Genomic DNA, 57671 nt, shown 5'->3' with positions numbered 1-57671 from the left:
CACCGTAATAACATGCACACCCTTTGAAGAAAGCGCATTGAGATAAGTAGGCAGCGTTGCAGTAAGGGTTTTACCTTCACCCGTACGCATTTCTGAAATTTTGCCATCGTGCAGCACCATACCACCTAGCATCTGCACGTCGAAGTGACGCATGCCGTAAACCCGTTTACTGGCTTCGCGTACGGTAGCAAAGGCATCGTTGAGGATATCATCGGTAGACTCGCCTTTTTCCAGGCGCGCTCTGAGCTCAGCAGTTTTGGCTTTTAACTGCTCATCGGATAACGCTTCGTATTCCTTTTCCAGCGCATTGATGGCATCGACATTCTTTTTTAGTTTTTTTAATAGTCGGTCATTACGGCTACCGAATACTTTCTTCAGGATGCTTGCAAACATTAGGTTGATGATTCCACTACTTTTTTACGAGTTCCGGCAGCCCGGATTAGCCCGTCGATTTAAAATAAATGCCCCCGTGCACATCATGTGCATGACCGACACCCTAAATAATGTTGGAGGCCTGGCAAATGCAGACCTGTTCTGGCTGCTACCTAACGTCGTTTGGTGACGTACGGTAGAGGATCGATTTGTTGCCCGTGTCTTATTACTTCGTAGTGAACATGCGCCCCGGTTGAGCGGCCTGTGCTGCCCATAATGGCAATCGGTTGGCCTTTTGTTACCACATCACCAACAGAAACTGACAACGCGTTGTTGTGCCCATAGCGCGTGACTATGCCATCGCCGTGGTCTATTTCTACCAGTAAGCCGTAACCATGACGCTCTCCCGCCCAGGTAATAATACCCGCTGCAGTAGAAACCACGTCATCACCAGTTTTACCCGCGAAATCCAGGCCTTTGTGCATTGCTGGACTGCCGGTAAAGGGATCTTTGCGCATGCCGTAATAAGAAGACAACCATCCCGACTGTATAGGTCGGCCAGATAATTGACTCTGCTCATGGATATGATGCCCCCGCACTAGACTTTCAAGCATTGCCAGCTGTTGTTTTTTTGCTGTAACGGACTGCTGAAGCGTTGCGATCTGATTAAGGAGGGGGTCGTTATCCACGTTTATCGGCGTAGAGTCTGGGTTGAAAGCCTCTAAATCTTCAGCTTTCATCCCGAATTCGGCGGCAATTAATTTGCCCTGTTCATCAAGTTGGGTCACCGTTGCGTCCATCTCAGCAAGGCGCGCAGCCAGCACTTGCAGCTGCAAGCGGGTGCTTTCTGCCAATTCGCTAATTTCAACATTTTCAGCTTCGTTGGCAGCTTGTGCGAGTTTGATTCTGGCGATGTCTTCAGACACAGAATCAGTGGAACGGCTAGAGACTAACATCAGTAAAGAAGACAGCACAGTAAAGCTCACCAGTGTACGTACACTGATGCTTCTGCGGTATCTCTTTTGTTTTCCGATAAAAGAAATGGTTAGTTTCATTTTAAGCCCATGATGAAAATCCGTGTTAGTTTAACGCTGTTAAAGCAAATGAACAAACCACAATCAGATACTCAGCTGTTTTTTTTGATACCTTGGTGATAGAAAGTCTCACAAAGTCGTTTTTTGCTGCTAATCACTGGATGCTCCCTTGTCCGCCGACAGCACTTGTAGAGCATCAATCACGTGCGCAGAGCCGCGCATTGTGAGCGCCTCCTGCGTCAATAACGCATCGGGTGTCTGGTGAATGACTGCATCTGCAATAGCATCGCGAGCGTGATCGGCTGGTGAGAGTAACAGCCAACCGTCTTTACCCTGTCGTTTCACCAAATACATAGCTTTATCTGCCAGCACCAGTGTGTGCTGCCAAACCCATTTATGGTGTTGAACAGGCGCATGAAAGCAAATACCCACAGAACAGGTTGGCGGTGATTTGGCAATAGCGGCTGGCCACGTTGCTTGTTGCATTGCCTTTGTCATTCCAGTGATAAATTCGGCAGGGGAAGCATTACCGTTCAGGATGATAAGAAATTCTTCTCCGCCCCAGCGAATTAAATGATCGTTGTAAGCTACGTGCTGCTGCAAGACCTTGCTGAACGTCATCAGCACTTCATCACCCACTGCGTGGCCATAGGTGTCATTGAGTGCTTTAAAATTATCAATGTCGAGCAATACGGCATATACACCTTGCTTCCGCTCCGCTCTATCAAGGATAGTCTTGATATTGCAATCGTGATAGCGGCGGTTGTTCAAACCGGTAAGCGCATCACTCAGACTGGCTTTTTTCAGCTGCGAATTTGCTTCAGCAAGCTGTTGATTCGCCGCATCTAACTCACGGGTGCGCGATTGAACCACATCTTCCAGTCGTTGTTTTGCACGCTGTAAACGTATGGTTCGGACATAGAAAAATCCCCACAGGACTAACATACCAGCAATTAAGAACAGGAATCGCATCCAAGGTTGTTCATACCAGAAAGGCGTAATACTGAACTGGAAAGTCGCGCCTTCACTCCATTGATTTTGCTCTTTTAGCCTGCTTTGCACTTCAAAGGTGTAATTTCCTTTTGGCAGGTTGGTGTAGAAAGCTTCCCGTCTTTCACCTACGTTAGTCCATTCAGGATCGTATCCCACTAGCCGATAGCGAAAAGTCAGCGCACTATTTCGATAAAACAGCGGCGTGGTATATCTGAATTGCACATTGCGAACACCAACGGGTAATTCGGGCTCACCAGAAAAATACTGCTTGTTGCGGGTTTTCAGAGACTCAACCACCGTTGATAGCGGGCGCTCTCGGGTGAGAGCCTGTTTTAAGTCAAGTCTGGCAACATTGTTTAGTGTAGGCAGATAGAGATGATTGTCTTCCAATATTCCCCTACCACTTCCGGCGCCATTACAGCATCGAATCCCATCTGCATCCGCTTCCTGGCCGTAATCATCAATTATCAATTTTGCATCTGGTTTACCTTCCGTAGTGAGTGACTGTTTACTCATTTGGTAAACACCGCGCAATGTTGAAACGATCAACTTGTCGCTGTCTTCCGCCATAAACATCACTCCGGCAGCGGGTAATAAATCCGGTGTCATCCACCGCCAACCGTCAGAGTTTTTCACTGCAAAACCAGACTGAAAGGTGCCAACGACAATACGACCATCAGAAAGCTGACCTATATAAGACACAGAGGTCTCTGAAAGTGTTTTATCATCGGTATATGACCGCGCTTTACCATGAGTAAACTGATACACGCCCCTTGCAGTACCTACCCACAACGTGTTTTTGTTGTCGACAAACACATAGCGAATATTCACTGTGCTTAGCTCAAATTCTGCAGTCATATTCTGCAACGCGTTATCTTTCCAACGAAACAAACCGCCCAATGTAGCTATCCACACGGCACCATCATCGCCTTCAGCAATGCTGTTGATTTGATGGTTGTCGAGCATAGGAAAGGATTGCCTGATGCTAAAATCTGCATTCAGCAGCACCAGACCAGCCCGCGTTCCAACCCAGTATTGTTCATTACTATCGGTAAATAACGAATACACGACTTTGTTGGGTAAACGTTGGTCTGCGACGACCTGCGTAAACCGCTTATTTGCATAGAGAAACAGTCCACGGTTAGTGCCTACCAAAATCCCGTTTTTGCTGTGAGTAAACGTCCAAACATAGGACTCTGCGAGCCCTTCAGCCTCACCCAACCGGCGAGTGCCATCGAAGCGTAGGCGCTGAATCCCGTGGGTACGACTGCCAAACCACAGGTCTCCCCATCGGTCTTCGAAGCCGGTAACAAACCAAGGCGCCGTTTTGCCATCGATTTCACTGATTTCTTCAACGAGCTGATCTTTAACAATTTGCAGTAAGCGCTGGTTTCCAGCCACCCAGAGGTTGCCATAGCTGTCTGCAAAGGTGAGCTCTATGCTGTCTGGTATTTCCAATGCGTTAAGCTCGTATGACGAAAGTTGTAGATTGTCATCAAGCTGCATTAAGCCTGAAGTGGTACCAAGAACAAGGCGATTTTCGTAGAGGGCCATGCTAGTGATATGGGTTCTATCTTCGAGCGATGCGAGGTCGATTTCCTGTACGACACGGGCGTCACCTATGGAAAGTAAACGTTGATCGGTTGCTACCCAGAGTTCATCAAATTTTACCGTCAGTGCAGTAACCTGCGTGACTGGCAATTGTGTCACCGCTTCATCGCTATGCGAATTGGATTTATCGGCGTGCGAAACATCAATACGATACAAGGCATCACCGCCCGCATAAATAGCGCCTTCAAACCATACGATATCGTCAATTCTGCCGAGCGGATTATCGGCAAATGTGATTTCCCGGATATGGTTATCGGTACAAATAGTGATAAGACGATCGGTAGTGCCCACCCACACCACACCGTCGGGCGCGACAAACACTTTTCTTAATAGCGGATCGGCAAATAACGGAGAAATGCTGCCGTCAAAAACCTCGAAATGGTTGCCGTCAAAACGGGCTAATCCACCTTCGGTAGCAACCCAAATATAGCCGCGGGGATCTTCAGCAATGCTAATTGCGGAAATTTGCGGTAAGTGACTCCGGGTATCCCACAAACGCTGATGGTACTCACTGAAAGCAACCACCTTGTCGGAGTTGATTGGTGAAGCCGAGACAAATTGTAATGAAATGAGGAAGAAGCTAGCAGTACAAGCTAATAAGATTTCACTGCGTCGCACCACAACCCTGTGGAATGTTACAAAACAAGCCAGCCAGAACTCCATAAGCTGCTGTATATCCCTATAATTATGAAGCAGTAAGATAGGCTTATAATCTTAATAAATCAGATTTAAGCTTTAAAGTTAGGGTGTTATACACCCCCGCTTCCTGATCATACCTAACCAGAAGTAACGAAGATTAAAAAAAAGCCGCTTCAATAAGCGGCTTTTAAAAATAGTAATTTATGCGATGACCGGCGCTGCGTAGCGAATTGGCATCTCTTCCTGGTTTTCGTACGTCACGTATTCCCAGCAATCTTGCTGTTCCAATACTGCGTTCAACAGTTTATTGTTGAGGCCGTGACCGGTTTTATACGCGGCTAACTCACCAATAATGCTATGACCGCCCATGTATAGGTCGCCCACTGCATCCAGAACTTTATGCTTAAGGAATTCATCGTCATAACGAAGACCTTCAGGGTTCAGAATACGGAAGTCATCCAACGCAACGGCGTTTTCCATGCTACCACCCAACGCTAAGTTGTTGGCATTCATGTATTCCAAATCACGCATAAAACCGAAAGTACGCGCACGGCTTACTTCGTCTACATAAGAATTGCTGTCGAAGTCCATAACCATGTGCTGATTTGTTTGGCTGATAACCGGGTGATCGAAGTCGATACGGAAATCCACACGGAAACCATCGTAAGGACGCAGTTCTGCCCACTTGTCGCCATCTTCCACGCGTACGGTTTTAGTAATACGAATGAAACGCTTCGGCGCGTTTAACTCTTCAATACCGGCCGTCTGCAGCAGAAATACGAACGGGCTTGCGCTTCCGTCCATTATTGGCAGCTCATTGCTGTCGACTTCTACAATGATGTTGTCAATGCCCAGACCGGCCAGAGCCGAAGCAAGGTGTTCAACAGTGTGAATGCTGACACCATCTTCATTGTTTACACACGTACACAGCATGGTATTGCCCACAGCGTTCGCACGCGCAGGAATATCTACAAACGGGTCCAGGTCGATGCGACGGAACACAATACCTGTGTTCGCAGGCGCAGGCCGGAGAGTCATAGTGACCTTTTCCCCTTTGTGCAAACCAATACCGGTTTCTTGTACCGATTGTTTGATTGTACGTTGTCTAATCATTTCGTTGCTTTTACCTGTTCAAAAAGCGGTCGCGCAGTATATAGACTAAAGTTCAGTCTGTCAAATTTCTGTCATGCGCAGCCTTGGTTAAACACCAACTTCTTATACATTGACAACAATATCAGAAAAAAGTTTCCTGATATTAACAGCTTAGTCTTAGTCAGCCTGTTTACGCAGGAACGCTGGAATATCTAAATACTCCAAATCGCTACCTGGCTGAACGTCATTCTCGACTTTCAGTGCCTGATTACCGTCGGTACCGCCAACACTACGCTGTTCGGTAGCATGCGAGGTACCAAATTCACGGGCCGCAGAAGACAAACGAGAACCTTCAGAGCTCACCAGGGAGATATCAGGCTTGCGCTCAGCGCCAATACCGGTTGCAACTACCGTTACGCGCAGCTCGTCACCCAGCTCCATGTCGATAACCGTACCCACAACCACAGTGGCGTTCTCTGAAGCAAACGCTTTAACCGCGTTACCCACAGTTTCGAATTCGTCGATAGAGAAATCAGGACCCGCAGTAATATTCACCAGAATACCGCGCGCACCAGACAAGTCGATGTCTTCCAGCAGCGGGCTGGCAATTGCCGCTTCAGCAGCTTCTTCTGCACGGTCAGAACCTGATGCCACACCGGTACCCATCATTGCGCTGCCCATTTCTGACATCACTGTTTTCACGTCGGCGAAGTCAACGTTAATCAGACCAGGACGGGTGATCAGTTCAGCTATACCTTGCACCGCACCGCTAAGTACGTTGTTGGCTTCACTGAATGCTTGCAGAAGAGGTGTGCCTGGGCCCATCACTTTCAGCAGTTTTTCGTTAGGAATGGTGATCAGTGAGTCAACGTTTTTCGCCAGCTCAACAATACCTTGGTCAGCAAAAGCAGTACGCTTTTTACCTTCGAAAGGAAACGGTTTGGTGACAACCGCAACGGTCAGAATACCCATTTCACGTGCGATACGCGCAACTTCAGGGGCTGCACCAGTTCCGGTACCACCGCCCATACCCGCCGCGATAAACACCATATCGGCGCCATCAAGAGACTGGCGGATAGTTTCGCGATCTTCATGGGCCGCTTCACGACCAATGTTTGGATCGGCACCTGCACCTAAACCTTTGGTGACAGAGGAACCAATTTGCAGTGTCACGTCTGCGCTTGAACTGCGCAGTACCTGGGCATCAGTGTTCACCGCAATGAACTCAACACCCTCGATATTTTGTGTCACCATGTGTTCTACAGCATTACCACCGCCGCCACCGACGCCGATAACTTTAATTACGGCTTCTTCGCCGTGGCTATCCATTAACTCAAACATACTTACTCTCCGGATTGGTACGTCTAACAACACTAAGCCAGGTCATATACGACGGTCGGATGCCTCCATGCGACCGTATGCCGAGTCTTAGCGCCCCCAAAATAAAATTAAAATTCACCTTTAAACCAGCTTTGCACGCGCTGAAAGAAACTTTCGCCGGACTTCTGCTTACTGGTCTTTTTATTATCTGCTTGCATTTTGCCGTAGTGGAGCAAGCCCACAACGGTTGCAAAGCTTGAATCATCGGTATACTCCGATAATCCGCGCATATTTATTGGTTTGCCCACTCTCACGGGCATTTGGAAGATTTCTTCCGCAAATTCAACAGCGCCTTCCATCTTGGCGGTACCGCCCGTCAGAACCAGCCCTGCTGCAATTTGTTCTTCAAATCCACTGGCACGGATCTCTTTCTGCACCAGCTCAAATAATTCCTGATAACGAGGTTCTATCACCTCTGCCAGGGTGTGTCTGGACATGGCTCTGGCAGGTCGACCGCCCACACTGGGCACTTCGATATTTTCTTCCATGCTGACCATGTCTTTCAGCGCACAGGCGTAATTCACCTTAATTTCTTCCGCGTTACTGATTGGCGTACGGAAAATCTTTGCAATATCACTGGTTATCTGGTTACCCGCAACCGGGATCACAGCAGTGTGACGAATTGCGCCGTCGGTGTAAATGACAATATCCATGGTTCCGCCACCGATATCCACTACACATACGCCCAGTTCACGTTCATCGTCGGTAAGAACCGCGTAACTTGATGCCAGCGCTGAGAAAATAAGCTGATCTGAACTCAGATCACAACGCTCAATACACTTCACCAAATTCTTGGCCATATCATCCGCACAGGTGATGATATGCGCTTCGGCTTCCATTCTTACGCCTGACATGCCAACCGGGTTTTTAATTCCTTCCTGCACATCAATGGTAAATTCCTGCGGCAGCACGTGAAGCAAACGACGTTCTGATGCAATCGGCACTGAACGGGCAGCGTGGATCACGTTGTCTACGTCTTCCTGCGTCACTTCCTGATTGTTAATCGGTACCATGCCACTTTCGTTCTGGCATTTCACATGGCGACCTGAAATCGACATAAACACCGAAGAAACCTGACAATCTGCCATCAGTTCCATTTCACTGACTGCACTTTGTACTGACTTAACCACCAAATTGAGATCGTTTACGCCGCCTTTGTCCATGCCCTGCGCATTATGGGTACCAACGCCTACAATACTGATCTGATCGTCTGCCAGCAATTCACCGACAACGGCTTTCACTTTGCTGGTTCCGATATCCAGTCCGACAATCAGATTGCGTTCAGCAGTTTTTGACATGGTATTTTTAAACTCTCTCATTAACTTTTTTCATCTTCCGCTTCCTGCCAGCCTACTGCCAGCCCGGTGTCATAACGTAAATCCACGTACTTCACCGCTTTGGGTTGCTTCGCCAGCAGCGGATAAACATCAATAAATCGCTGCAAACGATCGATAAATTCCTGTCGGCCCAGATTCAATTCTATGCCATTTTCAAGCTGTATCTGCCAGGCGAAGCGCTCGCTCAGTGACATTTCAGCAATCGGCATCGCCGTTGTTGCTAATAGTGACTGCATGGCGTTGTAACCTTCCAATGCCGTTTTCTCACTACCACCGGGACCAAATAACTTTGGCAGACCTAAGTCATCTGCACTGGCGTTAAAAGTTTCACCGTAAGGATTCAGCAAAAAATCATCATTCCACTGTGCCACGGGCTGTTGCTCAACCAGGTAAATCTTCAGCGTATTCGGCCACTGTTTGCGAACCGATGCGCGATAAACCCAAGGCTGCGCCTCTACCAGCTTGTATACTTCGTTCACATCGAGGGCAAAAAAACTGCCGGGCTGCGACTGCCTGATCAAACGCTCAAGCCGGGTAACGTTCACATGACTGAAATCGCCGGAAAAATCCACTACCTGAACCGGTGCCCGCTGGGCGTCCTGCAGGTATTCCTGAATTTTCACGCCGCCCACAATCAGACCGGTAATCACTGCCAGCAGAAACGCTACGCCGGACCAGAATCGGATCTGTTTGTGTCTTACTTCAGTCATGCAGGTTTACGCCTCATGCTCAGTTAAACTGGTTGCTAGAATTTCCAGCGTCAGTTCATCAAAACTCAGGCCAGCCACTTTGGCTGCTTTCGGTACCAGACTCTTTTCAGTCATACCTGGAACCGTATTTGCCTCAAGCAAATAAAACGTTCCGTCAGCAGCTTGCATAACATCGATGCGACCCCAGCCGCTGCACGACAACGCTTTAAACGCACGAAGCGAAAGCGCTGCCAGCTCAGCTTCTCTGTCTTGTGACAGACCACTGGGACAGTGATACACGGTGGTATCGTCTTGATACTTTGCCGCGTAATCATAAAAGTTATGGGGGGTAGACATGCGGATCGACGGCAATGCCCTGCCCTGCAAAACAGAGACAGTGAACTCGGGGCCATCGATGTACTGCTCTAACAGGACCTGATTATCGTACTTAAAGGCGTCCTGAACGGCAGTTTCTAGTTGTTTAGCGCTTGTCACTCTCGCCATCCCGATACTGGAACCTTCTCGGGCGGGCTTGACCATGACTTCATTCCCCAATTCCATCATTATAGCCGCGCATGATCCAGCTTCAAAGTCACTTTTGTCAGCAATTTGATATTTTGCCGTAGATAATCCAAGGGTTTGCCAGATTTGCTTGGTGTGGATCTTGTCCATTGCCAATGCAGATCCCAACACGCCACTGCCAGTGTATGGTATTTTCAGGTGCTGCAGCGCACCCTGCATTGCGCCGTCTTCTCCGCCGCGACCATGTAACATGATTAATACACGATCGGTTTTTTCATCAACTAATTCAGTTAGTTGCCTTTCCGCAGGGTCGAATACATACGCATTTACCCCCTGTCTTAAAAGGGCATTAAATACCGCTTCGCCCGACCTAAGAGACACAGCGCGCTCGGCGGATTCACCGCCAAACATGACCGCTACACGACCAAATTTCTGAACATCTGCCTGCTCAAACATTACTGCCACTCACGTTGAAATTTTTTTGGTTCTAATTCTGAATTTGCCAATTTTCTGGCAATCTGGCCGATATTACCTGCTCCCTGGGTCATGATCACGTCGTTTTCCTGCATCACACTGGCAAGGATATCGGCCAGTGAATCCGGCTCACCAACGTAAATCGGTTCCACTTGTCCTCGCAGACGAATCGACCGGCACAATGCTTTACTGTCGGCACCGTCAATGGGCTGCTCGCTGGCCGCGTAAACGTCGAGCAGCAATAACACATCGACCTGAGATAAAACATCAACAAAGTCTTCGTATAAATCTCTTGTGCGGGTGTATCTGTGAGGCTGATACACCATCACCAGTCGCTTATCTGGCCAGTTCGTTCTCGCTGCGGCGATGGTGGCTTTTACCTCTGTCGGATGGTGACCGTAGTCATCCACCAGGCATACATCACCCTTACTGGTAGAAAACTCACCCAGCACTTCAAAACGACGACCTATACCGCCAAAACCTTTAAGCGCTTTGACTATGGATTCATCGTCCACACCTTCATCGGTAGCAACTGCGATTGCTGCCAGCGCGTTCAGCACGTTATGCATACCGGTGAGATTCAAGGTAACTCGAAGAGCCGGCATGTCAGGGCGAACCACATCGAACTCAGCCTGACCGAAACGTAGCTGCACGTTTTCGGCCCGCACATCATTAGCGGCATCAAGGCCGTAGGTCAGAATGTTTCGCCCAATGCGCGGACGTAGAGACTGAATCACCTCATCATCGCCACACAAGATAGCCTGACCATAAAACGGCAAGTTGTGCAGGAATTCGATATAGGTGTCTTTCATCTTGTTGAAGTCACCTTCATAGGTGCCCATGTGGTCCGGCTCAATATTCGTGACCACGGAGACCATAGGTTGAAGATGCAGGAAAGACGCATCGCTTTCGTCAGCTTCAGCAATCAGATAGCGACTTTTACCCAAACGGGCATTAGTGCCAGCACTGTTAAGCAGGCCACCAATCACAAACGTCGGGTCCCAGCCAGCTTCGGCGAAGATAGTGGAAATCAAACTGGTAGTTGTGGTTTTCCCGTGCGTACCCGCGATGGCAATTCCATGACGGAAACGCATCAATTCGGCCAGCATCTCAGCGCGGCGAATAATGGGAATACGATGTTCCCGGGCATAACGAATTTCCGGGTTTGCCTCGTTAATAGCACTGGATACCACCACGACATCGGCGCCCACCACGTTATCTTCGTGATGGCCGATAAATATCTCCGCGCCCAGTTCTTCCAAGCGCGCAGTCATCGCACCAGCCTGAATATCAGACCCGGCAATATCGTATGTTTCATTGAGTAGTACTTCTGCAATACCGCCCATTCCCGCGCCACCGATACCGATGAAGAAAATGCGTTTTACTTTGCGCATTTGCGGGCTCTGGAATGGTTTTTCACCTACCATCAGGCTTTCTCTCCTGTCAGCAGTTCGCATTGTTCTACGACCTGCTGTGTTGCATTTATGATCGCCGCCTGACGGGCTTTTTTCCCCATATTCAGGCACGATTGAGGTTGACGCAGCCAGCCTTCCAGCACTTTGCCCAACCCGCTTTCTAATTTTGTTTGCGGCAATAACACCGCGGCGCCCTCATCGACCAATGAGCGGGCATTTTTAGTTTGGTGGTCGTCCACGGCATGGGGCAAAGGAACAAATACCGCAGGTAACCCTGCAGCAGCAACCTCTGCCACCGTCAATGCACCCGCGCGACAAACTATACAGTCGGCCCATGCATAGGCAGCTGCCATGTCTGCGATAAAATCGCTTACCTGTACGTCCACACTGCCCGATGCATAAGCAGCACGCACCGATTCGGTATTGCCTTTGCCTGCCTGATGACGGATTGTCAGGCCATACAGGTTTTTGCACACCGCTGGCACGCCCTCGTTCAGCGCTTTCGCACCGAGGCTGCCGCCAATCACCAGCATGCGCAGAGGTGAGTGGGTTTCAGTTTTATCTGCCAGGGCGACAATCTCTTTTCGAACCGGATTGCCAACCGTCATACATTTAGACGCGGCCCCCTCAAAGCCACCGCGGGCATTGCCGAATCCCAACATGATCCGCTTTGCCAGTTTACCCAGCATACGGTTAGTCATACCAGCAGCGGCGTTCTGCTCGTGAATCATCAGCGGAATACCACGTAACCAGGCAGCAACACCGCCAGGGCCACTGGCGTAGCCGCCAAAGCCAACCACCAGATCGGGTTTCAGCTGCCCCATCAGTTTTCGCGCTTCTCCCATGCCTTTAAGCAGTGCCATGACGCCGCTAACACGGGCTGATAAGCCTTTACCACGCAACCCCTTCACATGAATGAAGTGGATCGGAAAACCATGTTCTGGTACCAACTGTGCTTCCATTCTTTCTGCGGTACCCAGCCAGTGTACGTCCCAGCCTTTTGCTTTCAGCGCATGGGCCACCGCTAGCCCGGGAAACACATGTCCACCGGTACCACCCGCCATAATCAGGCAACGCTTAGTCATACTGCGCCTCCTGCTCTACATCTTTCAGCATGGCGCGAATATCATCCTTACTCTTCTGCTGGGTTTCTTTATCTGCTGTATTGTCTTCAGCTTTTTTGATTCTTTGCTGCTTCTTACGTTGGTTTTTACGTTCAATGGCTTGTACACCATCGACACGTAATTCAAAATCGATTCGCATCAGCATGGCAATGGCTACCATCATGACAATTAGGCTTGTCCCCCCGTAACTAATGAGGGGCAGCGTTAATCCTTTGGTGGGCAGAATACCCGCACTGGCACCAATGTTTACCGCGGTTTGGAAACTCAGCCAAATGCCAATGCTATAAGCAAGGTATCCTTCAAAAGGTCGCTGCTTCGCTAATGCGTGATTACCAATTTTAAGTGCCTTAACAACCAGATATAGAATAAGCGCGAGTACCGCTAATACGCCTACAAAGCCGAGTTCTTCGGCCAGAATCGCCATTATAAAATCGGAGTGCGCCTGGGTTAAAAATTCCAGCTTTTGATAACTGTTGCCCAAGCCCTGCCCCAGCCAACTGCCGCGGCCATAAGCCATAAGAGACTGCGTTAACTGATAACCGCTACCGAAAGGGTCTGCCCAAGGGTCAAGAAATGAAGTTACCCGGCGCATACGGTATTCCTCGAACACGATCAGGAATACGATGGCCAGCAAACCCACAAAGACAATGGCGAAGAACTGCCAAAGCCGCGCCCCGGCAAGAAACAGCAAGCCCATGGTAGTGGTAAACATCACCACCACAGTTCCGAAGTCGGGTTGCAGCAGCAGTAAAATAGCGACCACAAAGAAAACAACCAGAGGCTTTAAGAACCCTTTGATGTTTTCCGTTACCTCCTCATACCGGCGTACCAGATACCCGGCGAGATAAGTGAAGAAAAAAAGTTTAGCCGGTTCCGCGGGTTGTAACGTAAGGGGGCCAATCACAATCCAGCGGGTACTGCCGTTAATTGACCGCCCCACCGCAAGTACCGCCAGCAGCATACCTATAGCCGCAAGCAGCAACCAGGGATTCACTTTGCGCCAGAAACTCATGGGGATCTGTATCACTACGCCCGCAGTAAGCAATGCAAATAACAGGTAAATACCGTGTCGAATGGAGAAGTAAAACGGATTGCCATAAAGACGGTCTGCCACCGGCATAGACGCCGACGTCACCACTACCAGACCCAGCGTAGCCAGGGCAATCGCCACCAGTAATAAACCGGTATCATATGGTGAAGCCGACTTCGCCTCACCGTGGCGCTGAGCAAAAATATCTGACAATTTGGTGGCCGCCTCACTCATTTTGCGGTGACCTCCATGATTGCATCGGCAAACACTTTCGCGCGATGGGCGTAGTTGTCGAACATATCAATACTGGCACAGGCTGGCGAAAGTAGCACCATGTCGCCAGGTTCGGCCTGCTGAGCAGCAAGCTTCACCGCACTGGGTAGATCAGGTAAATATTGAGAACCCGGCACTAGCTCGCTAATCGCTTTACCATCTTTACCAATGGTAATGACTAAATCCACGTAGCGATTGAAGGGGGCTTTAAGCGCTGTAAGATCAGCCCCTTTTCCGTCACCACCCGCAATCAGAATAAGCTTGCCGGTTTTAGTGCCCCCTAATCCTTCAAGGGCCGCCAGGGTCGCGCCCACATTGGTTGCCTTGGAATCGTCAATCCAGCGCACACCATTGGTATTGGCAATTTCTACACAGCGATGCGGTGCAGGCTCGAAGGATTTCACCGCTTCACAGGCGGTGTCGATTTTTAACCCGGCAACCAATGCCAGTGACAGTGCCGCCTGAATGTTCAGCACATTGTGACTGCCCACCAGTTTAACCGACGCCATATCAAGGACAGGCTTACCCTGCCAGGTAATGTAATTGTCGGTCAAACCAAAATCTTTCGCTGAGGACTGTGCCTGGAATGCTGTCTGCTTCGCTACCTTTGCAGCTGGATAGGTTTCTTCGTGGCCTTGCCACACCACCGCGTGTTCACAATGGGCAAAAATACGCTGTTTGGCGGCGGCGTACTCCGCCATCGTACCGTGACGGTCGAGATGATCGTCAGTCACGTTTAAAATGGTGGCACCTAGCAGATTCAGTGAGGAGGTGGTTTCGAGCTGAAAGCTTGATAATTCGAGTATCAGAAAATCCCATTCCTCGCCCACAGTTTCCAGCACCGGGCGACCCACATTTCCTGCCGCACAGGCTTTCAGACCTGCTTGGTTTAGAATATGGGTGAGCAATAAGGTTACGGTGGTTTTACCATTCGAGCCGGTGATACCAAATGCCGGGATACGCTGCAGGCGAGCGAACAGCTCCACGTCACCGATCACTTCCACTCCGGCTAGTTTTGCGCTTTTCACCGACGCATGAGACGGCGAGATACCCGGACTCAATACCAAAGTGTCTACGCCTTCCCAATAACCAGGAGGCAACTCACCCAAAGTTACAGGTTGCGTAATGCTTTCTGGAACCACGGCGTTTGCGCGAGTATCCCACACTTTAACGGTAGCGCCAGTGGCAGATAAAAAGCGCACAACAGACTGACCGGTCAATCCAAGACCGGCCACCACTACCTGTTGAGAAGCGAGTAATTCGTTCATCGTCACCGTAACTTCAGCGTTGCCAGACCAACCAGCACCAGAATTAATGAAATGATCCAGAAGCGCACAATCACGCGGGGTTCTGGCCAACCTTTAAGTTCAAAATGGTGATGGATGGGCGCCATGCGGAAAATGCGCTTGCCGCGGAGCTTAAACGAACCCACTTGCAGAATTACCGATACAGTTTCCATTACGAATACGCCGCCCATAATAATAAGCACGATTTCCTGACGCACCAGTACCGCCAACACACCCAGCGTACCGCCAAGGGCCAGCGAGCCCACATCGCCCATGAATACCTGTGCCGGATAGGTGTTAAACCAGAGAAAACCAAGACCGGCACCAACGATGGCAGTACACACAATTACCAATTCACTGGTCAGCGGAATGTGCGGAATATTCAGATAAGTGGCAAAATTAAAGTTACCTGTTACGTAGGCAAATATGGACAACGCACCAGCCACCAGAATAGTAGGTACAATAGCCAGTCCATCGAGGCCGTCGGTGAGGTTTACCGCGTTAGAAGTGCCCACCACAGCAAAGTACACCACAACCAGGTAGAACAGCCCCAACTGTGGCATGACTTCCTTGAAGAATGGCACCAGTAGTGACGTCTCTTGCGGCAGCGTGGACGACGCATAAAGATAAAACGCCACACCCAGCGCAATCACTGACTGCCAGAAGTATTTCCAACGAGCAATGAGGCCTTTTGAATCTTTACGCACTACTTTGCGGTAGTCGTCGACAAAACCAATGATGCCGTAGCCAATCACCACGGCAAGGGTAACCAACACATAGCGATTGGTGAGGTCGCCCCATAGCAGCACACTGATCACAATGGCAGATAAAATCAACAAGCCGCCCATGGTGGGCGTACCCGCCTTAGACAAATGACTTTGCGGACCGTCATCGCGGACAGTCTGGCCAATTTGCAAACGCTGTAGCCAGCGAATCATTTTTGGCCCAATTACAATGGCAATCACCAGTGCAGTGAGCGTGCTTAATATGGCACGCAGAGTAAGGTACGAGAATACAAAGAATCCCGGTTCGTATTGTTTAAGCCAGTCGGCCAGCCACATCAACATGCTATTCGCTCCCGACGGCGTTCAAACTTTCCCAGGCGAGATACCTCGATGGCATCTACAACCCGTTCCATTCGCGAGCTTCGCGAACCTTTAACTAAAACAGAAATATCACGCTGATCGGCCATTAGCACATCCGTAAGCGTTTCCATCAACGCATCCACGTCACTGAAATGAAAACCGCTGTCACCGTAAACCGCGCTGGCGCTTTGGCTAAGCACACCCAAGGTGAACAGGTAATCGATGCCTTTTTGTTGCGCATATTTGCCCACTTCCTCGTGGTAGTAGCGCGCTTTCTCACCAAGCTCTGCCATATCACCCAGAATGAGTACACGTAACCCGGAGAAACTAGAAAGTGTGTCGATAGCGGCATTCACCGAGGCGACGTTAGCGTTATAAGTGTCATCAAGCAGGCGGAAGTGCGCAGATAATGCTTTAACATTCAGGCGGCCCTTCACTTGCGCCATATTGAGCAAGCCGTCTTTCACGTCTTCAAGGGTCGCACCTACCTGCATGGATAATGCCGCAGAAACCAACGCATTGCCTACGTTATGAATGCCAGGAATGCGAAGTTGCACCGCGGTTTGCCCCTGTGGGGTCACCATGTTGAATTCAGCACAGCCATCCAGTCCAACAGTGATATCTTCAGCGGTGAAATCCGCCGTATTCTGTTGCTGTGGAGAGAATGTTAGTACGTGGTTGTATTTGAGTTTACCTAACCAGAATTCTGCAAACTGGCTGTCAGCATTAACAATGGCAGTGCCAGATTCACCTAAACCTTTAAAAATCTCGCTTTTTGCCCGCGCAACGCCAAGCAAACTGCCGAAGCCTTCCAGGTGAGACGCCGCGGCGTTCACAATGGTCGCCACATCGGGTTTCACTAAATCGGTGGTATAGGCAATTTCACCCAAATGATTGGCACCTAGCTCCATCACCGCGAAGTCATGTTCAGGCTCAAGACGTAACAGCGTCAGAGGCACGCCAATGTCGTTGTTGAAGTTTCCGGCAGTAGCCAGCACGTTGCCTCGACGAGCAAGAATAGCCGCCGTCATTTCTTTTACTGTGGTTTTACCGCTACTACCGGTTACCGCGATGGTTCTTGGTGCCACTTCAGCCTTCACTGCTGCACCGAGTAAACCCAGCGCGAGCTTGGTATCGGCAACTTTAATAACCGGCAACGAGGTGCTGATTTCTTCACTGGCAATCACAGCACTGGCACCAGCCTTTTCTGCTGATGCCACGAACCGGTGACCGTTAAAATTATCGCCGCACAGGGCGATATACACATCACCCTTTTGCAGCGTACGGGTATCGGTACTTACCCCGTTAACTTCCTGATCATCCCCTTTCAGGGTGCCTTTTACTTTGTCGGCGATCCAGGAGAGTGTAGTCAGAATCATTAGCTGTACTCCCTTTGCAAGCGTGCTACAACGGCGCGCTCGTTATAATTGTTCTTGTGTTCACCGATGATCTGATAATCTTCATGGCCTTTACCCGCCACGAGGATCAGATCCTCCGGAGCTGCCTGTTCCAGGCAGTGGCGAATGGCCTTTTCTCTATCCGGCTCATCCACCGCACATTGCGGTTGTGTCAGTCCGGTACGAATATCTGCTGCGATAGCGGCTGGCGATTCTGAACGGCTGTTGTCGGTAGTGATGATCACGTGATCAGCCCCTTTCTCAGCCGCCTGTCCCATTAGCGGACGTTTACCCTTGTCTCTGTCGCCACCACAACCAAACACGCACCATACGTCGCCGTTGGTATGGTCACGGGTACTCAGCAGAGCTTTTTCCAGTGCGTCCGGCGTGTGAGCATAATCCACAATCACGTTAGCGTGCGTTTCAAAACGGAATACTTCCATGCGCCCTGCCACTGGCGACACTTTCGGCAGCAACGACACCACATCTTCAAAACGCTGCCCCTGCACCAACATCACAGCAATTACCGCCAGCAGGTTGTGCACATTAAATGCGCCTAAAAGCGGTACGTTGATGTCGCGGCTTCCCCAACTGGATACCAGTCTGAACTGACAACCATCGGGATGATATTTCACATTTGTGGCCAAACAATGGCGATCTTCGGGCTTTTGCGCTTCCAATTCGGTTAAACCAAACCAAACCGTTTCCACCCCTTCGGGTTTATGGCTATGCCAATTCGCGCTTTCCTCATCATCTTTATTCAGCACCACCGTTTTCACTGCAGGAAGTTTCATCGCCAGGCGCTTTGCTGCGGCGTAGTCTTCCATGGTGCCGTGATAGTCGAGATGATCTCTGGACAGGTTGGTAAACACAACGATATCGGTATTCAGCTGACTTAGACGCCCCTGCACTAAGGCGTGGGATGAGGCTTCAAAAGCCACCTGACGGGCGTTGTGTTGCACAAAGTCTGCCAACAAATACTGCATCCGAATAGCGTCGGGCGTGGTGTTACCACCCGGGGTGGGCAGCCAGTCGGTATTGCTGCCTTCATACAGGCCTGCACCCAGCGTGCCTATTGCCGCACAGCGGGTTCCGCCCAGTGTGGTAAGTTGCGACAACATTTGCACCACAGAGGTTTTTCCATTGGTGCCGGTTACCGCTACCGTTTGCAATTTAGTGGCGGGATAGTCGTAAAAAGCACCAGCCAGCGAGCTCAATATGTCTGTTAATTCATACAGATGCACAATAATTGTGGTACCGCGCATTTCCATACGGCCGTGCTCACGCACCTTTTCAGTTTGCGCAAGAATGGCTTTCGCGCCCAGACTAATAGCCTGCGGAATAAATTCACGCCCATCCTGGCTGTGGCCTTTCACTGCCACAAAGGCCAATTTCGGGGTAACGCGACGGCTATCCAGGGTGAGCCCCCGAATGCGAACGTCTGGCGCGCTGATTCCAAATTTTTGCAGCAGAACGCCGAGGCTCTGCTCAAATTTGCTAACCACCATTGCTGCCTCCGTTGAGCCATTTCGTTGAAGTCACCTGTTTGTCGTCTGGTGCCACGTTCATCAGTTGCAGCGCACCACCCATGATTTCAGAAAATACAGGCGCAGCAGTATCACCGGCGTAATAAAGATCGCCCGCCGGTTCGTTTATCAACACCACGGTGGCGATCTGCGGATCAGACAATGGCGCCACACCAGCAAAAATATTCACGTACTCATCACCGTAACCGCCAGCAACCGCTTTACGGCTGGTCCCGGTTTTCCCACCTACACGGTAGCCAGGTACCGCCGCTTTTGGCGCAGTACCGCCTCGCAACACCACGCTTTCCATCATTTCCAGTACCGCCCGGGCATTTTTCTCAGATACCACACGTTGTGGCTGCGGACGATAAACGTCAGATTCAGGCTGCTGCACGATGCGCAGCGGCATGCTGATACCGCCATTGGCCAGGGTGGCATACATGCGGGCTAGCTGTGCGGTGGTTACCGAAATACCGTAACCGAAAGATAAGGTGGCCAGTTCGAAATCAGACCAGCGCGTGCGCTCATGGAATAATCCGTTGCTTTCACCGGGCATATTGATACCGGTGTCAGATGTCAGCCCCATGCTGTAAACCATATTCAGCAAGAAGGGTTTAGGTACGCCCAGCGCCAGTTTAGACGTTCCCATGTTGGATGAATGCTGAATGATTTCTTCCAGCGTAAGTTTGCCCAGATTGCGATGATCTTTTACCAGACTGCCACCCAAACGCATCCACCCTGGATAGGTGTCTACGGTATCGCCCACTTTCACACTGCCGTATTCCAATGCCGACAGCACGGCAAGGGGCTTTAATGACGAGCCAGGTTCAAAGGCATCGGTAATGGTGCGGTTACGCATACGGTGTGGCGACGCATTCCCGCGATCATTCGGGTTAAACGACGGCGCGTTTACCATTGCCAGCACATCGCCAGTATGGATATCTACCACGATGGCCGATGCAGAGGCGGCCTGGAAATACATCATCGCTTCTTTAATTTCGCGGTAGGCTAACGCCTGAATTCGCTGATCGATGGTGAGCTTTAAATTCCCCGCTTCTTCGCCATCGGTGGATTTCAGTACTTCCACGGTACGCCCTTTAGCGTCACGACGAATCACCCGGGAGCCCGGCGTGCCGGTTAACCAGTCATCATACTGGCGCTCCAGGCCTTCCAAACCAGAATCGTCCACATCAGTAATACCGATAAGCTGTGCTGTTACCTCACCATTGGGATAGTAACGACGGCTTTCACGGCGCAGATAGATACCGGGAATGTCCAGTTTGTCTACGTAGTCGGCCATGGCCGGTGAAACCTGACGTTGCAGGTAAACAAACCGACGTTTTGGATTTTGCACCTTGCTGCGCAAGTCTTCAACATCGCGGCCAAGCACATCGGCCAGGGCTTCCCAGCGTTCGTACTGCTCCAGGCCGCCTTGCTCGTGGATAATTTTTGGATCGGCGTAAATTGCTCGCACCGGCACACTCACCGCCAGTTCCACGCCGTTGCGATCAGTGATAATGCCGCGATAGGTAGGCATGTCTTTGGTGCGCATGGTCCGGTTGTCACCTTGCGCAATGAGGTTATCTGGCGCAATCACTTGAATATAGGCAGCACGCACGCCAAGGCCCACAAAAACGGCAATGACTAGCACAATAACCAGCATAAAACGCCATTGCATGAAGGAAGGCGTCACGTTCTGCTTAGCGCCTTTTTTCGTTTTTTTCGCAGGCAGGGCAAATATGCTCATTTTAACTTCACCACGACTTCTTCGTCCGCTGAAGGACGGTACATGTTAAGTTGCTTCTGCACTTCGTTTTCAATGCGGTTGTGCTCGGTAAGCGCCCGCTGTTCCAGCACCAGGTTCCGCCACTCCACGTCCAGATCATCTTTCTGCTGCATCAGGTTTTCCATGGCCATATTTTGCTGTCGATTCAGGTGACTCCCCAGCACCACCGCCATAGCGGTAGACACAACCATTAAATACAACAAAACCCGCAACTTGTTGCGGGTCAAATCGGAGACCAGGATCAGTACTAAACTGAAATTTGTCGGAGACGTCGTCCGTGAATTCTGCCCCTCGCTCATAGCTTCTCGGCCACCCTTAACACAGAGCTTCGGGAACGCACATTCTGTGCAATTTCCTCCTTCGACGGCTTCATCTTGCCAAGTGCCTTGAGCACCTTATCAGCATCGATTTCAGCCTGGGTGACAGGCAGGTTTGCGGGCACCACCTTGCCCCGACTTTGGTCTTTCATAAACCGTTTAACCAGGCGGTCTTCAAGAGAATGGAACGAAATAACGGCTAAACGGCCGTCTTTTGCCAGTACTTCTACTGCCGCTTTCAGGCCTACACGAAGTTGATCAAGCTCCGCGTTGATGTAAATACGGATCCCCTGGAATGCACGAGTTGCAGGGTGTTTAAATTTATCTTTCACTGGCACCGCTTCATCAATCAACGCAGCCAGTTCAGCAGTGCGGGTGAGCGGCTGAGTTTTACGGCGCTCGACAATGGCATGCGCAATACGCTTACCGAACTTCTCTTCGCCAAATTCTTTGATAACCTGCGTGATGTCTTGCTCGTCGGCATGTGCCAGCCACTGGGCGGCACTCTGGCCACGACTGGTATCCATACGCATGTCTAGGGGACCATCTTTCATGAAGCTGAAACCACGCTCAGCATCATCAAGTTGCGGCGACGATACGCCTAAATCCATCAGCACACCGTCGATTTTACCGGTAAGCGACATTTCGTTGATAACACGGGCCATTTCACCGAACGGCTCATGCACAATAGTAAAACGGTTATCGTCTTTAAAACGTTCGGCAGCAGCAATAGCTTGAGGATCGCGATCAAACGCAATCAAGCGGCCATGTTCGCCGAGTGATTCGAGAATGCGTGCAGAGTGACCGCCACGTCCGAACGTGGCATCGATATAGATACCGTCAGGCTTAATGGCCAACGCCTCGATACATTCCTCCAGCAACACCGAAATGTGTTTAAACGGGGTGTTGCTCATAGTGAGAATTCCTGCAGACGATCAGTAAGTTCAAATGCACCATCGCGCTCAGTTTCCATATCTGCATCAATCTGTTTAGCCCAGATATCTGCATCCCAGATCTCAAATTTGTTAAGCTGTCCGACAAGCATGACTTCTTTGCTGAGTTTGGCGTGTTGACGTAAAGGTGCGGGGAGAAGGAAACGGCCGCTCTTGTCCATGTCACCTTCGGTGGCATAACCAAGTAGCAGCCGCTGCATCCGGCGTTCAGCCGGAACCATACTGGAGAACTTACTCAGTTTGAGTTCGATCTCCTCCCATTCAGGAAGTGGGTAAAGTAGCAAACAACTTTGTTGTGTATCGATTGTGCAGACCAGTTGTCCGTTACAATCATCCAGAAGTGACTGGCGGTATTTTGTTGGTATAGCCAGTCTACCTTTGGGATCCAGATTGATTGCATTAGCGCCGCGGAACATTCCCCTAGCCTTTTATATTTTTGTGCTCTTGTTGTTCTTGTTTTCTGAGTACCAATCTGCAATTCGTTGATGACTCGATCCACAATTCGCCACATTTACCCACTTGCTAGACAGTTTGGTCTCTACTTTCCCCACTGTCAAGGAAAAACAAGGCTAAAACCCGCGTAAACACTGGGCTGGAGACTGTTTTTATATACAGTACTATTTGTAAAGTAACTGAAAAGATTAAAAAAGAGTCAGATTTGATACGTGAAAAGTTTTTGAAGAAACAAAAAATAATTGGTTGAAGCCCCGTTTTTCGGGGCCTGCAAAGCGATCAATAAGTGGAGTTTAGATCGCTTTTTTCGGATTCCAGCCCCGGAGGATGTTGGCTTGGGTATATTTCGCTGCTTGTTCTGGCTCCAGTGTGTGTTGCCACGATACGCGCTTAGGTGACATTGCTCCTGCCCCTTTGTTACCTGAAACACCATACCGACTGGTTGTCTCTTTAGAAGGGTCCCTCCAATTATGCCAGCCTGCTGGGTGGACATGTCCATTGAGTGTACTGTTCATAATGGTAGTCGCTGCAAACTGACGCCATGGACGTCCTAAATAGACATTGTTGACACCGTCAGGCGCAGTAAACCGGCTATTGTGAAACACCAATCCATAAGGTTGATTTAAAGGCGTTGAGGCAGCGGTAACGTATGTATTACTCAGTAGAGATCGAATTTCACAGTTTTCAAAAAGCGCTGTGCCTTCACCGAAAATGAAATCCACGGACCCAGTTACAAGGCTGTTTTCAAAGTAAGTACGATGCCCTTCCCCTGCTACATAGAGTGTGTCCTGGTATCCTTCAATACTGACATTAAAGAAAGCGGCTTTGTCTGCTTCTACATGCAGGGCAACAGCCTGACCCACTGGTCCCGCCGTATTTCTTATTGTCAGGTTTTCAGCGCTGAAGTCATTGCCGGCAACACGCAGAGTATAAGTGTGAAACGTGCTGTTTCTTCCAAGTCCCAACTTGTCGAAATGGTCGTCAAACGTAATGATAGTATGTTCCCGGCTTTCACCAATCATTTTTAGACGGGTATTCCAGGCGTAAACATTGACTTTTTCTTTGTAAGTGCCGTTTTTGATGAATAGGACAATATCTGTCCACGGGAACGCTTTAGTGGCATGAATGGCATTCTGAATTGAAGTGAAATCTCCTGAGCCATCTTTGGCAACCACTAATCGAGTTTCATAATTTTGAGCAACCGTGCTGAAACTGAACAGCATGAAAAGCAAATAAACGAGTCGCATCCTTTCTCCTATTGAAAAAAAGCAGACAGCCGAGGCTGCCTGCTTTGGTTACACAAGCCAGTATTAGAATGTGTATCGCGCGCCCAGGAAATACTGGGAACCGGTATGACTGTATTCACGGGTCAAATCCATGTCGCCATCACCTGTTCCGTATATGCGCTCAACTTCGTCTGTCAGGTTAATAATTTCCAGCGTGAGAGTGAGTTGCTCATTCACATTGTAAAACGCTGATGCATCCACATGAGTAGGCCCATATTTCATTTCCTGCGCATGACCATTGCCACCTGGCTCCCGCAGTAGATAATCATCACGCTTGTTCATCGAAACGCGGGCACCGTATTTGTCTGTTTCGTAATACAAAGTAAAGTTATAGGAATTAGGAGACAGGCCTGTTGAGTCTTCCGCAATAACGCGAGTCAGGTTTGCCACTACCCCGAAATTAGACATCCAGCCGTCAAGGAAGGTGAAAGGTTGCTGGTACATAAGCTCGAAGCCTTTAACCGTAAACCCGTCATTATTATTTACCGGAATACTGTGCGTATAGAGTTGAGTAGCAGGATCGCCAACCGGCGCAGTTGCCTGGTATTGCGGATCATTGTAAATGGCCGGCCAGTACTCCTCATCAACAAGACGCTCCACCAGCTCAGTATCCAGCGAAGTCACAATATCCTTACTGAACAAATTCAACGCAAGCACTGCTTCTTCACTGAAGTACCACTCTAATGCTAAATCGATGTCGTTTGATTCGTAAGGGTCAAGTCCGGGGTTACCAAGATTACTCACCGTAAAGGTTGTAAAACCAAAATTGGGAGCCGCAATATTTAGCGAGCCAAGGCTTGGCCGTGTCATGCTTCTGGCATAAGACAAGCGTGTTACTAAGTCGTCGGTAACTTCAAGCGCAAGATTGATTGAAGGTAGAAAGTTATCATAGTCGCGGGTGATACTCACAGGATTGCCACTGACTAACGCTTCAGAGGTTACTTCGGTTTGAATATAACGGCCACCCGCATTAACACGAAGCAACATGTCAGCGACATCAAAGTCAGAATTGTACTCGACGTAAACGGCTTTGGTTGCTTCCGTGACGACCCAGCTTGATTCAAGATCCTGCGTATAATTGTGAGTCAGAATGCCATCTGCTTCCAGCGCTTCAAAATCAGCTACCAGGAACGGTACCAGGGTGGCTCCGTCCAGGCCGTTGCCGAAATCGTCGTAAGGGAAAGGCGTAGTGTACTGACTCGGATCGAAAGCAGTAAATTCGCCATCTCCCTGACGATAATCCACTTCGCGGTCATTGAAGGCAAAGCCGGTTTTCAGATCGTACCCATCACCCAGGTAAGTTAAATCAATCTTGGTGGTGTAGTTTGTCTTCTTAACTCTGTGGTTTCGGTTGCCACCGTTTATCACATCAAGAAAATTATTCGGGTCCATGGTGTCGTAATCACCGTAGTCCACCGTCGCAGCATCACCACTGCTATAATCATAGGCGTAATAGTGCGGTACAGAGCGGTAGTAATAGCGAATTTCTTCCCGGGTTGCATCATTCGCGGCGTAACCTGTCATGACATCCAGTGCAAGATAATCATTAATCTGAAAATCACCAGATAAGACAACCTGATCAAAGGTCGACTCTGAAACCTGATAACGACTCTCATACCAGGATGTCACATTATCGAAACTCGCCGCTTCTAGCACCCGGCCCGACTCGTCGACGGTAAACGATAAAGGTGTTTGCCCCTGAAAGTTACCCGGTGCACCGCGATTAATAAACCACTCCATAGAGTTGTAGCTGCGGCGATCGTTTTCCAGCTCGGAATGCAGAATGTCCAGCGTGAATAACATGTCGTCATTTGGTTTGAACTGGAACGAACCTGTGGCGCCAATCCGCTTCTGATCGTTTCCAAAGAAGTCGGCACGAGGAAGCCTGGGCACCCACAAACAAGAGATGGCTTCTTCAGCCCCACAATAATTATCTGGAGTGCCATTAATTTCGGTGAGTTGAGACGTATCTCCCCAAGTACCATCGCCAATTTGATAAGTGGGTTGCCAGCGCACACTGCCGAAGCCTTCCTGTCTAATAGTTCGTTCAGACAATGCCAGAGAGAAAAGTGCGCCAATGGTGTTATCAGCAAATGTGTTACTGATCAGGAAAGCCGTTCGCGGATCGACCTCTTCAGTGAGATCGTTGTAACCGCCTTTCAACGATACCGTTGAGGCAAATCCCTGGTAATCGAAAGGTCTTGCGGAATACATATCAACCGTACCAGCAATCCCCCCTTCCTCTATTGAAGCTGTTTGCGTTTTCTGGATATCGATTCGATTAAACAATTCCGATGCAAACACATGAAAGTCAAAAGAACGACTACTGTTCACGGTGACACCGCCGGAATCGAGACCATCACTTCCCGCAGGCACTTCCATACCATTTAACGTGGTACGGGTAAAGCCTGGGCTGAATCCACGCAATGTAATATTACGTCCTTCACCACCCTCCCGGGAAATTGCGACCCCTGGCACGCGCTGAATGGCCTCAGCGACGTTCAGGTCGGGAAACTTACCGATGTCTTCCGCCATGATTGATTCGCGAACGTTTGACGCGTCTCGTTTTGCGTCAAGTGCTTTTACCAGCGCACCGCGAAAGCCCTTAACCGCAATGACTTCAACATCACCGTCTTGCTCTTCAGCCGAATTCTGAACAGCCTCCTGCGCCGTTGAAATAAAACTGAGTGATGTAATCGATAAACCTAAGAGTATGCTTTTAGAAAGTTTGCTGTAGCTAAATGTGTGCTTGGATTTCATGTGCTGTCCTTCCCGATTGAACGTTTGGTCGGGCTAGGTGCCATTCATCCCATGCCCGTATCTCGCACACATTTATATAACATTTAAATTACATTTGCTACCGGTGGCATTAAAATAATAGTTATATATGTAACATTTAACCTAAGAAACAAGCATGAAATTAGAAATAATTAGTAGATATCAGGCCAGTAGCAGGACGACCAAGTCACATAACACCGTTAACAAAAAACCAAAATGCCACCGATAGCAAATTAGAATTGATACTGTGCTAATTATAATCCTGCATATTCAACACCCGCTCTATTCCATCAATGCGGTCTTCACTATGGTGGTTAACATATAGCAGCGTGCTTTCCCCGCCTTTGGCAATAATACCAAGCAGTGCGAGCACTTTAAGCCGGTTAATTTCATCCAAACCATTACAAGGTTCGTCCAGAATTAACAGTGTTGGGTGCTTTACCATGGCGCGCACGATAAGCAGCAAGCGCTGATCACCAAATGAAAGCGACTGGAACGACGTGTTCAGCCTATCGGTCATGCCCGCAAGCGCAATCCATTCTCTGGCAAGCTGTTTTTGTTTTACCGTAGGCTGTTCATACAGCCCGATACTGTCAAAGAAGCCTGAAAGCACCACATGTAACACCGGGCTGTTCACGCGATACTGCAAATGAAAGCTATTTGAAACCAGTCCAATGTGCTGCTTGATGTCCCAGATACTTTCGCCACTGCCTCGCTTGTAGCCAAACACCGTTAGATCATTGGTGTAGCAGTGTGAATCATCACCGGTGATCATCGACAACAAACAGGTTTTCCCGGAACCATTTGGCCCTACTACCTGCCAGTGCTCGCTTTTGTTTACCTGCCAGTTGAGATCCGAAAAGATAACTCGGCCATCGTAACTCACCTTGCCATCTTTCAATGCAACCAGCGTAGTTTCATCATCCTTCATTTGCGGCGAAGCGCGATCAGCATCCTTGGGTGGCAAACTCGTTGGCACATTCTCAAGATGCAGCAGATGTTTTATCTGTTCACGATCATCATTGGAGACCACATCCCCCTGAGAAGCCCAGGCGACCTTACAATCTTGCATTAACACCAATTGATTGATGAAACTCGGAATTTCACTCAAGCGATTAACAACGATCACAATCGTCATTTTTTCGCTCAGTTCATCAAGTAACTCGCGCAAAAATGCAGAAGAGGCAGCGTCCAATCCGTCCCAGGGTTCATCGAGAATAAGCAATTGCGGGGCTTCGAGTAGCGTTTTCACCAACAACGCTTTACGGGTTTCGCCAGTAGACAGGCCAAGAAAGGCATTATCGAGAAAATGATTCATGCGCAGTCCAGCCGTAAGTTTGTCGAAAAACGCCTGCTGCTCTGCATCGAGTTTACTGCATTGTTTAAGCATCACTTCAGTGGTCGTGCTGGGCACGGGAACCACATCAAGAATGTCTGCATCGTCCTTTTTCTTTTCTTCGGCGATGAGCGCTTGCTGTTGAGCTGTGCTCACCCAGCCAGTGCTGACTGATCTTGTGCGTTCACCCTCTAGGACTTCGCCTTGCCCTGCCAGCACCGCCGCTAACGCAGACTTCCCACTTCCATTCGCCCCCACCAGCGCAACGTGCTTAAGCGGTTGAATGTCAAAATGTTCTGTAAAACACGAAAATGTATCGGATAGCGCCACGCGGCACTGCTCTAATGCGATCATAATATCTCCTTTAATAAGAAAATTATGCCTGATAAGTGATGGGGTGCTAAGAAGAATGCGGTAATACATATTCTTATTGCGTTTTAACAAAATACTGAAATAATGCGCCGTCCGAGCGACAAGGCTTTTCTGGCTCATCCTGTTCGCTCATGGGACATCGAATGAATGTGTATTTGATGGCCAACCCAGTCCAAAACTGGTTGTTGTGCACGTAGTGTGGAGCAAGCAAGGGCAATGAATCCCTGTATTAACTGTGGCGCGTGTTGCGCAACTTTTCGTGTTTCTTTTTATTGGTCTGAGTCCGATCCTTTTGCAGGCGGCTCGGTACCGGCAGAACTAACAGAGAAAATTTCACCCAACCTGGTGGCAATGAAAGGCACGAATCAGCCATCTCCCCGATGCGTGGCGTTAGCCGGTGAAGTGGGCTTTCAGGTGGGGTGCGGTATTTATGAGCGCCGTTCGTCAACGTGCCGAGAGTTTGAAGCGGGAACGGCAGATTGCTTAAAGGCCCGACTCAGGCACGGCATTAATGAGGATCTTATTCCAGTTGTCGCAGCCTGAGCGATGTGAACTGCCACACCCCTAGTATAAAAACAGAAAAAGCGGGCCAGGCCCGCTTTTTACGTATGCATAATGTTGAATTTACGCTGTTGGCGCTTGTTCTGGCGCAGGACCGTTATCCGTTGCAATTTGCATGTTCGCAATTGGGTTTTGCGTATCGTTAGACAGTTCAACCAAACGGTTCAGCTGACCCAGTGATAACATGATTGCGTACAGTGCGCCCAAGAAGCCCTGTTTGTGCAGATCGGTCACGGTTGCTTCTGGCAGTTCCAGTAAACGTTTTTCGTTGATGCTGAACATACCAGTAACGTTACGCTGTTGGCCGTCTTGATAAGTAAGACGAATTTGAATTGGATCAAGCAGATTCAGTTCAACAACTTTCGCAATGAAACGTTGTGTCAGCATTTCACTGTTAGCCAGTTCACCTAAGAACTTTTGACGATTTTCCAGGAAAGCAGACGGCGTACCATCTTCATTGAACAACGGCTCACCGTCTTCTGCGCCAACCAGGTTGCTCTCTTCATCGATGTAAACGCCAAGCTTGTCAGCATCAGGACGAATATCGAAAGGGTAACGCATGATGTTCATTGGTACGTGTGGTGCTTTCCACTTACCCGTAGCCAAGAACAGGTTTTGATTCTGTTCCATGCCCAGCATAGCAACGGTGTGATAACGGTCGCTCTTAGGGTCTTTGATAAATACCAAAGGCATTGTTGCAGCAAGCTGCGCATATTCACGAATAGAAGCTGCAGACAGGTGAGTTTGTTTTGCAAACTCAAATGCACTGTTAACCGCTACTTTTAAGTCTTTGTGTTTTTCTTTATTCAGCGGAATGTAGTTAATAGCCATAAATCTGTTCTCATTACGTTTATTGGTGGTAATCAATTGTGGAATTCGCCAGAGGAAATGCCCTATTGGTGAAAGCCTGCAGTCCCTGCGCACGCGACCACTAACAACTCTGGTCAATGGACTCACCAAACACAGATGAGGAGAGGATTACCACGAAGATTATTCTTGTTGCCTGCTTAAGACTGGCATGAGTCTGTAAAACAGGTTGCCAAGCAGTATCCCGTATTTACCGTCTTAAGTCACGCCCTGAGAACCATATCAAAATTTAAACTTTTATTACAAGCCTCTTTCTTGTCAGTAACAACCCGCTCCTGCAAAGACATGCTCACAAGGGCGATACCGGCATCCACCGGAAATATTTACCATTGCACCGGCTATTGATGGTTAGGTGATTGTGGCATCGCGCAATATTTCGTAGGCTGAAGAAAATAAAAACTAAAAGGCTTCATCATGGGTCCACTTCGCACACTTTCCACATTAATTGGTCTGAGCTTTCTCAGTCATCCCGTTTTTTCTGCACCAGAAACAGCATGGCCTTATGCCGCTGACATTCCTGCATCACAAACCTTAGATGTGGGCCTGGCTGGAGAACAGCCCGTTGATATTGCACGCTTTCTTCTTGCCCGAGGGGCATCGCAAAGTAGCATAAACAGTACCGGAAGCCAGATGGCGTTTGTCGATAACGTTACCGGGCGCCGCCAACTCTGGATTAAGAACCTTCCCGACGGACAGGCGAAGCAATTGACCTGGGGAAATGGCATTTCGTTTTACGCTTGGCACCCCGACGGACAGCGCTTAATTTACGGCGCTGACAACAATGGCGACGAGCGGGAAGCTTTCTTCATTCTGAATGCCGATGGCTTAAAAGAAAAAGTCTTACTGCCTTACAGTGACGGCTTTCGTTCATTCGGCAGTTTTTCCAACGACGGAGAAAAATTCACTTACGCATCGACAGAGCGCAACGGCCGAGATTTTGATATCTACCTGCACGATATGAAAACCGGTGAGAACAAAATGATATTTCAGGCTGAATTTGGATATTTTCCACAAGCGTGGCGACCCGGTTCTGACGAAATAATCGTGACAGAGACCCGGGGCGAGGATGCCGAAGACGTTTATATGTTGTCTGCAGAAAGTGGGGAACTTCGTCCATTATTTAAACCTGATGTAGCCGCCGCTTTTGGTGAGTTTCACTGGACCGATGATGGCAACAAGTTATATTTCGTATCGAATTTAAACCGTGAGATGAAAGCCATTTTCGCTTACGACCCAGCCAGCAAAAAAACCAAACACGTTATTGGTAGCCAGTTCGATATTGATGACTTTATCGTTTGCGGACAGGATTCCATGCTTCTGTGGACCGAGAATCGCGACGGTATCGATACCCTTTTAAAGAAACCGGTTGGCAGTATTGAAACCAGCGAAATTCCGCTGCCAGACGGCGATTACTCAATTAGCTGTACCAAAGACAGCGCCAACGTTCTGGTTAGCATTAACAGTGCAACTTCGCCGGGTGAGGTTTACCTAATCGATGTGCAGAGTATGCAGCAAACCGTGGTATATCGTGCTGAAATGGCCGGTATTTCCCGTAAGAACCTGGTTAACCCAGTGCAGGTTAGCTTTCCGGCCCGCGACGGTGTCACACTGCACGGACAACTCTATATGCCAAAAGGGCGAGAAGGCCAGGCACCGGTGGTTATCGATGTTCACGGGGGCCCTACTTCTCAAGCCAAAATGGGCTGGCAACCGCTAACGCAGTACCTGGTTGGTAAAGGTATAGCGGTGCTCGATATCAATGTGCGTGGCTCTACCGGCTACGGCAAAACATTCACCCGTTTAGATAACCAGGAAAAACGTCTCGATAGTGTGCGCGACCTGGTCGATGCGCTAACGTGGATGAAAACAGACAACCGTTTAGATGCCAACAACGCCGCGGTGATGGGTGGCTCTTACGGCGGTTACATGGTGAATGCGGTAATGGGTAAATACCCCGATGCTTTTAAAGCCGGCGCCTCGTTTGTTGGGGTATCAGACTGGGTACGAGCGTTAAAAAGTGCATCGCCTGCCCTCATGGCGTCAGACCGCATTGAGTATGGCGATATCCGTGAACAAAAATGGCAGGACTTTTACGCCGTAAACTCACCTATAAACACCGTTAACGATATTAAAGCACCGATGTTTTATGAGCATGGCGCTAACGATCCCCGTGATCCGGTAACAGAATCCGATCGCATGGTAAAAATCCTTCGGGACAAAAACATACCTGTCACTTATTTGCGCTTTCCTGATGAAGGCCACGGTGTAAGTAAGCTGGAAAACAGGATTATTTTTTATCGGGAACTCGCTGCATTCTTAGAGCAGCACTTAAAAACACAATAATGATGAAGGGAAATAACATGGGGCGACTCGGCAACACAATCGTAGCAAGGAAATCGACACTGGCGCTTATCATTCCAGCCATGCTGTCACTGGCAAGTTTCAGCAGTCATGCAGATGCGCCAATCAAAGTATCGGCGCAGGCAAACCAGATTGCGCAAGAGAATATCATTGTCGACGGGCATATTGACGTGCCGTATCGTGTGCATAAAAAATGGGAAGATGTCAGCGTTGCCACCAAAGGCGGTGACTTTGATTACCCTCGTGCGAAGAAAGGCGGACTTACCGCGCCTTTCATGTCGATTTACGTGCCAGCGAGTTTAGACAACTCTGCGGAATCTACCGCCGTTGCTCACCAGTTGATCGACTTGGTTGAAGCCATGGTGTACCGCTCACCGGATAAATTTGCTATCGCAAAGTCGGTCGCAGATGTAAAAGCACAATTTAAGGAAGGCTTAATCTCTTTACCAATGGGTATGGAAAACGGTTCCCCCTTACAAGGCAGTATGGAAAACCTGAAGACCTTTTACGAGCGCGGTATACGCTATATCACTCTCGCCCACTCGCTCAGCAACCATATTTCTGATTCATCTTACGACTTACGTCGCCAGTGGCACGGTTTGAGCCCATTCGGTAAAGAGGTGGTGGTAGAAATGAACAATTTAGGCATCATGGTAGACATCAGTCACGTGTCAGATGAAGCTTTCTATCAGGCCATTGAAATCAGCAAGGTGCCGGTTATTGCTTCCCACTCATCCTTACGTAAATACACGCCAGGATTTGAGCGGAATATGGACGACAAGATGGTGAAAGCACTGGGAGAAAATAACGGTGTGATCATGATTAACTTTGGCTCTAGCTTTGTTTCCAAAGAAACCCAGGATTGGCGCAATAATCTGACTAAGCGCAAAAATGCGTTAATTAAGGAAGTGGGTGAAGATAGCCCGCAGGTGGCGGAATTTGATAAGAAATATCGTGAAGAGAATCCTTATCCGTATTCCACTCTTGAGCAAGTGTTGGACCATATCGATCACGTGGTGGAACTGATCGGCATTGACCATGTTGGTATTGGGTCTGATTATGATGGCGTCGGTGATTCGCTGCCGGTGGGCTTGAAAGATGTATCGTCTTACCCGAACCTCATCCAAGGCATGTTAGATCGCGGCTATTCTCGTACAGACATTGAGAAAGTACTCAGCGCCAACCTGCTACGGGTATGGTCTGAAGTAGAAAAATACGCCGCCAGCCACTAATCCGCTTAGCAAAAAATCAGCATTAAAAAACATGCCGACGCACAGTAACGTGTGTCGGCATTTTTTTGTTCACACGCTCTCGTATCTAAACACCACTCATACTGTCGGGCGAAATTGCACAGCCATGGCGTAACCGTTGCGCACATGCTTTATTTCAAACAATCCAAAATCATGACTTAGCGCTTGCCCTTCACTGAGGGGATTCCCCAGATGCTTTTTCAGAAACTCATTCAACGTCAATTCCATCTCGTCTTCCGGCAATGGGAAATCCAGATTATAGGCGTGACTGATTTCACTCATCTTAGCGACCCCTTTTATGACCAGTTCGCTGCGGGAAAAATGGGCTTTCTCCAGACTTTGTATGTGTGAAAAGATATTGTCGACAAAAGGTTTCAGACCCGGCCGGATTAGAATAAAGATGTGATCGCCCGGTAACAGCATGGTAGAACCCCGTGGCGGAAATACCGCGTCGCCCCGTGTGATCATCGCAACCACCGCCCCTTCTGGTAACGCTAGTTCGCCCAGAGTGCGGTTTACCGCCTTGGCTTTATCACCAAGGGTGTACTGCACGATATCGGCGTTTACATCGCCCAGTGAGCTAATTTCTAATGTGGCTGAGGGCGTAACCGGGGCACTTTCCAGCAACTTCAGCTTTCGCGCCATCCACGGTAGCGTAGAACCTTGCAAGGTGGCGGATATTAGCACCACAAAGAACACCACATTGAAAATCAAATACGCTTGCGGAATGTCGAACAGCAAAGGAAATATCGCCAGGATAATTGGAACAGAACCCCGAAGCCCAACCCAGGACAACAGGCCAATCTCACGCTTGTTAAAACCTGCCATCGCCATAAATGGCGCCACTGCTAGCGGCCGTGCTACAAATATCAGTACGGCGGCAATCAGTAAGCCTTCTGCCCAGACATCGAGCAGAGATTTGGGATTCACCAGCAATCCCAGCATAACAAACATGCCTATTTGACTCATCCACGCCAGACCATCGTGAAACATGAAGGTGGCGCGTTTGAGTACAAAACGACTGTTTCCAATGAAAACACCGGCAATAAAAGTTGCGAGGAAGCCGCTGCCGCCAAGACTTGCGGATATCCCGAACGTAAGGAAACCGCATACGGCAACCAGCACTGGATACAACCCAGGCGCCCCCAGCGTAATGCGGTTAATCAGCTTCACTGCAAGCCAGCCAATACTTAAACCCACCAGCGTACCAATGCCCATTTGCATAGCAAATAGCATGGCTAAATCCCAACCCGGCTCCATTTGATGCGTAAGAAGTTCAAGAATGCCCACGGTAAGGAAGATTGCCATGGGATCGTTGGAAGCACTTTCAATTTCCAGGGTGGCTTTTAAGCGCGGGCTTAGATATACACCGGCATTGCGCAAAATGGAAAATACCGCCGCGGCATCGGTTGAACCCACAATGGCGCCTATCAAAAAGCCCACCATGGGCGGCACACCGAGAATATGGGCAGCAGCAAAGCCAGTTACCCCGGCGGTAATTGCCACACCTAAGGTTGCCAGGATGGATGCGGGCTTCCACACTAGCTTAATGGAAGAAAATGAGGTTTGCAGACCACCATCAAACAGGATCATCGCCAGTGCCAGCGTACCTAATGCATGGGCTACACCAGCATTATCGAAAGATAAGCCAAGGCCGTCTTCGCCGGCGAACATTCCCACCAGCAGGAATACCACCAGCAGAGGTAATCCGAGTCGGGGTGACAATTTACTCGACAGTATGCCGACAAAGAGTAATACCGATGCGATAAGGATTTGATAATCAATGGTAAACATACCGGTACTCCTTTAAACCCCAGTCATGTGTTTCGTGTTCCTACAGTAATAACAGACCCTGTTGGCAGGGTAATCGTTCACAATGCAGAGCCATAATGGCTCTGCATTGTCAGTGTCAGGGAATGTGCGCCAGCGACTCCCTGATTTCTTCTGATGTTGGACGCAGTTGCGCCAGTCCTTTTGCCTTACGGCGTTTACCGAGGTAATAAAGAATAGGTGATGCAACAAATATAGAGGAACTGGTGCCAATAACGATGCCAAATAGCATGGGCAGCGCAAAACTCACGACCGACGCCCCGCCAGCAATGCCCATAGGTAACAATGCCAGCAACGTGGTTAATGAGGTAAACACCGTACGGCTTAACGTTGCGGTGATACTGCTATTGAGCACCTCCTCAATGGGTTTATCCGGTGTCATACGGAATCCTTCGCGGATCCGGTCAAATACCACGACCTTATCGTTGATAGAATAACCAATCAGTGCCAGTAAGGCAGCCACCGCAGTAAGATTGAACTCCAGCCCGGTGAGCGCAAAGAAACCAATGGTTTTGGTGAGGTCTAGCGCAATGGTGGCGGTGGCCGCTAAAGCAAAGTGACTTTCGAAGCACAGCCATAAATAGGCCAGAATGCCACCGCCCGCAATCAATACTGCTAAAATAGAAGCATCTGCAAAGCCACCACTGACTTTTGAGCCCACCATATCAACACGGGGAAAGGTTGCGTCTTCATCAAGGCTTTGCACGACCTGTTTTACTGCTGCTACCTGACCCGACTGCGCGACCTGACGGCTCGTATCGGGTTCAGATTGCTCAGTATTCACACCTTCCGCATTGGCCTTATTTGGACTGTCTGCAACGGGCACACGAATCAGGTAGTCCCCCTGATTGCCAAACTCCTGTATAGACACGCCTTCGATACCATTGGCTTCAAAAGCGCTGCGCAGTGCATCAACCTGGACCTGCTGCGTGCTTACCTCGACCAGTGTGCCACCTGTAAAATCAACGCCGTACTGCAAACCGGGCGTAAAAAAGGCCAGCACTGAAGCCACCGACAAAAATGCAGAAACACATAAGCCGGTGACGCGTCCCCGAAGAAAGTTTATCGGGGTTCCGGCTTTTCGTTTGAACCAACCATAACCGGGGAACTGCAGTACCTGACGCTCTTTGCCGTGGGTGGAGGCTGAAATTAGCATTCGGGTGACCGCGATAGCGGTGAACATACTCGTGAACAAACCAATGCCAATGGTAATGGCGAACCCTTTCACCGGGCCGCTACCAAACATAAACAGCAAACTTACAGCAATGAGCGTAGTTAGACTGGAATCGAGAATCGTTGACCACGCTTTGTCGAAGCCAGCCCTTATAGCCGTGCCCGCAGGTTTACCGCGTCGGGATTCTTCCTTTATGCGCTCGTTTATCAGAATATTGGCATCAACCGCCATGCCCAACGTTAGAATTATCCCTGCGATACCGGGCAAAGTGAGAGTGGCACCAAACACACTGAGCACACCAAACAACATACCAATGTTAATTGCCAGACTGGTACAGGCAATCACGCCCCAACGGCCGTACAGTACCACCATCAGTGCTAACACCATAGCAGCACCAATGAGGCCGGTGGTTAATCCCATTTCAATAGCATCACTGCCTAAATCCGGCCCAACCGTACGCTCTTCAATAACATGCAGAGGCATAGGTAATGCCCCCGCCCGCAGTAAAAGCGCCAGCTCTTTTGCTTCGTTAGCGGTGAAGTCACCGCTTATTTCACCGCCACCTGCGCCAATAACTGCTCTTATCACCGGCGCTGTAATCACTTTGCCGTCGAGCACCACCGCCAAAGGCACACCAATATGCGAACGAGTCATGTCGGCAAACAGGCTGCCGCCCACACTATCGAGTTTAAAGTTTACGACAGGGTTGCCGGTGTTGGGGTCGAACGCTAGCTGGGCATCACTAATGTGTTCGCCTTCCATCGCCACCCGCTTTTCCAATGTGTAGGTGGTGTTCCCTTGCATGTCGGGAACACGAATAACGCCGGTTCGCTGACTGCCGTCGGTTACCCAGTGGAAGCGCATTTGCGCGGTGGTGCCAAGGAGATCTCGAATAGCTGAGGGGTCGGTCACACCCGGCATTTGCACTAATACACCGTCATCGCCCTGCCGGGAGATACTGGGATCGACAAGCCCGGTTTCATCCAGTCGGCGGCGCACCACTTCCACACTTCGCGCCATGGCATCGTTCACCAGCGCTGTTTTGTATTCATCGGTAAGCGCAACCGAAATCACATTGTCGTTGCGGTCTATAGCGAACTGAGGTTTACCCTCAGTGCTGTAGCGATAAGCAGTGAGAATATCCCACGCTTTCTGTGCATTAGCATTCGCCATCAAGGTGAACTGAAGGTGATGGTTCGCCGCCGACTGCACCTGATAGCGAATACCCGCATCGCGAAACTGTTTAAACAGACTTTCACGCATATCGTCAAAGGCTTTGTCGAACAGCGGGGCCGTATCCGCAGTGAGCAAAAGATGAGAACCACCCTGTAAATCCAATCCCAGCGATAGCTGATTTTGGGTATACCAGTTTGGCAGTTTCTGCTGCGCAGACGCGGGCAGCAGGTTAGGCAAGGCGCTGAATAGGCCAAGCAAAATTACGAGCACGTATATCACGCCCCGTACGGAGAATTTTTTCATGATTATCCTTAGAAATTTTCAGCAAAATGGGCGTTTAGCCCGTGAAAGCGAAAGTTCTAAGGTTGAGGTGGTGCACGTAGTAAGGGGCGGAACCAGCGAAACGCCGGTGTGAATAAAACGGAATAAACCGACTCACTGACAATGCCACGAAGGTGCCAGTTTACTGCCGGTTGAGGATAGTTTTGCTCCGTCCATTCAGTACCATTACCATCAAAGCTAACACGAGACGCTTTAGGTAAGGTTTGTCTTGAAGGCAGCAAATCTGTGCGCGAAAGTACCAGGCCGCCGTAATGCTCAAAAGGCGCGTAGTTCGTCGACGCATTACCAGTAAACCGATGACCACTGTTTGCTGCAGCAGCTAACACCAGGAACAACAAAAAAGCGGACACAAATTGCATGGTCCGGCTGGATTGCCTGTTCGGTAATGGTGTGTGATTCACGGTTTAATTCTTCTGTTTGCGGACGTAAGCATACGCAGACCGCATTATCTGTGCATCAGATATGGGAGCGAAGGGCTGAAATTCAATATCAGCCCTGCTGCCATTACACATAATCAATGAGATCGACACCAAAAAAGTTGTCGATGGCGCATTGCCATTCCCCGCCCTCATTTTTACGGAACACGTAAATGGCTTTTTTGTAGTCGCAGCCCATCTTGTCGATGGCCTGTTTGCTGTTCAGGTACAACTTACTGATCACCAACGCGGTATCGCCCGCTTCAATCACTACCTCATCACCATGGGACACTACATGTTCTGGCATATAGCGAGACTTAAACTCGTGTAATGCGCCGTGAATATCGCGGTGCTCAGAGATAAAAGGCTTATCTACCAGCACAGCGTCATCTTTGTAGAGTTGCTGCAATGCGGCGGCATCATTGCTATTAACAGCCTGATGCAACGCCTGTAATTGCTGGGATATTGGGTGGTTCATGATCTGTCGTCTCCTGATTTATAACCACGAAGACGAACAAAAAACCCGCCTTCGCGGCGGGTTTTAGTTAATTTATTTACGTACTAGCAAACCCGCCCATTTCTGAGAATAGCGAGTAGAATAATAAGAGCGATGTTAGTTGCCTTGATAGCGCTGGTAGTAAGGTTCATTATTTTTCCTGTACGTGATGCCTAAAAGGTAAGCGTTATGGCATGTGGAGTCAAATGGCTTTTTAACCTTTTTCCGCCACTTCATCAACAAAGCTGCCTAACATCATAATCATCTGCCGGAACAGCGGGTTTGCCTGCGGTGCGGCACAGTTGTCTCGCAAGTCCACGTTGCTATCGTCGAAATGCATGTCTACCACCATTTTGCTGTTAACTACGACATCGGCATGGCAAGTTTTAAAGCTCTCATCAATAACAAAGAAGGTATTTGTTTTGGTGGTCGTGTGCGCCATCAAGGTCTCAATTCCCACAATGGGCGTAGTGGTATCGGCCTGCGAATGGGCTGCAAATACCGGTATATCGATGGTCTTACCCTCTTCGTATTGTTCGCGTATATCGTTAATGACATCCATTAACTCCAACCCAGAGAAGCTGGCGATTGTCGGATATTTATATGGATTAGGCCCTTGGGTGACATAGGTACCGTCGATCATCCGTGCAACCAGGCTAATTCCCCAGATTTTTGACAACCGCTCTACCCCGCTATCCAGCGCCAGTGCACCAGAGAATAACATTAGCCCTTTGATATTATCCGGGTGATGAAGATAGTGCTGTACCGACAGCGCCCCACCGGTCGAAAAACCGCCGAGGAAAATTTCGTCGCCAAACTGGGGAGCCAGCGCCATAACATCATTCAAATGTGCAGCCCAGCGCTCATCGAGTTGGCTGTCACTCATTTCGTCGTCGGCTTCTAGCTGCCCATGCCCGACGTTCAGCGGCACAATCACGTTAAACCCTTTGTCATACAGGAAGCGGGCAATGCCCGTCATATAAAAGGGCGAGTCACTCAGGCCGTGGAGCAGTACGGCCACTTTCGCGGTTTTGTTTCCGTGATGAAGGATATAAGGCGCATTTCCATCGTTTCGCAGAGCCGGTGAACACACATCAAAACGCGTCACTGAACGGTTCATACAGGCTCGCACCTGCCCTAGCCGCTCTTCATACAAATGACTGAAAGCGGCGAATCCGTCACTCAGTTCGTTTTCCTTTGCGGTTGTTGTCGCGCTGATAACCAACAACAGTGCACTGAATAAGGCAGCCTTAGACACTCGCCCCTCCTTCTCGCTGGTATAAATATTGATAACCTCTTAATAGTAACAGATAAAAACCGGTTTAGGATGGTTATACATTGGATAAACGGTGCGCAGATACGGTTTATTAGTACCGGTAGTAAAGAAATAAAAGGTATATTATTTTATCCCTGAATATTCCGTAACATGCGGCGGATGCATTCAGTTTTGACTACTATCTCACCAACTGGTTACTGCAGCCACAATCGGCTGTAATGCCTGTAGTAAATCTGTTGAAAAAGGCAAAGCGGCGTGAAAACCCGTGACGCAAAGCCTCCGGTCTACCGTCTGTGTAGCAGACCACGATAGCGGGGTTACCGAACAAGCATAGTTCTTCGGGACTTAGGTTCACTTTTTCAGTCACATTCATTAGCTGCAGTGGTTGCTGTAGCGAACGTTGAGGAACTGACAATGATCGTGTTAGTTGGTGGCGAAAAAGGCGGCAGCGGAAAAAGCTGTCTCGCACAAAACATCGCTGTATATTTACGAACTGAAAAAAATGCCAGCGTGCTGATGGTCGACTGCGACCCTCAACGCACCACGTCAGACTGGATACAGGAACGCAAGGCAAACGAAAAGTTACCTTCGATTAACTGCGTTCAGCTATACGGAAAGATCCGTAATGAGCTTCTCAGTCTGCGGGAACATTACGATTTTGTCGTTATCGACTGCGGTGGTCAGGATAACCTCGCTCTGCGCTCATCCATGGCGGTGGCTGACCACATTCTTATTCCTTTGCGTCCGAAACGTCGCGACCTGAAAACCGTACCTCATATGGAAGACATTTTATCGACGTGTAAAATGGTTAACCCCACTATGAATGCGGCGTTCGTTATCACCCAGTGTCCTTCCCTTCCTTCTCTGGCAAGTCGCATATTAGAAGCTAAAGAGGTCTGCCGCTCTTTTGAAGTGCCGGTGTTGGATGCCGTGACATTCAGTCGCAACATGTATGATGATTCTGAGGAATCCGGCCAGTCGGTAATGGAAAGTGAGCCTACCGGCAAAGCATCGACGGAAATTCGCAGTATTATCGAAGAGCTTCTGTCCCGGGGTAAGGGGGAATCTTATGAGCCTTTGCAGTCTCAAAAAATCCACGCTGTCAGCTAAACCTGCGGCGCCAGTCAGTATTGATAGCTTTATTGATGATGCGCTCACCTACGCTGCAGGTAAGCCTTCAGGTGCAAAACTCTACGCGTTGCCAGAACCCGCACCCGTTGTTACACCGTTGCCTACGGGCCCCATGCGCAGAGCCACCTTCACGCTAACTGAAGATGCCATAGATAAACTGAGTGAGTTATCAGAAACGACCAGGATATGTCGTTCCAGATTAATCAGGATCTGGATTGAAAAACAAATTAACGGCGAGATAGCGTCTGTACTCACCGACAATACCCCCTGATTCTTCTGCCTTAATAACAAGGCAATTCACAATACGGAGTGCCATGGAGTGCTCTCCGGCCACCCAGGGAAGCATTTACTGCTTCCCTTTGCTGTTAACTTTTTCAAGACAGGATGATGATGAAGAGTTTCTGGTACCGCAGTATTTTTGTTCTCACTGCGTTTTGTAGTGTTTGTGCTGTGGCAAATTCACAAGACTATGACCTGGCCGATAACACCACACAGGCATTCAGTAAGCAACTGACTGAAGAACAAGCTGCCTACCTGGCAAAAACCAGTGCCGATGCTAAGTTGGCAATTCGTACCCTCTCACTTGAAAAGCAACAGTTGGTGGCAACACAGGAACTCGCAGCACTCAGACAGCGCAGTTTGTATAATATGTTTGTATTAGGTTCGTTGGTATCAGCCCTTTTGCTCATCTTTTTATGCTGGGGGCGCTACGAACAGTATCGTCAAAACCGTTTCCTTGCTGCACAGATAAAAGCCCGTACCAGTGAACTCGAATTAAAAAATACCGAATTAGAAGCGGCCAACAAAGCCTTAGAAAGAGTGAGCATGCGCGATCCGCTCACGGGGCTGAACAACCGCAACTTTTTGAATGCCCATCTTCCTGGTGAAATTACGCGAGTGCAGCACTATTACGCCAGTGCCGAGCATCTACAACATGCTACCAAACAAGATCTGCTGTGCTTTCTGGTCGATATCGACCACTTTAAACGGATTAACGATGTATACGGTCACCTTGCTGGCGACCAGGTCCTCGTGCAGTTCACTCAGGTGTTAAAGACGCTATTTCGAAGCACAGATCTGTTAGTGAGATGGGGAGGAGAGGAGTTTCTGATCATCTGTCGGCAGGCCGATAGAAGAGAATTGACCGATTTGGCAAATCGATTGATTGAAGCGGTAAGGCAAAAGCGGTTTGTGGTGGCTAACGGAGAGGTTATCCATCTTACCTGCAGTGTAGGGTTTTCGGCATTGCCGCTATGGCCGGAACGTTCAGCAGCATTTAGCTGGGAGCAAACCTTTTCTCTCACTGACTATTGCCTGTATGCCGCGAAAATTTCTCAGCGGAATTGTTGGGTAGGCGTAGAAAACGCGACTGGCGCGTTTCACCCAACAGATGAGCTTACGCCCCTTGCGCATAGATTTGGTATTAGCGGCACCAATGTCAAAACGTCGTTGAATAATCTAGCCAGCATCTACTGGCCAGATTAAGCGTTTATTGTAACGCCTCAACAACGAGGCTTCACGTATACGCAGACTAAACGCCAGTCTTAATGTCTTCCATGTGATATTTATCAATCAGGGAATACAGTGTAGGACGGGTAACACCCAGTAACTCCGCTGTTTTTGACATGTTTTTGTCTGCCGTTTGGTAGGCTCGACGAATGGCACGGCTTTCCGCCATTTCTCTCACTTCGCGTAAATTCAGCGTTTCTGGCTCAGCATCACCTCGCGGTGCCATTAAGCCGAGATCTTCCGCTTGCACCACCGAGCCTTCCGCCATAATAACCGCAGACTTCAGCTTATTTTGCATTTCACGAATATTGCCAGGCCACTTGTGCGCCAGCATGGCTTGAATAGCATTGTCTGAGAAACTTTTCGCTTTCGCGTTAAACTCTTCTCGATAGGTGTTTAGGAAGGTGCGCGCCAACAGAATAATATCCTGTTCCCGCTCCCGTAAAGGCGGAATGAAAATAGGAATTTCACCTACGCGATAATACAAATCCTCACGGAATGTTTCGTCGGCAACCATCTGTTGTAAATCACGGTGCGTTGCACAGATCACCCGAATATCGACCGGAATTTCGGCGCGGCCGCCCACTCGCTCAATCACTCGCTCCTGTAAGAAACGCAGCATCTTGGCTTGCAGGCCAATGGGCATATCACCAATTTCATCGAGGAACAGTGTACCGCCTTGGGCCGTTTCAATTTTACCCAGAGTGGTTTTGTTGGCGCCGGTAAATGCGCCCTTTTCGTAACCAAACAGCTCACTTTCCAGCAGGTTTTCCGGAATAGAGGCACAGTTGATTGCGACAAAAGGCTTGTCTTTGCGAGGGCTATGTTCGTGAATGCTGCGTGCAAACACTTCCTTACCGGTACCACTTTCTCCCTGCAGCAGTGTGCTTATGTCGGTGCCAGCAATCTTCTCAGCTTTGCGCATTACCGCTTGAATGGCATCGGAATTACCAATGATTCGGCCCATGGCAGGACGCGCCTTCGCCAAGATCCGGTTTTGGTGCTCCAGGTTGGCCAGGTTCAATGCTCGCTGCACCAACAACTTGATAGTGTCTGAATCTATTGGCTTTTGGTAAAAGTCGTAAGCGCCAAGGTCGATGGCTTTAAGCGCATTTTCTTTATCGTTATTGCCTGTTACCACAATCACTTTTGTGCGTGGTGCCAGTGCCATAATTTCTTCAAGGGTTTTAAGCCCTTCTGACGCATTGGCGGGATCAGGCGGCAAGCCAAGATCCAAAGTTACAACCTTCGGTTCGTGACGACGTAACTGAGCAATAGCCGAGGTTCTGTCATCAGCAAAGACCACATCGTAATCAGTAAAGCTCCATTTCAACTGTTTTTGGATGCCGAGGTCATCGTCGACAACAAGAATCGTATCGGTCATTCTTAAAATTCCATAAATAGTATTTCGTTATGGGAACAGTGCGTGTTGTTAGTCCAGTGGAAACACCAGGGTAAAACAACTTCCCTTTCCAACTTCGCTATCTACTGACAATTTTCCGCCAATAGATTGCATATAATTTCGTGCGTCATAGGCGCCAATCCCCATGCCCGCGTTTCCTTTGGTGGTATCGAATGGCTTAAACAAGCGCTGTTCTATAAAGGCTTCGTCCATGCCACAGCCGTTGTCTTCTATACGCACAATTTGCTGCTGGCTGGCTGGGTCGCATTCAAGAATGATGCGCACAAACCCTTCGGAGGACGTTGCTTGTTGCGCATTGCTTACCAAATGGTACATCACATTGCTGAATTTCTCAGGATCGACCACTACATTTTCTTCGCTTTCTACTTCAATGGTAGGCAGAGGCTGCAAAGACTGACAACGGCTATTCACTAAGCGGTTGATCAAATCGGAAAGCTTATGCGCCGAAAACACACCGGTTTCATCGACCTTCTTCTCCGTAAGCTGGCGCAACATTTTATCCATTCTAGCCTTAGTATAATGCAGGGTTTCAAAGGTATCTTCAATAAACTCTGGGTTATGTTTATGCTGCTCGGCATTACATAGAATAAGGTCGATTTGCGCCATGACGTTTTTTAAATCATGTAAGACGAACGCCGACATGCGGTTAAACGCAGCGAATTGCGCATTTTCTGCTACGGCGTTGGCGGCTTCATGGTGAAGTAAGTAAGTACCAACCTGCTCGGTAACCGCGTTAAGATAGTCCCGCACTTCCCAGTTCAGTGCTAGCGCTTCGCTTTCTTTGGTTTTCAACAATGCGAAGCCCCAAATTTTTTCACGATTGAACAATGGCAGCGCCAGTTGAAAACGACAGGTTTTAAGCCTTTCCCGATCAAGTTGTAAGCCATTATATTCAAACGGTTTAGACGCATATTCTTCAATATCTACCAGCCAGTTAGTCTGCTGGCAGAATGGCATGAGTTGCTTAACAATGTCGGCTTCTTCCGGCAACAGCTTGTCGAAATTTTCATTGGCAACTACATCAAAATCGATGCCGTTAGATTTAAGTAATAACCCGTTTTCATAGTTTATCGCCCCCAGCAGCCCGTGAAGCGCATTGCCGTAAAAGTCTGGGGCGGTGCTACCGTCTGTCGACGAGAGTGCTTGCGTGAGTTTTACCCACTCTACCCGGTAGTCAAATTGGTTAGCGAAAAAGTGTTTGGTTATAAACACTTTAATGCGGGTACGAATACTGTTCGAAATTACCAGCGTGATCAGCAATGCCATCGACAGCACTACCAGCACGGTTTGAATGGTTGAACTCCAATTACCGCCGATAAAATTCACCACATAACCCGCTAACGCCATCACCAGCAAGTAAATACCTGCCACCAGCAGTAAAGAACTGTGCAGCACCACTTCCCGGGAGATAAAGATATCGACGCCCCAGTGCTTAATGCGACGAATAGCGACAATCAGTAATGGCATCATCATCAAATAAATGAAACCACGGGATACGAGATAGATAAGCTCTATTTGCGTGACCATGGTGGCATTCGCATACATGACGAACTCAAACAAATGAATGGCTCCCAGGTACAGTACCAGCGGCTTGAACGCCCACTGGTTCTCGCCAGATTGACGATAGAGCACCTCAAGTAAAATGAGCACTTCTAACGACAGAACGGTTAAAAACAGGAATTGCCAGGTATGCGGAATAACGGTGATGAGTGGCGCCACCAGCGCCAGAGCGGGCGGCGTGAGGATTGCAATGGTGGCAGGCCGTCGTAGCACCTGCCAAAGGTTGTCAAAGTTGTCTTGCAGACAACCGGCAATAAACAACAGCCAAACGAGTTGCTTCAGTGAGTCTGCGATGAGCAACTGTTTCACGGAAATAGGGCCGGTGAGCTGAGTAACAAAACTCAGCGACCACACCATGGTTGCCATGGTAGCAAGTACCAGCAAGTGTTTGGCAAGCCCTGACTTGCGCACAGTGAACAACAGCAGCAAAAGCACAAAATACCCGGCTGCATTCAGACCGTAACCAATATCAGAAATCATGACTTCCCTATTTCATCGTTCCAACGCGTGTCACGCTGATTATCGTTTTTTAATTACCAGGCTGCCGATAGAGTAACCCGCGCCGAAAGAACATAGTACGCCAACATCACCCGCACTGAGATCTTGATGATGTAACGCGAAGGCGATAACCGACCCTGCAGACGCGGTATTGGCGTAACGGTCTAGCACGATGGGGGCTTCGTCGGCGGTGGCGTCGCGCCCTAAAAGGCGCTTGGCAATCAACAAATTCATATTGATATTGGCCTGATGCAACCACCAGCGGCGCACATTTTCAGGCTTCAAACCATGTTTAGTCAGGTGGTCTTCTATATGGCTTGCCGCCATAGGACAAACCTCTTTAAAGACTTTCCGACCCGCTTGATGAAATAGCTTATCTTCGCCATAAGGGTCTGCGTCGGTTGCTCGGCTCATGTAGCCAAAGTTCGAGCGAATATTGTTGGAAAACTGAGTAACCGCTTTGGTACTTAAAATCTCAAACTGATGCGCAGACGTGGCCGTTTCTGCAGACTCCAGCACGGTGGCCGTTGCTACATCACCGAAGATAAAATGGCTGTCACGGTCGGTGTAATTGACCTGCGGCGACACCAGTTCTGGGTTAATAACCAACACGGCCCGAGCATTCCCCGAAGCCACCATTTCCCAGGCTCTGTGCATACCAAAGGTTGCCGCGGAACAGGCAACCAGCATGTCAAAACCAAAGCCCTTAATGCCTAACTGGTTTTGCACTTCAATGGCAATAGCTGGGTACGAACGCTGGGTGTAAGCACATGATACAATTACCGCGTCGATGTCTTTAGGCGATTTATTCGCCGCAGCCAACGCTTTTTTGGCAGCCTCAAGGGCAATTTCGGCCTGCTGTGACAGCTCGTCGTCGCCGCGTTCAGCAATATCGGGGCGCATACGATTTACATCAAGGGCTCCCTCTTTGCAGTAGATATATCGCTGTTTAATACCCGATGCTTTTTCGATAAATTCTGCGCTGGAATGGGGTTTAGCAGTCAATGTACCTGCTTCAATGTCTGCCGCATTTTCTTCATTATATTTATCTGCGTAGGCATTATAGCTGGCAACCAGTTCTTCATTGGTAATAACGTGTTGTGGAGTCCACAGACCCACACCACTAATAACAACGTTTTCTGACATGAATAGCTCTCTTTTTATCTGTCGTGACACATGTGTTGTTGTGAAACCTGCATGGCTAAACGTTAGACTTCACGCAGGCTGGAGCAAAAACCGTTCAGGCAAATCGGTTGGGTTTTGCGTAGCTTAGCGTTTTAGACATCAAAAGTCATGGCACTTCAGATAAACAAAAACCCGGGGCCGTTACCGGAACCCGGGTTGATCATGTAAGTAAAATCGTCGAACAGGTTAGTTCGCAGTGACCTGCCAAAGTGTAACAGAACCACTCACTTCGTTGCCGACAATCAGCAGAGGTTCACCGGTAGGACTTTGTTCCGCCGTAACAAAAACAATGCTTTCCGGCGCCAGATCGCCAATACCATCGTCAACCGTTAACCCTTCAGTTAAGTCGCGGTTAATCGCGTATGCTGAGAAGCTCACGTTATAAGGATTGGTAACGTCATAAGCGAACAGTCCGCCCATTCTCTCCAGGCCAATAAACGCATAAGTACGACTACCAATTGTGCCTACCGCAATCGCTTCTGGCTCTGGCCCTTTGTTTTCAGAACGACTGTCACCTTCGTTTTCGTCGTCGCCATTATTGAACGCCGCACCGTGCACCGACGCCGTGATTCGCTCGAAATCGTCACCAGAGTCGTAAACAACCTGACCGTTCTGATCCCAGATAGTGAAAGAACGGGCACCATAGGTGTAAGCAGCATCGAATTCACCGTCGCCATCGGCATCGCCCATCGCCGTGGTTACACGTAGGTCATCTGCTTCACCATTGGCCTGCAGCATGGCAAGCTCAGAGTTGGTTGCAGCAGTCAGATCTTCAATTTTTGCTTCATCGGTGTACGCCAGGCAGTCACCGTCGTCAAATTCCAGTCCACCAGCAGCCAAACAAGCCGCTTCATCATCTGCCTCGAAAATATATTCGCGGGCATCACCTTCGTTCGCCGTCAGCAGGAAGGTAGCGCCGTTCCATTCCATTTTGGTAATCGTGTCGGGCATGTATACGCCGTAAAGACCGTCGTACTGGCCAAAGCTGACTTCGCCGTTCTCCTGAACATCAATTTGGTAGTCGCCCCAGTCTTTCACGCCCAAACCGATAATGCTGATGGTCATCGCTTCTAAGTCAACAACTGCAACGCCGTTGTTCTCTTGTAAAGAAACATACGCCATGTCGTTGGTGGCAGTGATGTATTCAGGTTCAAGATCCATGGCAACCGTGGTAGCAATGGTGGCACCATTGATGGTACGACCGGAAGGGTTAGGGAACATCATACCCATGGCTTCAAGTTCAGCCTGGCTGCCGTTGAAACCTTCGAAAGTCAGCGTAGTCGCCGAATCTGCCGGTACGCCATCTGCGACATTGATCACGCTAATTGAACCTTCCGGGTCGATGGTGTAATCGTCAGAAGGCTCACCTTCATTTGCCGTAAGCACTTTTGTGCCATCGGGTGTGAACACCACGTTGTCAGGCAGGTTCCCTACTTCAACCGATGAAAGCAACACGGGGGCGCTATCGTTAAGGCCGCTATAAAAGACAACAAAGCCGTTGTCACTTTTTTCGTCCGCTGGAATAGCAACGGCCAGTAAGTCATCGAACACAGCAATGCTAGTGAGGCCAGCTAACGCAACGCCATCAATTTCTGTTGGCAGTTCAATAGAGGTGTTGGTCAGGTTGGTAGAGGAAGTGGGTGCTTCCAGCGCTTCGCTGGTAACATCCGCAATGCTGATAACCGAGATGGTATCAGACTCGCCATTGGTGGCGTACACTGTTTGCGTGGACGCGTGATACTGGACAATTTCAGCCGCGCCCACACCGCCAACAACAGCGCGACCGACGACTTCCAGGTTCACACCTAAGCTGGCATCCTGACCGTCGGCACCGCTAGCGCCCTGCTCACCCTGAGCACCTTGGGGGCCTTGTGCACCATCATCGCCATCCAGGCTGCATCCGGTTAATGCGGCTGACACCATTAATGCCAGTACACCCATCTTATATTTGTTATTCAACATGCTGTTTCCTCTGATCATTATTATTTGTACTGTGATGAGTGCACGACTTGCCTTCATCAAAAACTCATCAACCTAAGGAATCCCTATGACAACTGAACGACAGTTCTGTGACGTATTTGTTGCAGTCGTTTAGGGGATGGCGATGGGAAATTGAAAACTCTTTCAACTAATCTCACGTAGAACTTAGTTAACAATATCAGTGATATTTAACAGACACTTCGTTTAGACTTATGTGGATGAACACGTAGACAAGGAATACTATGAAACTGCGGATGAAAACACTGGTCGCTGCCGGGCTGGCGACTGTACTTACGGCTTGCGCCACGTCACCTACAGGACGTAATCAGGTACTATTGTATTCTGAGCCGCAAATGGCCGAAATGGGCGCGCAAGCCTTCACCGGCATGAAAGAAGAACTGAAGATATCCAGCAAGCAGGTGGAAAACAGCTATGTGCAGTGCGTGGCGAAATCGATCACGCCTTACGTTCCCGAATCTGTGTTCGACGGCGAATGGGAAGTCGTTGTGTTCCAGGATGAACAGGTGAATGCCTTTGCCCTTCCCGGCGGAAAAATTGGTGTTTATACCGGGCTTCTTGATGTTGCCACCACACAATCGCAACTTGCTGCCGTTATCGGTCACGAAATTGGCCACGTCATTGCTCACCATGGTAATGAGCGTATGTCCACTTCTACCCTAACGAACCTTGGCACCCAGGCGGTAGCCCAGGTGATTAATTCTCAGGAAGTGGCCTATAGTGGTGCGATTATGGCGGCAATTGGATTAGGCTCACAGGTGGCAATCACTTTACCTTTCTCTCGCGCTCACGAATCTGAAGCCGATCTTATTGGTCTGGCGCTGATGGCCCAGGCTGGTTTTGACCCGCGGGAATCGGTTACCTTGTGGCAAAACATGGAAGCGGCTAGCGGTGGCCAACGACAAATGGAAATTTTATCGACTCACCCAGCACCACAGTCGCGTATCGCGAATTTGCAGGCAAACATGAATGCGGCAATGGCGGATTATCAGAAAACCGCTACTCGCCCCAAGTGCAAGTAATATCATAAAAAATCCCGGCCAATGCCGGGATTTTTACTTTACAGCCCCAATCACACTAAACGATTATTCTGTTTCCGCTGGTGCATACCGCTCAAGCCAGTGGGCATAAGAAGCAGGCAATACCCATGAAGGCTTCTCTTCGCCCAGTGCTTTGGCAGCCATGTAGCTCCAATGGGGATTCGACAGATGGGCGCGTCCAATCATCACCAAATCAAGCTGTTCCTTTTCTACCGTGCCATTTGCCAGAGCAGGTGTATCGACACCCCACGCCGTCGCAACCGGCACACCCGCTTCACGGCGAACCCGCTCGGCGACTGGCGCAAGAAACGCCGGTCCCCATGGGATTTGTGCTTCTGGCGTGTTAAAGCCAATGCTAACGCTGATAAAGTCGGCACCGTTGGCTTTGAACTGCTTGATCAGTTCAATGGATTCAGGGAAAAGCGTGTCGTCAGAGCCGTCGTATTCCACCACACCAAAACGGATAGTGAGCGGCAGATTTTGCGGCCATACTTCCCGCACGGCTTGCAAGGTTTCTAGCAGGAAACGCCCGCGATTTTCAGCATTGCCGCCGTATTCATCCTCTCGCTGATTCGCAACTGGAGACCAAAAGCTTTGGGCCAGATAACCATGGGCAAAATGCAGTTCCAACCATTTAAAACCGGCTTCAACAGCACGTTTAGCCGAGGCAACGAAGTCAGCTTTAACCCGGTCGATATCCTGCTTCGTCATTTCAGCAGGCGTGCGTGGCAGGTTAACACCAAAGGGAATAGCCGACGGACCAATAATATCCCAACTGCCTGGCTCGCCAGACGGAATATGATCATCGCCTTCCCAGGGCTTGTTTGCACTGGCTTTTCTTCCTGCGTGACCAATTTGAATACCGGGTACTGCACCGGCAGCTTCGATATTCGCTGCAATGCGACGCAGGCCGTCTATTTGTCCATCTTCCCATAACCCTAAGCACGCCGGTGTTATGCGCCCTTCTGGAGAAACACCGGTTGCCTCCACGATAACCAAGCCTGCACCACCACGGGCAAGCGACGCATAATGCGCCTGATGCCATTCATTGGTGTAACCGTCTTCTGCCATATACTGACACATAGGTGGTACAGCAATTCGGTTTCGTAGTGTTACGTCTTTAAGTGAAAAAGCGCTGAATAATGCTGCCATTTAATTTCTCCGCTGGTATTTGTTGGTCGAGCGTTAGCCACCCGACAGAAATCGATTGTAAAGGAGATATAGGGGCGGATCTGTGTTTTAATAAATGAATATTTTAAAAGATCTAATTTTAAAAAATGAATATTGCAGGCAAAGATTTCAATTTACTTTATTTGTTTACGGTTTTATACGAAGAACGCAGCTTACAGCGCGCCGCCACTCGCATACGCTTGAGTCAGCCGGCAATGAGCCACAAACTCAATAAACTCCGAGCTGAGTTCGACGACCCGCTCTTCATTCGCACGGGCCGCGGATTCACCCCTACACCGAAAGCGCATCAAATGGCAAAGGATGTATGTTGCCTGGTGAAAAGTCTGGAGCAGTTTTATCTTCGCCACGAAGCAAAAGAGCTGCACACCCGCGTCGATCAAATTCATATTTATGCCACCGATTTTATCGAATGGCTGTTGTTACCCTCATTACTAGATCGTGTTCATGAGCACACGCCGAATGTGAAAATCATTTGTCATAACACGGTGGGGCAATTGCCGCAGGCTGCACTGGAACAGGGTGAATGTGATATTGCCATCGCGGGCTTTTTCAGAAAGGCACCAGAGCATTTTTATCGCCAGCCTCTTGCTCGATTTCCGTTTAAGGTGGTATGTGACAAAGAGGTGAATCCGCAAGCGGCGCCAATTACCGCAGAAAAGTATGCCGCTGCTCGTCATGTTGTTTCAACCATGACCGGCGATCTTCGCAGTCCTGTGGATGAGGCTTTAGAATCACATGGCTTAAATCGTCAGGTTGTTTCAGGTGCTTCAGGGTTTCTCAATCTACCTGATACTATCGTTGGCAGAACCTTGTGGCTTACCTGTCTCGCTCCCATTGCCGACTATGCCACCCAACGACATTCCCAATTGTTAGCGCAGAATTTACCGTTCGACGTGCCTCCCATTCAAATAGAACAATTGTGGCATCCACGCACGCAGGAAGATCCATTACGGAAATGGATTCGACAACAAATCAAAGAGATTTTTTCGCATTATGAATGAAAAAACCCGGCAAGTGCCGGGTTTTGATGTGTTACGAACAAACGCGCTATCAGGCTGACTGAGACGCTTTTTCCTGTTCGGCAACACGGTCTGCTTCTTTGTAGAAGTGAACATCCATTTGTGGATAAGGAATGGAAATACCTTCCTCATCGAAGCGTAATTTAACCGCTTCGGTAAATGCCAGGCGCACAGCCAGATTATCTGATGCCTTAACCCAAGGACGAACGGTAAAGTTAACCGAGTTGTCACCCAGTTCAGCAACACCAATCAGGCACGCAGGCTCTTTCAGAATGCGCTCTTCGCTGTCGACCAGTTCTTGCAGAATGCTTTTTGCTTTCAGAAGATCATCGTCGTAACCAATACCAAACATCATGTCACAACGACGAGTATCTTTCGCAGAGAAGTTAGTAATATTGTCGCTGTAGATTTTACCGTTAGGAATGGTAATTTCTTTGTTGTCCAGCGAGGTCATAACTGTGTGGAAAATACCGATCTTTTGTACGATACCTTCTGTTCCTGCTGTTGCAACATAGTTACCTTGCTTGAACGGTTTGAATACCAGCAGCATCACACCCGCGGCAAAGTTTTTCAGTGAATCCTGAAGTGACAAACCAATCGCTAAGCCCGCAGCACCAACAATCGCTACCAGCGATGTGGTATCTACACCTAACTGGTCAAGCGACGCTACAATAACGAACAGCATCAGTATGGCTGAGACAATAGACTCAACAAAGTTGATCAGCATGTCATCGTATTTGGATTTCGCCATCACACGACGGAAAATCGAAAGTAGCAGGCCAACGATGAGTCGACCGATAACGAATATGGCCACGGCCATGGCAATATTGATTGCCCACGGAATAGCATAAACGTTGATATAGCGTTCAATGTCATCAGCAGTGAACAAAGACAGGTTTTCTTCCATACAGGTTTCCTTTTTGTGTAGCGCAAGCTTTACGTTAGTGCGGGTTTACGATAGCAAGTTTGAACTAGATCACGCAATGTTTCTGGCCAGCTTTTAAGTACATACGTTGGTATGAATGGCCATTATGTACCACAAGCGCAAAAATTATAATATTTCTGTCATCCGCAATCGCTATATTCAGTGCTTCGCGAACTTAGCTGATGGCTTCGCAAAAAGCGTGTTTCTTAACCTTATGAATTTTGGACTAATTACAAAATCGTATAATTTCAGCGCATTTTAAAGCTGGTATTTACGTCCAATTCGTCTAACATTCGATTTCACCAACGCTTGCTGGGCAAGACTTGGTAACTGGAAATACAGCCAGAATGCCGGTGTAAAGTGACTTACACCGAAATTATTTTTCAACATCAGGAACCGATGTTGTGGTCGTGACGTATCTGGTATTTAGCTATCGCTATGTAAGGGTTTGCTAAACTAAGGGATTTTAACAATGTTATTTCTTTCTATTCTTTTTGTGCTCGTTCTTTTCATTCTGGGTTTTGCACTTAGCTCAGATAAGGGCAAAAACACCATTCATGCCCGACGTCAGGCGCAGGCTGCTGACATGAGCAAAATCTCTAAAGAAACCCGCACAGGCAGTGTTCAGGTAAACTAACCCACTGTAATTTGAGGTGGCGGCGTTGCGTCCGCCACTGCAAAATCGTTATCATAAGTCATTGTGTGAAATGCTGAAGTGATAACCTCAAATGCGAATCCCCCGCTTATACCATCCTGCCCCTATTCCTATTGATGAAGAATTTACGCTAGACGGAGATGCAGCCCATCACGTTGCCACGGTCTTGCGCCTGAAAGCCAACCACCCGGTGGTATTGTTTAATGGTGACGGCAATGAATATTCAGCGCAGATTATCGATGTAAGCAGAAAACAGGTGGTGGTAGAAGCCGACGCGTGTTTGACCATAGGAAAAGAATCCCCCCTTTCTATTCACTTAGGTCAGGGCGTATCGAAAGGCGATCGCATGGACACCGTTTTACAAAAATCAGTAGAACTGGGGGTGAGTGAAATCACGCCAATTCTCACTCAACGCTGTGCCGTCAAGCTGGATGAAAAGCGTTGGGAGAAAAAAATCCAACAATGGCAAAAAATTATTACCGGCGCCTGTGAACAGTGCGGTCGCAATACCGTTCCTAAGCTCAATGCCCCCGTAACACTGAATCAGTGGTTGGCTAGCCCAACGCAGGCCAGCCGCCTTATTCTCGCGCCCGGAGCAGAACAACCTTTGTCAAAAACGCCATATAGCACCCATGGATTCCGTCTTTTAATTGGTCCGGAAGGCGGATTATCTGAACAGGAAATTCATCAAGCCAATGAAAACGGCTATTCGTCGGTGAGTCTTGGCCCTCGCATTCTGCGAACAGAAACCGCTGCGCTAACATCAGTTTCCATTTTGCAGTCTTTGCACGGCGATTTGTAACCAAGGAAAACTTGAGTTGTTGGCTTAATCAGGTTAAAAAAGACCTACAAATAAGAAAAATAATAAATACGTATTATGTATTTGGTACAACCGGCTCATCAATACGCTGCTGCTTCAGGTCGATTAAACCTGGAGCAGGTTTACAGTACTTGTCTTGAAAAAATTCTTGAAGGGGAACCTTTAGCCAAGGTGCTCACTCTTTACCTGCACTTTTTAGAGCAGCATACCCCGGGACACCGGTTTGCCATACTTCAGCATATTCACCACAGTGCAACGCTACAACTCCTCACCGCGCCCTCACTTCCAGAAGGTTTTTTAAAAACCGTTCGCCGGGTTCTCGTTGGTGACAAACATACTGCCTGTGGACAAGCCGCATCCACGCTAGCGCCCTATTTCATCGAAAATCTTGCTGCTTATCCGCACTGGCAGGATTTTTCTGAAGACATCGACGCTGCCGATATTACCTGCTATTGGTCGTTCCCGCTGATAGATGATAACCGCTGTATTGGTACGTTGTTGATCACCGGCAGCGATAAACATTCGCCCGATCGTCCCACAGTAGCGCACTATCAAGCCGTGGCCGCCAATATCGTGAAAGTGTTTTCTTATTGCGAACAGCAACAGGGCAGAACCAGCGTAAACTGGACATTGCAAAAACAAGTGTCGCAAACGGAACAAGCCCTTCACAGTCTGCGTTCAGAGCACGACAAGCTGTTAGTTCGCCATCATCAAGCCGTAACGCAATTAGTGCATCAGCCATTGCCAAAAAGCTTTCACAGCATGGCCTGTGGGCTGATTGATGAAATCAACGCACAGCTGAATGTTGTGCATACCACACTCACATTTCAAAATGTGCTTACCGAACAAAATCGGCGCAATGTGAGTCTGAAGCAACTATCAAAAGAAGGGCTGAATCAGTTTCATAATTCAATGATTCGCTCGGGCTCTTCTGGCTTGGGCATGCTTGGTCAGGCCCGGGAACGAATTAGAGAGCTGGCTGACTATATTGAACTGATGACGGTGAATCCGGTTCAGGACTTTCCCGTATCGGCAACGGTGGGAGCAATTGCTGGCATTATTGCCGATTCTGTTCCCCACTTCGCGCTTACCCCCTGTTTAAATATTGAAGCCGATTTTAGCTTTTCACTGCCAACAGGTTGCTTCACTCAGGTATTCAGCGAGCTACTCCTCAATGTTTATCAACATGCATATCCTAATGAGAACCATGGCAGAATGTGGGTTTCCGCAAGTACCCATAACGTGAATGGCACCAACACCATGCAACTGGTTATCGAAGATGAGGGACGGGGTATTCCACGAACTGTGCTGCAGAAACTGGCCGGCGCTAAATCCGTATCCCACAATGTCGATACTGATGCAGGTGGTCTTGATCGCTGCCAACGTCAGGTTAAATCCGGTCTCAATGGCACCATGCATGTACAGCATCGCCGTGGGGGCGGTTCCCGGGTCATCCTCATGCTTCCTTTTCAGAAGCGAGGCTAATTGCAACAACGCATTTCATGGCTTCAGCACAATATAACCCGCTAAAGGTGTTGATTTTCGTAATATCAGCGCCATAGTAGGGTTATATCTTCCCGTTAGTTAAGAGTAGCAAACATGACCTATTCCGTCGGTTTCGTGATGGACCCTATTTCCTCGGTAAAACCTCATAAAGACACCAGCTTCGCAATGATGCTGGAAGCCCAGAAACGTGGCGCCACCATTTATTACATGGAACAGTCCGATATGTATCTGGACAACGGCAAGGCCATGGCTTCTGTTCGCAAGGTTACCGTGCGGGATCAAGCTACTGACTTCTACGATTTATCGCCACGGGAAACCATCACGTTGTCGGCCATTAACGTGCTGATGATGCGCAAAGATCCGCCCTTCGACAGCGAGTTTTTATATGCAACCCAAATGCTGTCGCTGGCAGAAGCAGAGGGCTCGCTGGTTGTTAACAACCCGCAGGCGTTGCGCGATTATAACGAAAAACTCTTTACCTCCTGGTTCCCGGATTTAATTCCAGCCACCCGCGTTACCCGCAATGCGCAATTGGTGCGCGATTTTCACGCCCAACATGAAGATATTATCTGTAAACCGCTGGATGGCATGGGCGGCGCATCGATTTTCCGGGTAAAACCCGACGGCAATAATCTGGGCGTCATTATCGAAACGCTCACGAAAAACGGCGCTCAGCAAATGATGGTACAAGAATACTTGCCAGCCATTAAAGAAGGCGACAAGCGGGTATTAATAGTGGATGGTGAAGTGATGCCATATTGCCTGGCTCGCTTACCAACCAAAGGCGAAACTCGTGGTAATCTGGCGGCAGGTGGCACCGGACGTCCTCAAGCCATTAGCGAATCTGATCGGGCACTGGCAGAAGCGATTGCGCCAGTTCTTAAGAAAAACCGTATATTATT

At 49.0% G+C, this 57671-nt stretch carries 46 protein-coding genes and 1 riboswitch (2 of these 47 only partly in view); of the genes, 12 read left to right on the top strand and 34 right to left on the bottom strand.

Annotated elements, in window-relative coordinates; all coding sequences use genetic code 11:
* The 22 genes from secA to modF form a co-directional block, all read right to left on the bottom strand.
* A protein-coding gene (secA, locus tag ACXAFQ_RS10460) for a preprotein translocase subunit SecA (RefSeq protein ID WP_474821258.1) crosses the window boundary here: on the bottom strand, positions 1–393 show its 5' end (the start). It extends 2322 nt beyond the left edge of the window; the window shows 393 of its 2715 coding nt (coding positions 1–393); its start codon is at positions 391–393; its stop codon lies beyond the left edge, outside the window.
* A 152-nt stretch (positions 394–545) separates the two neighbouring features.
* The gene (locus tag ACXAFQ_RS10455) at positions 546–1427 is read right to left on the bottom strand and encodes a peptidoglycan DD-metalloendopeptidase family protein (RefSeq protein ID WP_070125008.1); all 882 of its coding nucleotides are present in this window, start codon (positions 1425–1427) and stop codon (positions 546–548) included.
* Between the two features lie 129 nt (positions 1428–1556).
* The gene (locus ACXAFQ_RS10450) at positions 1557–4628 is read right to left on the bottom strand and encodes a diguanylate cyclase domain-containing protein (protein WP_474821252.1); all 3072 of its coding nucleotides are present in this window, start codon (positions 4626–4628) and stop codon (positions 1557–1559) included.
* Positions 4629–4850: 222 nt separating this feature from the next.
* Positions 4851–5762: a UDP-3-O-acyl-N-acetylglucosamine deacetylase gene (gene lpxC, locus ACXAFQ_RS10445; RefSeq protein WP_474821249.1), complete on the bottom strand. Its 912-nt coding sequence runs from the start codon at positions 5760–5762 to the stop codon at positions 4851–4853.
* 156 nt (positions 5763–5918) lie between these two features.
* A complete protein-coding gene (gene ftsZ, locus ACXAFQ_RS10440) occupies positions 5919–7082 on the bottom strand; it encodes a cell division protein FtsZ (protein WP_070125003.1) in 1164 nt (387 codons plus the stop codon).
* A gap of 107 nt (positions 7083–7189) precedes the next feature.
* Positions 7190–8419: a cell division protein FtsA gene (gene ftsA / locus ACXAFQ_RS10435; protein ID WP_070125095.1), complete on the bottom strand. Its 1230-nt coding sequence runs from the start codon at positions 8417–8419 to the stop codon at positions 7190–7192.
* Between the two features lie 20 nt (positions 8420–8439).
* On the bottom strand, positions 8440–9168 hold the full coding sequence (locus ACXAFQ_RS10430) for a cell division protein FtsQ/DivIB (protein ID WP_070125002.1): 729 nt from the start codon (positions 9166–9168) through the stop codon (positions 8440–8442).
* 6 nt (positions 9169–9174) lie between these two features.
* Entirely contained in the window at positions 9175–10125 is a 951-nt protein-coding gene (locus tag ACXAFQ_RS10425; RefSeq protein ID WP_474821240.1) for a D-alanine--D-alanine ligase, read from the bottom strand.
* The gene (gene murC / locus ACXAFQ_RS10420; protein WP_474821236.1) at positions 10125–11570 is read right to left on the bottom strand and encodes a UDP-N-acetylmuramate--L-alanine ligase; all 1446 of its coding nucleotides are present in this window, start codon (positions 11568–11570) and stop codon (positions 10125–10127) included. Before murC ends, ACXAFQ_RS10425 begins: the two co-directional genes overlap by 1 nt.
* Positions 11570–12643, bottom strand: a complete 1074-nt coding sequence (murG, locus tag ACXAFQ_RS10415; protein ID WP_474821234.1) for an undecaprenyldiphospho-muramoylpentapeptide beta-N-acetylglucosaminyltransferase — start codon at positions 12641–12643, stop codon at positions 11570–11572. Before murG ends, murC begins: the two co-directional genes overlap by 1 nt.
* Positions 12636–13946, bottom strand: coding sequence for a cell division protein FtsW (gene ftsW, locus ACXAFQ_RS10410; RefSeq protein ID WP_474821230.1), 1311 nt, complete (start codon positions 13944–13946; stop codon positions 12636–12638). Before ftsW ends, murG begins: the two co-directional genes overlap by 8 nt.
* Positions 13943–15253, bottom strand: a complete 1311-nt coding sequence (gene murD / locus ACXAFQ_RS10405; RefSeq protein WP_474821225.1) for a UDP-N-acetylmuramoyl-L-alanine--D-glutamate ligase — start codon at positions 15251–15253, stop codon at positions 13943–13945. The genes ftsW and murD overlap by 4 nt, the downstream gene beginning before the upstream one ends.
* A gap of 2 nt (positions 15254–15255) precedes the next feature.
* Entirely contained in the window at positions 15256–16338 is a 1083-nt protein-coding gene (gene mraY / locus ACXAFQ_RS10400) for a phospho-N-acetylmuramoyl-pentapeptide-transferase (protein WP_070124995.1), read from the bottom strand.
* Complete coding sequence (locus ACXAFQ_RS10395) at positions 16332–17735, bottom strand: UDP-N-acetylmuramoyl-tripeptide--D-alanyl-D-alanine ligase (protein WP_474821222.1); 1404 nt, start codon at positions 17733–17735, stop codon at positions 16332–16334. The genes mraY and ACXAFQ_RS10395 overlap by 7 nt, the downstream gene beginning before the upstream one ends.
* Positions 17735–19261: a UDP-N-acetylmuramoyl-L-alanyl-D-glutamate--2,6-diaminopimelate ligase gene (locus ACXAFQ_RS10390; protein ID WP_474821219.1), complete on the bottom strand. Its 1527-nt coding sequence runs from the start codon at positions 19259–19261 to the stop codon at positions 17735–17737. The genes ACXAFQ_RS10395 and ACXAFQ_RS10390 overlap by 1 nt, the downstream gene beginning before the upstream one ends.
* Positions 19251–21026: a peptidoglycan D,D-transpeptidase FtsI family protein gene (locus ACXAFQ_RS10385; protein ID WP_474821216.1), complete on the bottom strand. Its 1776-nt coding sequence runs from the start codon at positions 21024–21026 to the stop codon at positions 19251–19253. The genes ACXAFQ_RS10390 and ACXAFQ_RS10385 overlap by 11 nt, the downstream gene beginning before the upstream one ends.
* Entirely contained in the window at positions 21023–21364 is a 342-nt protein-coding gene (ftsL, locus tag ACXAFQ_RS10380; RefSeq protein ID WP_070124987.1) for a cell division protein FtsL, read from the bottom strand. Before ftsL ends, ACXAFQ_RS10385 begins: the two co-directional genes overlap by 4 nt.
* A complete protein-coding gene (gene rsmH / locus ACXAFQ_RS10375) occupies positions 21361–22296 on the bottom strand; it encodes a 16S rRNA (cytosine(1402)-N(4))-methyltransferase RsmH (protein WP_474821210.1) in 936 nt (311 codons plus the stop codon). Before rsmH ends, ftsL begins: the two co-directional genes overlap by 4 nt.
* Positions 22293–22751 carry a division/cell wall cluster transcriptional repressor MraZ gene (gene mraZ / locus ACXAFQ_RS10370; protein WP_070124983.1) on the bottom strand — a complete coding sequence of 153 codons (459 nt, stop codon included), beginning with the start codon at positions 22749–22751 and terminating at the stop codon, positions 22293–22295. The genes rsmH and mraZ overlap by 4 nt, the downstream gene beginning before the upstream one ends.
* Before the next feature lie 330 nt (positions 22752–23081).
* On the bottom strand, positions 23082–24035 hold the full coding sequence (locus ACXAFQ_RS10365) for a pectinesterase family protein (protein WP_474821208.1): 954 nt from the start codon (positions 24033–24035) through the stop codon (positions 23082–23084).
* A gap of 63 nt (positions 24036–24098) precedes the next feature.
* Entirely contained in the window at positions 24099–26834 is a 2736-nt protein-coding gene (locus ACXAFQ_RS10360; protein WP_474821204.1) for a TonB-dependent receptor, read from the bottom strand.
* 268 nt (positions 26835–27102) lie between these two features.
* Positions 27103–28542 carry a molybdate ABC transporter ATP-binding protein ModF gene (gene modF, locus ACXAFQ_RS10355; RefSeq protein WP_474821199.1) on the bottom strand — a complete coding sequence of 480 codons (1440 nt, stop codon included), beginning with the start codon at positions 28540–28542 and terminating at the stop codon, positions 27103–27105.
* Positions 28543–28776: 234 nt separating this feature from the next.
* On the opposite strand from modF, the gene ACXAFQ_RS10350 reads away from it, so the two are divergent.
* A complete protein-coding gene (locus ACXAFQ_RS10350) occupies positions 28777–29103 on the top strand; it encodes a YkgJ family cysteine cluster protein (RefSeq protein ID WP_474821195.1) in 327 nt (108 codons plus the stop codon).
* Between the two features lie 81 nt (positions 29104–29184).
* Here the strand turns inward: ACXAFQ_RS10350 and ACXAFQ_RS10345 are convergent, their stop codons facing one another.
* Positions 29185–29952, bottom strand: coding sequence for a SapC family protein (locus ACXAFQ_RS10345; protein WP_474821193.1), 768 nt, complete (start codon positions 29950–29952; stop codon positions 29185–29187).
* Between the two features lie 450 nt (positions 29953–30402).
* Here ACXAFQ_RS10345 and ACXAFQ_RS10340 point away from each other — a divergent pair, with 450 nt between their 5' ends.
* On the top strand, positions 30403–32331 hold the full coding sequence (locus tag ACXAFQ_RS10340; RefSeq protein ID WP_474821191.1) for a S9 family peptidase: 1929 nt from the start codon (positions 30403–30405) through the stop codon (positions 32329–32331).
* 80 nt (positions 32332–32411) lie between these two features.
* Positions 32412–33581, top strand: coding sequence for a dipeptidase (locus ACXAFQ_RS10335; RefSeq protein ID WP_474821440.1), 1170 nt, complete (start codon positions 32412–32414; stop codon positions 33579–33581).
* 96 nt (positions 33582–33677) lie between these two features.
* Here the strand turns inward: ACXAFQ_RS10335 and ACXAFQ_RS10330 are convergent, their stop codons facing one another.
* From ACXAFQ_RS10330 to ACXAFQ_RS10310, 5 genes are all read right to left on the bottom strand, one after another.
* Positions 33678–35393 (bottom strand): potassium/proton antiporter, encoded by a 1716-nt coding sequence (locus ACXAFQ_RS10330; protein ID WP_474821189.1) that lies wholly within the window; start codon positions 35391–35393, stop codon positions 33678–33680.
* A 115-nt stretch (positions 35394–35508) separates the two neighbouring features.
* Positions 35509–38082, bottom strand: a complete 2574-nt coding sequence (gene secD, locus ACXAFQ_RS10325) for a protein translocase subunit SecD (protein ID WP_474821185.1) — start codon at positions 38080–38082, stop codon at positions 35509–35511.
* 56 nt (positions 38083–38138) lie between these two features.
* Positions 38139–38480, bottom strand: a complete 342-nt coding sequence (locus ACXAFQ_RS10320; protein WP_474821181.1) for a hypothetical protein — start codon at positions 38478–38480, stop codon at positions 38139–38141.
* A 145-nt stretch (positions 38481–38625) separates the two neighbouring features.
* On the bottom strand, positions 38626–39015 hold the full coding sequence (locus ACXAFQ_RS10315) for a YybH family protein (RefSeq protein ID WP_474821178.1): 390 nt from the start codon (positions 39013–39015) through the stop codon (positions 38626–38628).
* Between the two features lie 232 nt (positions 39016–39247).
* Positions 39248–40291: an alpha/beta hydrolase gene (locus ACXAFQ_RS10310; protein ID WP_474821174.1), complete on the bottom strand. Its 1044-nt coding sequence runs from the start codon at positions 40289–40291 to the stop codon at positions 39248–39250.
* A 252-nt stretch (positions 40292–40543) separates the two neighbouring features.
* Positions 40544–40634, top strand: a riboswitch (cyclic di-GMP riboswitch).
* 89 nt (positions 40635–40723) lie between these two features.
* Between ACXAFQ_RS10310 and ACXAFQ_RS10305 the strand changes: the two genes are divergently transcribed.
* The 3 genes from ACXAFQ_RS10305 (at position 40724) to ACXAFQ_RS10295 (ending at position 42925) form a co-directional block, all read left to right on the top strand.
* Positions 40724–41419 (top strand): AAA family ATPase, encoded by a 696-nt coding sequence (locus tag ACXAFQ_RS10305; protein WP_474821170.1) that lies wholly within the window; start codon positions 40724–40726, stop codon positions 41417–41419.
* A complete protein-coding gene (locus tag ACXAFQ_RS10300) occupies positions 41379–41711 on the top strand; it encodes a ribbon-helix-helix domain-containing protein (RefSeq protein WP_474821167.1) in 333 nt (110 codons plus the stop codon). Before ACXAFQ_RS10305 ends, ACXAFQ_RS10300 begins: the two co-directional genes overlap by 41 nt.
* A 179-nt stretch (positions 41712–41890) precedes the next feature.
* Complete coding sequence (locus tag ACXAFQ_RS10295; RefSeq protein WP_474821163.1) at positions 41891–42925, top strand: GGDEF domain-containing protein; 1035 nt, start codon at positions 41891–41893, stop codon at positions 42923–42925.
* Between the two features lie 46 nt (positions 42926–42971).
* Here the strand turns inward: ACXAFQ_RS10295 and prsR are convergent, their stop codons facing one another.
* From prsR to ACXAFQ_RS10275, 4 genes are all read right to left on the bottom strand, one after another.
* Positions 42972–44333 (bottom strand): PEP-CTERM-box response regulator transcription factor, encoded by a 1362-nt coding sequence (gene prsR / locus ACXAFQ_RS10290; RefSeq protein ID WP_070124961.1) that lies wholly within the window; start codon positions 44331–44333, stop codon positions 42972–42974.
* A gap of 48 nt (positions 44334–44381) precedes the next feature.
* Positions 44382–46412 carry an XrtA/PEP-CTERM system histidine kinase PrsK gene (gene prsK, locus ACXAFQ_RS10285; RefSeq protein ID WP_474821156.1) on the bottom strand — a complete coding sequence of 677 codons (2031 nt, stop codon included), beginning with the start codon at positions 46410–46412 and terminating at the stop codon, positions 44382–44384.
* Positions 46413–46451: 39 nt separating this feature from the next.
* Positions 46452–47576: a beta-ketoacyl-ACP synthase III gene (locus ACXAFQ_RS10280; RefSeq protein WP_474821152.1), complete on the bottom strand. Its 1125-nt coding sequence runs from the start codon at positions 47574–47576 to the stop codon at positions 46452–46454.
* 225 nt (positions 47577–47801) lie between these two features.
* Positions 47802–49577, bottom strand: coding sequence for a choice-of-anchor I family protein (locus ACXAFQ_RS10275; protein WP_474821148.1), 1776 nt, complete (start codon positions 49575–49577; stop codon positions 47802–47804).
* Between the two features lie 260 nt (positions 49578–49837).
* Here ACXAFQ_RS10275 and ACXAFQ_RS10270 point away from each other — a divergent pair, with 260 nt between their 5' ends.
* Positions 49838–50635 (top strand): M48 family metallopeptidase, encoded by a 798-nt coding sequence (locus ACXAFQ_RS10270; protein ID WP_474821144.1) that lies wholly within the window; start codon positions 49838–49840, stop codon positions 50633–50635.
* 63 nt (positions 50636–50698) lie between these two features.
* Here the strand turns inward: ACXAFQ_RS10270 and ACXAFQ_RS10265 are convergent, their stop codons facing one another.
* Entirely contained in the window at positions 50699–51805 is a 1107-nt protein-coding gene (locus tag ACXAFQ_RS10265; protein ID WP_474821141.1) for an NADH:flavin oxidoreductase/NADH oxidase, read from the bottom strand.
* A gap of 125 nt (positions 51806–51930) precedes the next feature.
* Between ACXAFQ_RS10265 and ACXAFQ_RS10260 the strand changes: the two genes are divergently transcribed.
* Complete coding sequence (locus ACXAFQ_RS10260) at positions 51931–52845, top strand: LysR family transcriptional regulator (protein WP_474821137.1); 915 nt, start codon at positions 51931–51933, stop codon at positions 52843–52845.
* Between the two features lie 49 nt (positions 52846–52894).
* On the opposite strand, the gene ACXAFQ_RS10255 is transcribed toward ACXAFQ_RS10260, so the two are convergent.
* A complete protein-coding gene (locus ACXAFQ_RS10255; protein ID WP_474821133.1) occupies positions 52895–53770 on the bottom strand; it encodes a mechanosensitive ion channel family protein in 876 nt (291 codons plus the stop codon).
* A 490-nt stretch (positions 53771–54260) separates the two neighbouring features.
* Between ACXAFQ_RS10255 and ACXAFQ_RS10250 the strand changes: the two genes are divergently transcribed.
* The 4 genes from ACXAFQ_RS10250 to gshB all read left to right on the top strand — a co-directional run.
* Positions 54261–54425: a hypothetical protein gene (locus tag ACXAFQ_RS10250; RefSeq protein ID WP_170826576.1), complete on the top strand. Its 165-nt coding sequence runs from the start codon at positions 54261–54263 to the stop codon at positions 54423–54425.
* A 91-nt stretch (positions 54426–54516) separates the two neighbouring features.
* Positions 54517–55245 (top strand): 16S rRNA (uracil(1498)-N(3))-methyltransferase, encoded by a 729-nt coding sequence (locus ACXAFQ_RS10245; protein ID WP_474821126.1) that lies wholly within the window; start codon positions 54517–54519, stop codon positions 55243–55245.
* A 75-nt stretch (positions 55246–55320) separates the two neighbouring features.
* Entirely contained in the window at positions 55321–56748 is a 1428-nt protein-coding gene (locus tag ACXAFQ_RS10240; protein WP_474821122.1) for an ATP-binding protein, read from the top strand.
* 114 nt (positions 56749–56862) lie between these two features.
* Positions 56863–57671: the 5' portion of a glutathione synthase gene (gene gshB / locus ACXAFQ_RS10235; protein ID WP_474821120.1), read on the top strand. It continues 142 nt past the right edge of the window; the window shows 809 of its 951 coding nt (coding positions 1–809); it begins with the start codon at positions 56863–56865; the stop codon falls past the right edge of the window.

Source organism: Alteromonas sp. ABH2_165 (genome assembly GCF_056159945.1).
Note: the sequence above shows the minus strand (reverse complement) of the source record. Positions and strands in the feature narration are given on the sequence as shown.

Coding starts and splice junctions, on each gene's coding strand:
- ACXAFQ_RS10455 (WP_070125008.1), bottom strand. CDS start 1,427: ATGAAACTAACCATTTCTTTTATCGGAAAACAAAAGAGATACCGCAGA.
- lpxC (WP_474821249.1), bottom strand. CDS start 5,762: ATGATTAGACAACGTACAATCAAACAATCGGTACAAGAAACCGGTATT.
- ftsZ (WP_070125003.1), bottom strand. CDS start 7,082: ATGTTTGAGTTAATGGATAGCCACGGCGAAGAAGCCGTAATTAAAGTT.
- ftsA (WP_070125095.1), bottom strand. CDS start 8,419: ATGTCAAAAACTGCTGAACGCAATCTGATTGTCGGACTGGATATCGGA.
- ACXAFQ_RS10430 (WP_070125002.1), bottom strand. CDS start 9,168: ATGACTGAAGTAAGACACAAACAGATCCGATTCTGGTCCGGCGTAGCG.
- ACXAFQ_RS10425 (WP_474821240.1), bottom strand. CDS start 10,125: ATGTTTGAGCAGGCAGATGTTCAGAAATTTGGTCGTGTAGCGGTCATG.
- murC (WP_474821236.1), bottom strand. CDS start 11,570: ATGGTAGGTGAAAAACCATTCCAGAGCCCGCAAATGCGCAAAGTAAAA.
- murG (WP_474821234.1), bottom strand. CDS start 12,643: ATGACTAAGCGTTGCCTGATTATGGCGGGTGGTACCGGTGGACATGTG.
- ftsW (WP_474821230.1), bottom strand. CDS start 13,946: ATGAGTGAGGCGGCCACCAAATTGTCAGATATTTTTGCTCAGCGCCAC.
- murD (WP_474821225.1), bottom strand. CDS start 15,253: ATGAACGAATTACTCGCTTCTCAACAGGTAGTGGTGGCCGGTCTTGGA.
- mraY (WP_070124995.1), bottom strand. CDS start 16,338: ATGTTGATGTGGCTGGCCGACTGGCTTAAACAATACGAACCGGGATTC.
- ACXAFQ_RS10395 (WP_474821222.1), bottom strand. CDS start 17,735: ATGATTCTGACTACACTCTCCTGGATCGCCGACAAAGTAAAAGGCACC.
- ACXAFQ_RS10390 (WP_474821219.1), bottom strand. CDS start 19,261: ATGGTGGTTAGCAAATTTGAGCAGAGCCTCGGCGTTCTGCTGCAAAAA.
- ACXAFQ_RS10385 (WP_474821216.1), bottom strand. CDS start 21,026: ATGAGCATATTTGCCCTGCCTGCGAAAAAAACGAAAAAAGGCGCTAAG.
- ftsL (WP_070124987.1), bottom strand. CDS start 21,364: ATGAGCGAGGGGCAGAATTCACGGACGACGTCTCCGACAAATTTCAGT.
- rsmH (WP_474821210.1), bottom strand. CDS start 22,296: ATGAGCAACACCCCGTTTAAACACATTTCGGTGTTGCTGGAGGAATGT.
- mraZ (WP_070124983.1), bottom strand. CDS start 22,751: ATGTTCCGCGGCGCTAATGCAATCAATCTGGATCCCAAAGGTAGACTG.
- ACXAFQ_RS10365 (WP_474821208.1), bottom strand. CDS start 24,035: ATGCGACTCGTTTATTTGCTTTTCATGCTGTTCAGTTTCAGCACGGTT.
- ACXAFQ_RS10360 (WP_474821204.1), bottom strand. CDS start 26,834: ATGAAATCCAAGCACACATTTAGCTACAGCAAACTTTCTAAAAGCATA.
- modF (WP_474821199.1), bottom strand. CDS start 28,542: ATGATCGCATTAGAGCAGTGCCGCGTGGCGCTATCCGATACATTTTCG.
- ACXAFQ_RS10350 (WP_474821195.1), top strand. CDS start 28,777: ATGAATCCCTGTATTAACTGTGGCGCGTGTTGCGCAACTTTTCGTGTT.
- ACXAFQ_RS10345 (WP_474821193.1), bottom strand. CDS start 29,952: ATGGCTATTAACTACATTCCGCTGAATAAAGAAAAACACAAAGACTTA.
- ACXAFQ_RS10340 (WP_474821191.1), top strand. CDS start 30,403: ATGGGTCCACTTCGCACACTTTCCACATTAATTGGTCTGAGCTTTCTC.
- ACXAFQ_RS10335 (WP_474821440.1), top strand. CDS start 32,412: ATGCTGTCACTGGCAAGTTTCAGCAGTCATGCAGATGCGCCAATCAAA.
- ACXAFQ_RS10330 (WP_474821189.1), bottom strand. CDS start 35,393: ATGTTTACCATTGATTATCAAATCCTTATCGCATCGGTATTACTCTTT.
- secD (WP_474821185.1), bottom strand. CDS start 38,082: ATGAAAAAATTCTCCGTACGGGGCGTGATATACGTGCTCGTAATTTTG.
- ACXAFQ_RS10320 (WP_474821181.1), bottom strand. CDS start 38,480: ATGCAATTTGTGTCCGCTTTTTTGTTGTTCCTGGTGTTAGCTGCTGCA.
- ACXAFQ_RS10315 (WP_474821178.1), bottom strand. CDS start 39,015: ATGAACCACCCAATATCCCAGCAATTACAGGCGTTGCATCAGGCTGTT.
- ACXAFQ_RS10305 (WP_474821170.1), top strand. CDS start 40,724: ATGATCGTGTTAGTTGGTGGCGAAAAAGGCGGCAGCGGAAAAAGCTGT.
- ACXAFQ_RS10300 (WP_474821167.1), top strand. CDS start 41,379: ATGAGCCTTTGCAGTCTCAAAAAATCCACGCTGTCAGCTAAACCTGCG.
- prsR (WP_070124961.1), bottom strand. CDS start 44,333: ATGACCGATACGATTCTTGTTGTCGACGATGACCTCGGCATCCAAAAA.
- prsK (WP_474821156.1), bottom strand. CDS start 46,412: ATGATTTCTGATATTGGTTACGGTCTGAATGCAGCCGGGTATTTTGTG.
- ACXAFQ_RS10280 (WP_474821152.1), bottom strand. CDS start 47,576: ATGTCAGAAAACGTTGTTATTAGTGGTGTGGGTCTGTGGACTCCACAA.
- ACXAFQ_RS10275 (WP_474821148.1), bottom strand. CDS start 49,577: ATGTTGAATAACAAATATAAGATGGGTGTACTGGCATTAATGGTGTCA.
- ACXAFQ_RS10270 (WP_474821144.1), top strand. CDS start 49,838: ATGAAACTGCGGATGAAAACACTGGTCGCTGCCGGGCTGGCGACTGTA.
- ACXAFQ_RS10265 (WP_474821141.1), bottom strand. CDS start 51,805: ATGGCAGCATTATTCAGCGCTTTTTCACTTAAAGACGTAACACTACGA.
- ACXAFQ_RS10260 (WP_474821137.1), top strand. CDS start 51,931: ATGAATATTGCAGGCAAAGATTTCAATTTACTTTATTTGTTTACGGTT.
- ACXAFQ_RS10255 (WP_474821133.1), bottom strand. CDS start 53,770: ATGGAAGAAAACCTGTCTTTGTTCACTGCTGATGACATTGAACGCTAT.
- ACXAFQ_RS10250 (WP_170826576.1), top strand. CDS start 54,261: ATGTTATTTCTTTCTATTCTTTTTGTGCTCGTTCTTTTCATTCTGGGT.
- ACXAFQ_RS10245 (WP_474821126.1), top strand. CDS start 54,517: ATGCGAATCCCCCGCTTATACCATCCTGCCCCTATTCCTATTGATGAA.
- ACXAFQ_RS10240 (WP_474821122.1), top strand. CDS start 55,321: ATGTATTTGGTACAACCGGCTCATCAATACGCTGCTGCTTCAGGTCGA.